Genomic DNA, 56,325 nt, shown 5'->3' on the forward strand with positions numbered 1-56,325 from the left:
CGGTTCGGCGCTGGAGCGGCTCGCCTCGCTGGTGGCGGTGCCGGACTTCGCGTCGATCTACCTGGCCCTGGCGCACGGCCTGGACCCGATGGCGGTGCCGGCGATCACCGAGATGAAGGAACTGGCCAACCAGTGAGCACGCAGGGTGGCATCAAGGCGATCATCGCCGCGCTGCTCGCCAACATCGGCATCGCCGTGACGAAGTTCGTGGCCTTCCTGTTGACGGGTTCGTCGTCGATGCTCGCCGAGTCCATCCACTCGGTCGCCGACTCGGGCAACCAGGCTCTGCTGCTGCTCGGTGGCAAGCGGGCCCGGCGGGCCGCCACCCCGCAACACCCGTTCGGCTACGGGCGGGAGCGCTACGTCTACGCGTTCATCGTCTCGATCGTGCTGTTCAGCCTGGGCGGTCTGTTCGCGCTCTACGAGGCGTGGCACAAGTGGTCCGACCCGCACGGCATCACCAGTTGGCAATGGGTGCCGGTGACCGTGCTGCTCGCGGCCATCGTGATGGAGTCGTTCTCCTTCCGTACCGCCATCAGGGAGTCGAACCTGGTCCGGGGCCGCGAGTCCTGGACCAGGTTCATCCGCCGGTCGAAGGCACCGGAGCTGCCGGTGGTGCTGCTGGAGGATCTCGGCGCGCTGGTCGGCCTGGTCTTCGCCCTGTTTGGGGTGGGCATGACCCTGGCCACCGGCAACGGCCGGTGGGACGCGGCCGGCACCGCGATGATCGGCCTGCTGCTGGTGACCATCGCGATCGTGCTCGCCGTGGAGACCAAGAGCCTGCTGCTGGGGGAGGGGGCCGAGCCGGCGGACGTCTCGGCCATCGAGCAGGCGGTCACCGCCGGCCCCGAGGTGGAGCGGATCATCCACATGAAGACGCTGTACCTCGGTCCGGAGGAGCTGATGGTGGCCGCGAAGATCGCGGTGTCGCGGTGCGAGAGCGCCGAGGAGGTGGCCCAGGGCATCGACGCGGTGGAGCAGCGGATCCGGGCTGCCGTGCCGGTCGCCCGGGTCATCTACCTCGAACCGGACATCTACCAGGCCCCGGTCGGGGCTTCCACCACGTTCGGGCCCGCTGGGAGCTGACCGGTGGAACCGCTGCACGGGCCGATCAAGGACTACGCCTGGGGCTCCCGCTCGGCGATCGCCGAACTTCAAGGGCGGCCGGCGCCGAGCGCGGTGCCCGAGGCGGAGCTGTGGCTCGGCGCGCATCCGTGCGCGCCGGCCGCCGTCGAGCGCGACGGTGGGCGGATCGCGCTCACCGAGGTACTCGCCGCCGAGCCCGTCCGGTGGCTCGGCGGCCCGGTGCTCGACCGGTTCGGGCCCCGGCTGCCGTTCCTGCTCAAGGTGCTGGCTGCGGCGGCTCCGCTGAGCCTTCAGGCTCATCCGGACGCCGAACAGGCGCGGGCCGGTCACGCCGCCGAGCAGGCCCGCTCCGGTGGGCACCGCAACTACGTCGACCCGTTCCACAAGCCGGAGCTGCTGGTGGCGCTGGGGCCGATGGAGGCGCTGTGCGGGTTCCGGGACCCGGCCGCCTCGGCGCGGGCGCTCGCCGCGCTGGGCGTACCGCAGCTGCGGCCGGTGCTCGACGCGTTGGCCGCCGGCCCGGCGGGGCTGGCCGAGGCCGTACGCCGGCTGCTGGAGTGGCCGACGGCGGAGCGTGCCGGCCTGGTGGCGGCGGCCCGGGCGGCGGACGGCCCGGACGCTGACCTGGTGGCTCTGTTGGCCGAGGCGTACCCGGCCGACCCCGGGGTGCTGGTGGCGTTGCTGCTCAACCGGGTGCGGCTGGCTGCCGGTGAGGCGATCTGGATGCCGGCCGGGAACCTGCACGCCTACCTGCGTGGTACCGGCGTGGAGGTGATGGCCGCCAGCGACAACGTGCTGCGGGGCGGGTTGACCCCGAAGCACGTGGACGTGGCCGAACTGCTGCGGGTGCTCCGCTTCGAGGTGCTCGACCGGCCGGTGGTCACGCCCCGGGAGGTCGCCGACGGGGTGGTGAGCTGGCCGGTGCCGGTGGACGACTTCGCGCTGCACCGGGCGACCGTCGGCGACGGGCGGCGCGAGGTGACGCTGGCGGTGCCGGGCCCCCGGGTGGTGCTCTGCACCGCCGGCCGGATCACCGTGACCGACGGGGTGGCGCCAGTGACCCTCGGCCCCGGTCGGGCCGCGGTCGGACCGGCCGCTGGCGGTTCACTCACGGTCACCGGTGAGGGTGAGACGTACATCGCCTCGACCGGCCAGCTCTGATCTTCCACGACGTTGCTCGTCGACCGACAAGTCCGACTTTCCCGGAATAGCTTGACTCGACTCTTGCTCGGTGTGACTCTATGGGTGCGCAGCGTTATCGCGACGATGGTCCGAGAACGCGCGGGGGAACCAAACCGGGGGGATGCACGGGGCGGACGGAGATGGACGGCACACGTCCACACCGGCCGCCCCGTGCGCTGTCCGTAACCACCCCAACCGCGCGTCGTCAACGCGCGTAAGGTGGGAGGTTGCGCAGCACCATCGTCCGACAGGAGCTTTCATGACCAGCACCCTCCCGGCGTCCGCCAGCGGCACGTCGTCCGAGGTCCGGCCGCGTACTGTCGCCGAGGGCGACTACAAGGTGGCGGATCTGTCGCTCGCCGAGTTCGGGCGCAAGGAGATCCGCCTCGCCGAGCACGAGATGCCCGGCCTGATGGCGATCCGGCGTGAGTTCGCCGCCGCGCAGCCGCTCGCGGGAGCGCGGGTCACCGGGTCGCTGCACATGACGATCCAGACCGCCGTCCTGATCGAGACCCTGGTGGCGCTCGGCGCGCAGGTCCGCTGGGCGTCCTGCAACATCTTCTCCACCCAGGACCACGCCGCCGCCGCGATCGTCGTCGGCCCCGAGGGCACCGTCGACGCCCCGTCCGGTGTCCCGGTGTACGCCTGGAAGGGCGAGACCCTGGAGGAGTACTGGTGGTGCACCGAGCAGGTGCTCGACTGGCCCGACGGGGACGGCCCGAACATGATCCTGGACGACGGTGGCGACGCCACGCTGCTCGTCCACAAGGGCGCCGAGTTCGAGAAGGCCGGAGCCGTGCCGCCGGTCGAGTCCGCCGACTCCGAGGAGTACGCGGTCATCCTGGGTCTGCTGCACCGTTCGCTGGCCGCGAGCGGCCAGCGGTGGACGCGGATCGCCGCCGGCATCAAGGGCGTCACCGAGGAGACCACCACCGGCGTGCACCGGCTCTACGAGATGCACCGCGCCGGCACGCTGCTCTTCCCGGCGATCAATGTCAACGACTCGGTGACCAAGAGCAAGTTCGACAACAAGTACGGCTGCCGCCACTCGCTGATCGACGGCATCAACCGCGCCACCGACACGCTCATCGGCGGCAAGATGGCCGTCGTGTTCGGCTACGGCGACGTGGGCAAGGGCTGTGCCGAGTCGCTGCGCGGCCAGGGTGCCCGGGTCGTGGTGACCGAGGTCGACCCGATCTGCGCGCTCCAGGCGGCGATGGACGGCTACCAGGTCGCCACCATGGACGACGTGGTCGAGCAGGCCGACATCTTCATCACCGCCACCGGCTGCTACGACGTCATCACCAACGAGCACATGGCTCGGATGAAGCACCAGGCCATCGTCGGCAACATCGGCCACTTCGACAACGAGATCGACATGGCCGGTCTGGCGAAGCGCTCCGACGTCACCCGGGAGAACATCAAGCCGCAGGTCGACCTCTGGAAGTTCGACGACGGTCACGCGATCATCGTGCTCTCCGAGGGCCGCCTGCTGAACCTGGGCAATGCCACCGGCCACCCCAGCTTCGTCATGTCGAACTCGTTCGCCAACCAGACGATCGCCCAGATCGAGCTGTACACCAAGACCGACGAGTACCCGATCGGCGTGTACGTGCTGCCCAAGCACCTCGACGAGAAGGTCGCCCGGCTGCACCTGGACGCGCTCGGCGCCAAGCTGACCACGCTCTCCAAGGAGCAGGCCGCCTACCTCGGCGTCGCCGTGGAGGGCCCGTTCAAGCCGGACCACTACCGCTACTGAGCATCGACGTCACCTCCGGGGCCGACCGCAGCGGCCGACCCCGGAGGTGGCCGTCCGGGTCGAGGCGTGGCAGCCGACGGCGCCGCCTGCCGCCTGCCGCCTGACCATCCGGGCCGGTGAGCGGTGGTCAGCGGGGACGACGGTGGCGGGTGGGGCGGACCCAGGTCCAGATACACCAGAGCAGCCAGGCCACGGAGACCAGCGCCGCCAGCGCACGCAGCCGTAGCGCGCTGAGCAGCAGCACGACCGCGAGCACCGCCAGCCACGGCCCGAAAGCCCTCATCCCGACCTCCCAGGTTCATCGACGGACGCGGTGACCCGGAACTGCGGCCACAGCGCCTCGGTGAGCGCACGTTCACCGGCGAGGAGGCGGCGGGCCCGACGGTGCCGCTCGGCGATGACGGCGGCCAGCCAGGCCACCTCCGACCGCCCGGCCGGTGGTGGCGGACTGGTCACCGCTGCCACCTGCTGCCACAGCAGCCGGGCCAACTCGCCGCGGGCCGGTTCGCTGAACCCGTTCGCCCGCGCCAGGTACTGCCGGACGGCGAGCGCCAGGCCCGCGTCCAACCGGCTCAGGTCCAGGGAGTACGCCCAACCGGCCAGCTCCGGCACCGTCGCCGGAACCGGCCGCCACCTCGTCGCGGATCGGGTGTGCACCACCAGGGTGCCCGCCGCCAGGTCGCCAAGACGCCGGCCACGGGCGTCGCTGAGCATCACGGTCAGCCCGACCGCCCAGGACAGCAGCGGCAGCACCAGACCCGGCCACTCCACGGCGACCCCGACCAGCGCCCGGGTCAGCGACTGCCGGAACCCGACGGGGGCGCCGTCGAGGCTGACCACCCGCAACCCGACCGCCGCCTTGCCCGGTGTCCGGCCGTCGTTGAACCGTTCGCAGAGCACCGGATAGCCGACCAGCAGCAGGACGAGCCCGACGGTGAGCAGGGCGCGCTCCATCGCCACGTCCAGCACCCCGTACGGCAGAGCGGCCAGGACCAGCCCGGTCAGCGCGGCGAGCAGCAGCCCTGCCACCAGCTGCACCAGCACGTCGAGCAGGAGGGCGAGCGCCCGCGAGCCGATCCGTGCGGCCCGCACGTCCAGCTCGACCGCCTCGCCGGTGACCAGCCCGGCGTCGCCCCAATCCGAGGCGGTCCACGCTCGCGCCGCTGTGCTCACCCCGACAGTGAACACTATGATCGCGCGGTCGGAGGTGGCCGGTGGATGTCGACGCGTACGTCGCGGAGCACGGCGGGCAGTGGCGTCGGCTGAATCAGCTCTGTGGTCAGCGACGGCTCGAACCGGCCGAGGTCGACGAGCTGGTCGCGCTCTACCAGCGGGCCACCACTCAACTGTCGGTGCTGCGTAGCCGCTCGCCGGACCCGGCGCTGGTCAGCGAGCTGTCCCAGGTGGTGCTTCGGGCGCGGGCGCGGCTCACCGACCGGCCCCGACCCTCCTGGGCGGCCGTACGGCAATTCCTGCTGGCCGGCCTGCCCGGTGCGATCTGGCGGGCGGCGCCGTGGTGGTGTGCGGTGGCGACCGCCTTCACCCTGCTCACCTTCACCCTGATGTGGTTCGTGGCGGACAACCCGGAGACGGCGGCGGCATTCATCGGCGACGAGGAGGCCGCCAACCTGGTCGAGTCCGGCTTCGCCGGCTACTACACGGAGTTCTCCGCGCCGACGTTCGCCTTCCACCTGTGGACGCACAACGCCTGGTTGGCGGCGAAGTGCCTGGCGGCGGGGGTGCTGATCGTGCCCGTCGGCTACCTGCTCTGGCAGAACGCGATCAACATCGGCGTGGTCGGCGGGGTGATGGTCTCCTACGGCCGGGCGGACGTCTTCTTCGGCCTGATCACCCCGCACGGCCTGCTGGAGCTGACCGGCGTGTTCGTCGCCGCCGGGGTGGGACTGCGCATCGGGTGGGCGTGGATCGCACCGCCGGTGCAGTTGACCCGGGGGCAGGCGGTGGCTCGGGCGGGACGCGACGGCGTGCTGGTCGCCGTCGGCCTGGTCGCCCTCTTCGCCGTCGCAGCGGTGATCGAGGCCTTCATCACCCCCGCCCCCCTGCCGACCCCCCTGCGCATCGCCGTGGGCGCCACCACCTGGCTAGCCTTCCTCGCCTACGTCCTCCTCCTCGGCCCCCGCACCCCCACCCCACCCCACCCCACCCCCGCCGACACTCCTGTCGATCATGAAGTTGTTACCCGCGACACGCCGCCCGAGTGGCAATAACTTCATGATCAACCGAGTGGGTGGGTGGGGTGGGTGGGGTGGGTGGGAGTCAGAGTTGGGCTTTGGATTTCAGGGTCAGGTAGGCGTCGGCCAGGGCGGGGGCCAGGTGGGGGGCGGGGGCGTCGACCACGGTGACGTTGTGGCGGGTCAGGGCCTGGGTCAGGCGGTCGCGTTCGGCGAACGTGCGCCAGGCGGCGGCTGCGGCGTACGCGTCCGCCGGACGTCGCGGGGGTGCGGCGGTGAGCCGGGCCAGCACCGGATCCTGTGCCGCGGCCACCAACACCCGGTGCCGGGCGGCCAGCCGGGGCAGCACCGGCAGCAGGCCCTCGCCGAGCGCGCCGGGTTCCAGGGCGGTGAGCAGCACCACCAGGCTGCGCGGGCGGTGCCGCCGGAGCAACTCGCCCGCGATCAGCCGGAAGTCGGTCTCGACCAGCGCGGGTTGCAGCGGGGCCAACGCGTGCGCCAGCCGGTTCCACTGCCCCGGCCGCTCGGCACCACCCACCGAAGCCCGGGGCACGGCGTCCGCCGCGAGCACGTCCACCCGGTCACCGGCCCGCGCCGCCAACGCGCTGAGCAGCAGCGCCGCCTCGATCGAGGCGTCCAACCGCGGCTCGTCGCCCACCCGCACCGCCGAGGTACGCCCGGTGTCCAGCACACAGACCAGCCGCCGGTCCCGCTCCGGACGCCAGGTGCGGACCAGCACCTCGGCCCGCCGGGCGCTGGCTCGCCAGTCGATGGAACGCACGTCGTCGCCGGACACGTACTCCCGCAACGCGTCGAACTCGGTGCCCGGTCCCCGTCCCCGACCGACCTGTGTGCCGTCGATGACGCGCAGCCGCGACAGCCGCTCCGGCAGGTGCCGGCGCGAGTCGAAGCGGGGCAGCACCCGTAGGGTCCACGGCGGCGTGCCCGGCCGGCCACCCCACTGCCGGTACGCCAGCCCGAGCGGCCCGAACGAGCGGACGGTCAGGGCCACGGCGGGCCGGTCGCCCCGGCGGGTGGGGGTGAGGTGGCTGGGCAGCGCGAGTACCTCACCGGGTGCGGCCCGCACCACCCGGGTCGGCGGCACCTCCGGCCGGGCACCGGCCGAGGGCACCCAGGCGTCACGGACCCGGGCGCGCAGCGGCCGGCCGGAGGTGTTGCGCAGGTACAGGGTGACCGTGGCGGTACCGCCGAGCCGTACGGCCCGGTCACCGGCCCGTTCGGCGGTCAGCGCCCGCAGCGGCACGGCGAGCGTCAGGTCGAGTCCGACCAGCAGCAGCACCACGCCGACCATCACCGCCACCCCGACGAAGGGTGCCGGCCATGCCGGCAGGGTCAGCGCCCCTGCCGCCAGCAGCGCCGCCACCCGCCAGGTCATCGCGGCGTCGGCACGGTGGCCAGCACCGTGTCCAGGACCGGGTCCACCCCGACGCCCTCAAGTTCGGCCTCCGGTCGCAGGCGCAGCCGGTGCCGCAGGGTCGGCCGCGCCATCGCCTTGACGTCGTCGGGCACCACATGATCGCGTCCGTTCAGCCACGCCCACGCCTTCGCGGTGCCGAGCAGGGCCGTCGCACCGCGCGGCGAGGCGCCCAGTTCCAGCGCCGGGGTGGCGCGGGTGGCCCGGCACAGGTCGACGACGTAGCCGAGCAGCGGGTCGGCTACGTGCACGCGGCCCACCGCCGCTCGTGCGGCGGCGAGGTCGGCCGCGTCCGCCACCGGGCGTACGCCGGCTGCGGCCAGATCCCGGGGATCGAAACCGGCGTGGTGGGCCCGGATCACACCCAGTTCCTCGTCCCGGCTGGGCAGCGGCACGGTGAGTTTGAGCAGGAACCGGTCGAGCTGAGCCTCCGGCAGCGGATAGGTGCCCTCGTACTCCACCGGGTTCTGGGTGGCGGCGACGATGAACGGATCGGGCAGCACGCGTTGCTCGCCCTCGACGGTGACCTGCCGTTCCTCCATCACCTCCAGCAGCGCGGACTGGGTCTTCGGTGGCGTGCGGTTGATCTCGTCGGCGAGCAGCAGGTTGGTGAAGACCGGCCCCTCCCGGAAGGTGAACGCCGCGGTTCGCGCGTCGAAGACCATCGAGCCGGTGACGTCGCCGGGCATCAGGTCGGGAGTGAACTGCACCCGCCGCGAGGTCAGGTCCAGCGCGGCGGCCACGGTACGCACCAGCAGCGTCTTCGCGACCCCCGGCACGCCTTCGAGCAGCACGTGACCACGGCAGAGCAGGGCGACGATCAGCCCGGTGACCACGCCCTCCTGACCCACGACCGCCTTGGCCACCTCGGCGCGTAGCCGGTGCAGCGCGGCCCGGGTGGGGTCGGCGGCGAGATGGTCCACGGTCATCGCGGGTCGGGTCACCGGGGGTCTCCTTCGGATCGGGGCTTCGGCAGCCGGGGCGGGGCCGGCGGGTCGGCGACGGGCTGCGCGGGCCTCGACCCGCCGGCACGCGTCACGCGGTCCAGATCACCGGCCAGCTCCAGCAGGTCCCGGTCGGTTCGCGGCGCGTCGCCGTAGAGCAACTCGTGGATGGCGTCGGGCCGGTCGCCGGTGCCGGCGGCCACGGTCGCCGCCACCGTGGCGGGCGCCGCCGCGGCGGGCAGGTGCACCCGTCGTGCCAGCCGGGCGAGCGTCGCGGTCCGGAGCACCCGGGCGGTACTCTCCCGGGCCCCCGCCCGCTGGTAGAGCCGGCCCCGGCCGAGGACCGTCTCGGCGGCGGGCACGGACACCGGCAGGGGTTCCGGCGTGGGCGGGCCGAGACGGCGGGCCCGGCCGATGGCGATCAGCAACGCCGCCAGGCCGAGTTGCAGCAGCAGCGCCCAGAACCACGGCGGGAAGGCCGACCAGAGCGGGTTGGGCTCCCCGGAGGAGCCTCGCGAGCCGGGGCCGGACGCCTCACCACCCGGACGGCCACCCGGTGCGGTCTCGCCGCTCTCGTCGCTGTCCAGGTCCTCCGGTCCGCCGGGCTCGTCGCCGTCGTCGTGGCGTTCCGGCAGCGGCCGGGTGGGTGCGGGGCTGGGTTCGGGTGGCGGCGGCGCCGGGCCGTCCAGGTCGAGCCAGACCACCCGGCCGGAGGTGGCGAGCAGGCCGGTGGCGAAGGCGAGGTTGTCCCATTCGTCGATCCGGCCGTTGCGGAACGGGTCGCTGGCACCCACCACCACGCTCTCCGCGGCTCCGGGCAGGCGGGCCAGCCCGCCGGCGTAGCAGAGATCGACGCTGCCGGAAGCGCCGGTCGATGCGTACCGCTGGCGGGCGACGGCGGCTGTGGCGGCGGGCGCGACCTCGGCCAGTGGGCAGGACCGGTCGACGTCGTGTGGTGACACGGCCCGGGTCGCCCACCGCCGGCCCGTCGGGCGCAGCGGCAGCCCGGCGGCGGCCAGCACCCGCCGGGGCGGGTCGACCAGCACCAGCCGGGTGCCTCCGGGCAGCAGACCCAGGTAGCCGACGGTGCGCGGGTGCAGCAATTCGGGCGCCGGAACGAACAGGGTGGCCGGGCCGGGCCGGGTGGCCAGCAACGCCCGGAGCGTGTCGGTCTCCCGCTGCACCGCCACCCCGCGCTTGCCCAGGCTGGCGGCGAGCCGGCTGCCACCGTGGTCACCGGTCACCACCGGGGAGAGGAAACCCTGGTCGGTCTGGTCCGGCTGGTCGATCTCACGGGTGACCAGTGTGACGGCCATCAGCAGCACCCCCACCAGCACCGGAACGATGATCCGGTGGCGACGCCCGCGTACGCTCACCGGTCGGTGTCCGTTGCGAGCGGGGCCGCGGCGAGCAGGTCTCCCAGCTGGCCGGCGTGGTCGCGCATCCGGTGATCGTGCTCGGCGGTGGCCGGGCGCTGGGCGTACCACACCTCCGAGAAGATGCCGGCGGCGGCGGTCAGTGGCGGTCCGGCCGGTGGATGGTTGGCGGCGGCCTCGGTGACCACCTCGGCGACGGTCATGCCGGGCCGGACCTGCACCACGTGCCGGTCGGTGAGCTGGTGGAGCATGACGCGCAACCGCTCACGGACCGCCTCGTCGTAGCGGCCCTCGGCGGCCAGCCGGTCGGCCACCACGACGGTGCCGACCGGACCCGCGGACGGCGGTGGGGCGACGGTCACCGGCGGCGCGGTCGCCGGCTTCCGTTTCTCGCCCCCGGTGCGGCGGCGTCGACGAGGCCGGGGAAGTCGGCGGGGCAGCCAGGCGGGGAAGGTGTACCAGGCCGTCGCGGTCAGCGCCGTGGCCAGCACCAGCAGCAGCGCGACCAGCGGCAGTGGCAGGTGGTCGCCGAGGGCGGCGGTGGTCTCGGTCCACCACCTGCTGACGCTCATCCGCCGACCGCCAGCAGGTCCGTGGCGCGCGGTGCGGCGGGCGCGCGGGCGAGCCGGATGTCCAGGCCCTCGCTGCGGATCCGGGTCTCCAGGTGTACGACCGCGTCCAGGCAGGCCAGGGCGGCGTAGGCGACCGCGTTCACGGCCGCCCAGACCAGCATCGCCATGGCATTGGCCCAGCTCTCGGTGACCAGGTCGAGCGCGGTCAGCCCGGTGAACAACCCCCAGCCGAGCCCGACCCGGATGATCCACCAGACGAGGTATCCGAGTAGCCGCAGCGCGGCGGCCCGCCCGGTCAGGCGCAGCGCCAGCGCGACGGAGCGGTTGATCGCGCGTACCGGTGCGACCCGGTCGACCACCAGCGCCGGTGCCACCGCGCCCAGCAGGGCGAATCCGACGAACCAGGCGGGGCCGAGCAGGGACGCGAGCAGCATGACCGCGCCGACCGCGGGGCAGAGCAGGACGGTGGCGCCCCACCGGCCGCCGGGTCGCCAGGCGTCCGTGGCGGTGGCGCGGCGGCCGACCAGCGCGCCGGCGGCGGCGTGGGCGGCCGGGTTGCCGAGCAACAGAATGATCATTGCCTCGGTCGCCGCGCCGAGAGCGAGCAGGAACCAGAAGATGCCGAACTCGCTCAGGCCGGACGCCCACCACAGCGGCCCGGTGGCACCCACGACGGTCCGCAGGGGCAGCAGCAGGAGTTGTTCGCCGGCGGCCAGCACGGCGGCGAGGGGAAGCAGGACCGACGCCTGACCGCGCAACAGCAGCACCGCGGAGTCGAGCAGTTCCCCGCTGGTGAGCGGGCGGCCGGGGAGTACGACGGTCGGGCCTGTTTCGGGCACGCGTACTCCTGGAAGGTGGTGATGGTGGCGCGCTGCGGCGCACCCGGGGATCATGTTGACACGCGCGGTCGCCCGGGGTGCAGACCCGCCCCCCGGGGTGGCACGTGCGGGCGGTACAACCGAGCGGTGCTGGGCACGGCCCACCTGACGGCAGTAGCGTGCGGGTGACGCCGAGCCCACCGAACTGACGGGATGGAACCATTAACCCCATGAGAGCCCGGGTACTGGTGGTCGACGACGACCCCGCGCTCGCCGAGATGCTCGGCATCGTGCTGCGCAGCGAAGGCTTCATGCCCTCGTTCGTGGCGGACGGGGAACGGGCATTGGCCGCGTTCCGCGACAATCGGCCCGACATCGTCCTGCTTGACCTGATGCTGCCCGGAATGAGTGGTATCGACGTGGCGCGGGCGATCCGGGGCGAGTCCGGGGTGCCGATCGTGATGCTGACCGCGAAGAGCGACACGGTCGACGTCGTGCTCGGTCTGGAGTCGGGTGCCGACGACTACGTGGTCAAGCCGTTCAAGCCGAAGGAACTGGTGGCCCGGATGCGGGCGCGGCTGCGCCGCGGCGAGGACGTCGCGCCGGAGCTGCTCACCATCGGCCCGCCCGGCAACCAGATCGCCATAGACGTGCCGGCGCACACCGTCAGCCGCAACGGCGAGGAGGTGAAGCTGACGCCGCTGGAGTTCGACCTGCTGGTCGCGCTCGCCCGCAAACCGCGTCAGGTCTTCACCCGCGAGGTGCTGCTGGAGCAGGTGTGGGGATACCGGCACGCGGCGGACACCCGGCTGGTCAACGTGCACGTGCAGCGGCTGCGCGCCAAGATCGAGCCGGATCCGGAGCGACCCGAAATCATCCTCACCGTTCGCGGCGTGGGCTACAAGGCGGGTACCGGATAGCCTGGTCGCACTGTGACCACCTCCCCGATCCCCGATCTCGACCCGACCCCCCGCCGGCACGGTGCCGTGTGGGAGTTGTGGCGTGGGGTGAGTGGCCGACTGGCCCGTTCGCTGGCGAGGCTGCACCAGACCTGGCGCCGGTCGTTGCAGGTGCGGGTGGTGACCATCACGCTGGTGACGTCCAGCCTGCTGGTCGGCGGGTTCGCCTACCTGATCGCAGACAAGATCACGAGCATCCTGCTGGACAATGCGAAGACCGACGTCCAGTTGCGGCTGCTCAACGGCGCGGAGTACGCAGCCAAGCAGTTCAGTCTCTACAGCCAGCCCCAGGAGGCCCAGCTCCAGGAGACGATCGACGGCACGGTCAACTACCTCGCCGGTGGCGACCCCCAGCAGAACAGCGGCGTCGTGGTGGCCCTCACCGCGGACAACTGGCCCGGGGTGATCGAGGCGCGAACCTCACCGTCGGCGAACGTCCGGCCCCTGATCAGCCCCGAGCTGCGCGCCGCGGTGGCCGACGGGAACGTGGCCAACCAGATCCGTACCGGCCAGCTCACCGGAGATGCCGAGACGAAGTACCTCGTCTACGGCTCTCCGGTGCCGACCCGGTTCGGTCAGGTGGAGCTCTACTACTTCGTGCCGCTGACCTTGCAGGACACCACGGCGGCGCAGGCACGGGCCACCGTGGTGGCCACCGGAGTCGCCCTGGTGCTGCTGCTCGGCCTGCTCGCCGCGCTGGTGACCCGGCTGGTGGTGATCCCGGTACGGGTCGCCGCCCGGACCGCCCAGCGACTCTCGGCCGGTCTGCTCGACCAGCGGATGGCCGTCAACGGCGAGGACGACCTGGCGCTGCTCGCGGCCTCGTTCAACCAGATGGCCACCAACCTGCAACGGCAGATCCTGCGCCTGGAGGAGATGTCCCGGCTGCAACGCCGGTTCACCTCCGACGTGTCGCACGAACTGCGGACCCCGCTGACCACGGTCCGGATGGCCGCCGACCTGATCTTCGCCGAACGCGACGAGTTCGATCCGGCGGTGGCGCGCAGCGCCGAGTTGCTCCAGGCCGAGCTGGACCGCTTCGAGGAACTGCTTACCGACCTGCTGGAGATCAGCCGGTTCGACGCGGGCTTCGCGGTGCTCGACGCCGAGCCGACCGATCTGGTGCCGGTGGTCCACCGGGTGGCCGACCGGCTGACCGGGTTGGCCGAGCGGGTCGGGGTGGCCATCGAACTGGACGTCCCGGCCGCCCCGGTGATCGCCGAGATCGACCCACGACGGGTCGAACGGGTGCTGCGCAACCTGGTCGGCAACGCTGTCGAGCACGGCGAGGGCCGGCCGGTGCGGATCACGCTGGGAATGGACGAGACCGCCGTCGCGCTGACCGTCCGCGACCACGGTGTCGGGCTCAAGCCGGGCGAGGAGAAACTGGTCTTCAACCGGTTCTGGCGGGCTGATCCGTCGCGGGCGCGACAGACCGGCGGGACCGGACTGGGGCTGTCGATCAGCCTGGAGGACGCCCGACTGCACGGCGGCTGGCTGGAGGCGTGGGGTGCGCCGGGGCAGGGCGCACAGTTCCGGCTCACCCTGCCGGCGCGCGCCGGTGACCGGCTCACCACCTCGCCGCTGCGGCTGGTGCCGGCCGACGCCACGCTGCCGTTCGGCGGCGCGCCCGCCGGTGGACTGCTGGCCATCGGGCCCGGCCCGGCCGGCGCGCTCGCCGTCGGCCCGGCGCCGTCGGCCGAACAGCCGCGCGCGGAGGTGGGCTCGTGAGGCGACGGTTGCTGACCGGGGCCCTCGGCGGCGTGCTGGTGCTGGGCGTTGCCGCCGGCTGCGGGATCCCCGACCGCAGCGAGGTGCAGATCGAGCAGCGTGGGCCGGCCGCGGAGACGAACTGGTCGCTGGGACGCGGTACCGAGCCGCCGACGCGGGAGGCCAGCGGCAGCGACGCCGAGGCGTTCGTGCGCAACTTCCTGGCCGCGGCGGCCGGTGAGCCCGACCGGGCGTACGAGCGGGTGAAGCGGTTCATCGCGACCGCGGACCGCACCTCGCTGCCGGACAAGCAGGGCAGCGAGGTGGCGCTGTCGGTGGTGCGGTTGACCGACGATCCGGTGATCGAACCGGACGTGGACAGCATGAAGGTCACCATCAGCGTGCAGCAGGTCGGGCTGCTGCGGGCCAACGGGATGCTGGTGCAGCCGGTGGCCACCGAGTCGACGTACGAGTTCCGGCTGATCAGTGCCGGCCCGGTGGGTGAGGACGACGCCGGCTACTACGTCAGCGACCCGCCGAACGTGCTGCTGCTCAGCGACGACGCGCTGCGCCGGTTCTACCAGGCGGAGGCGATCTACTTCTGGAACTCCGACCGCACCCAGCTCGTGCCCGACCAGCGGTACCTCTCCTCGGCCGTACCCCCGGAGCGGCGGGTGAGCGAGGTCGTCCGGTGGTTGACCGCCGGCCCGTCGGACTGGCTGCGGATCGGTGTCTCCGGTCTGCCCGACCGTACCGAAATGATCAACAATGCCACCGGCTCGGACGGCCGGTGGGAGGTCAACCTCGACATGCCGGGCGCTGACGAGCGGCGGCTGGAGCAGCTCGGTACCCAGTTGGCATGGTCCCTGCGGGAGCTGCACGGCACCGTCGAGGTGAAGATCCTCAACCAGTCCCGCAAGGTGATCGACCTCGCGGAGCAGCGCAGGCTGAATCCGCTGGACCTGATCGAGGTCAACGCGCGGCGATACTGCGTCTACGAAGGGGCCATCCACTCGCTGACGGTGGCCGGCGAGGCCGCCGGCTCGGTGCCGGTGGCGCCCGAGGTGAACCACGACATCGTCGCCGCCGGGCTGCGTCGCGTCGACGCGGACGTCGTGGTCGCCGTCGTGGTGGCCGGCGAGGACGGGCGGCAGCGGCTGGCCGTCGGCCGGGGTGGCGGCGTGGTGGAGACCCTCACCACCGGCCCCAGCAGGTACGCCGAGATGAGCCGCCCGGTCTGGATCCGCAGCGACGCAGCCCGCCCGGCCGGCCTGGTGGTCGCCGACGGCCGGCTCTACCGCTTCGACGGCCAGGCGGCGACGCGGCAGGTTCAGCTCGGCCTGCCGGGCCGGGTGACCGCGGTGGCGGCCGCCCTGGACGGGCACCGGCTGGCACTGATCGTCGACGGCACGCTGCACGTCGCCGCGATCAACTGGGAGGGTGGGGTGCCCACCGTGGGCCCGGCCCGACGGTTGGTCAGCTCGTTGACCGACGCCACCGCGGTGGACTGGTCGGCGGCGAACCGCCTGCTGGTGGCCGGCTCGGCCGGCCGTCCGGCGATCTACGACGTGACCGTCGACGGTGCCCTGGAGACCCCGCTGCGGGAGGACACCGGCAGCCAGGTCGACCACCTCGCCGCGTATCCCGCCACCGCCGAGCGGTCCCCGCTGGCCGGCTCGTTCATGTACGAGGCGAACGGGGTGGCGTACCGCAGCAACCCGTTCGACCGGATCAACCGCGACCAGGTCCAGGACGTCACACCGCCGCCTGCGGGGGTACGTCCGGGCAACCCCACCGCACCCGTCTTCCTCTACTGAGCAGGCCGTGACGGGCGGGCTCTGGGCGGACCTGGCCGACCTGGTGCTGCCTACCGAGTGCGCCGGTTGCCGGGAAAGCCGCCCGGGGTTGCGCCACGGCGTCTGCCCGGACTGCGTCTCCGCGCTGCGGGCGCTGCGCCCGGGTCCGGTGCGACCTGTCCCGGCCCCGCCTGGTCTGCCGCCCTGTCACGCCCTGGGCGCGTACGGCGGGCCGCTGCGGGAGACGCTGCTGGCGTACAAGGACCACGGCCGGCACGGTCTGGCCAGGCCACTCGGTGCCCTGCTCGCCGAGGTCGTCGCGGCGGCGGTCGGTCCGGTGGGGCCGGTGCTGCTGGTGCCGGTGCCGGACACCCCGGCGGCGGCCCGGGCCCGCTACGGCGACCACCTGCGCCGGTTGACCCGGCACTGCGCCCGTCGGCTGCGGGCTGCGGGCTGGCCGGTGCGGGTGCACAACGTGGTGCGTGCCGCACCCCGACCGGACTCGGTGACGCTGGACAGCGCGGGTCGGGCGGCGGCGGCCACGGCCGCCTTCCGGGCCCGGTCGGGCCGCAATCCGACCGCCGCGGGGGCGAGGGTGGTCCTGCTGGACGACATCGTCACCACCGGAGCCACCCTCGCGGCGGTCAGCCGGGTGCTGACCGTGCGCGGGCTGTCGCCGTACGGGGCGGCGGTGCTGGCCGCAACACGGAAAAGGCACCAACAGTGACCGATCGTGTTTCCGTTTCACCCCTTCGTGTATGAGGTGTGGAAATTCTCCGGGCGGTCTTGGCGACCGGGGGTGACTGTCGGGCTAACAGGAGTTAGCGTTTGGCTGTCGGGGGTAGGAAGGCCATTCCACCCACCCCTGGCGGTGAGAGGAGGCGTAGCCGTATTGACCGGTCGACGCCGAATGGGGCCGTCCCCCGGGCGCGACCGGAGTTCCGGATCGAAGACCGTCCGAATGAGGGAGGTCACGTGGACATCGTGGTCAAGGGCCGTAACGTCGAAGTGCCGGACCATTACCGGGTGCACGTAGCAGACAAGCTCGCGAAGATCGAACGCTACGACCACAAGATCATTCGTGTGGATGTCGAACTGTTCCACGAGCGCAATCCGCGCCAGGCCGACCATTGCCAGCGGGTGGAGATCACCTGCTATTCCCGTGGCCCGGTGATCCGGGCCGAGGCCTGCACCAGCGACTTCTACAGCGCTCTGGACTCGGCGATCGCCAAGCTCGACTCCCGGCTGCGTCGCGCGGCCGACCGGCGTCGGGTACACCGAGGTCGGCACGCGCCGCTGTCGGTCGCCGCCGCGACCGCCGGCCTGCCGGTGACCGACCTCCCCGCGCTGTCCGCCCCCGCGGAGACCGGCAGCGTCGCCGCGGAGACCAGCACCGCCACCGCACTGGCCGAGCGGCCCGAGGAGGAGCACGCCGACGACCAGCCGTGGCACATCGCCCGGGAGAAGGTGCACCCCGCCGAGCCGATGACCGTCGACGACGCCCTGTTCCAGATGGAACTGGTGGGCCACGACTTCTATCTGTTCCAGGACAAGGAATCCGGCCGTCCGAGCGTGGTCTACCGGCGGCACGCCTACGACTACGGCATCATTTCGCTGGACATCTGACCGTGACGGCGGCCGGGGTCGGTACCCACCGACCCGGGCCGTCGGCGCGGCGCCGGACCTGGGCCGCCGGCACCAACCGCCCCCGTCAGCCCATCGGATCCGCCGGTAGCAGGCCGTAGACCGTCGAGTCGGCCCGGCTGCCGGCGGCGCCGGGTAGCCGGCCGCGCAACAGCCCTTCCCGTCGGAAGCCGATCTTCTCCAGTACCCGCTGGGAAGCGGTGTTCTCCGGCAGGGTGCCGGCCCACAACCGGGACAGGCCGACGTGGTCGAATCCCCACCGGGCGAGCAGTCGTACGGCGCGGGTGGCGTAGCCGCGTCCGCGCCACTGCGGCAGCAGGCTGTAACCGAGCATCGCCTGGCCGCTGGCGGGCTGGTCGGGGAGGAGCATGCAGTTGCCGGCGAACTCCCCGGAGGTGGCGTCGAGGATGGTCATCGCCGCGGCGGTGCCGACCAGCCACTGACTCTCCGCGCCGTGGCAGCGTCGCTCGATCTCGTCCCGGGTCGGTGCTCCCGGGGGCACCCGGCTGGCCACCACCTCCGGGTCGCTGTGCAGGCGGTACATCTGCTCGGTGTCGTCCGGCCCGAGCCGACGCAGCACGACCAGCCCGTCGGTGAGTCGACAGTCGGGTAGGTCCGGCAGCGGGCGCTCCGACGGGCCGGGCGGGTCGTCGGAGAGTCGTACCCACACCATCCGATCCCGCCGGCCGCCTCGAACTGCCAACGCGGCTCGGCGTACCCCCTCGGGACGGAAGCCGGCGGCCAGCGCGACCCGTTGGCTGGCCGTGTTCTCCACCCGGGTGAGCAATTCCAACCGGGCGGTGCCGGTGGCGAACGCGTGCTCGGACAGGGCCCGGGTGGCGGCGGTCGCGACCCCGGCGCGGCGCGCCCACGGTGCCACCCAGTAGCCGATCTCGGCCTGGCCCCGCTGCGGTACCACATGGCTCAGACCCACGGTGCCGAGCAGCCGGTCGGTCGTCAAGTCGGCGACGGCGTAGGCGGCGCCGCCACCGGCGAAGGCGGCGGGGGCGCTCTCCGTGATCCACAGGCGGGCGTCGGCCTCGGTGTACGGGGCGGGTAGCCCGTCGAGGAACCGCTGGGTGAGCGGATCAGCGCAACCGGCGACGACGTCGTCCACGTCACCGAGGTGGAACGGCCGCAGCCGCACCCCGTGCGCTTCGATCCGCCGCGCGTTGCGGTGCGGTGCGGTCATGACAGGTCCTGCGCGAGCAGCGCGCCGACCCAGGCGTCGATGCGGGCGCCCCGGTGGTTGAGGGCCCCGCGAGCGGTGCCCTCCATCGCGAAACCGGCCTTCTCGGCGGCCCGCCGGGACGCGACGTTGCCGACGTTGGCCCGCCATTCGATCCGGGCCAGCCCGAGGGTGGTGAAGCCCCAGGCGCAGAGCGCCGCCAACGCCGCCGGCTGGTAGCCCCGCCCTCGGGCGTGCGGCGCGGTCATGAAGCCGACGTCGGCCAACAGCGGATCGGTGGCCGACAGTCGCAGATCGATCGAACCGGCGTACCGGTCCGCGGCGTCGGTGAAGACGAAGTTGGCGCTGCTGCCGGCGGCCCAGGTGGCCCGCACGAACCGCAGGAAATCCTCGGCGTCCGCCCGCGTGTAGCCCTCCGGCACGGTCGTCCAGCGCAGCGTCTCCGGATCCCGGCAGGTGGTGACGATTGCGTCGAGGTCGCGCTCATCCATCGGGCGCAGGCTCAGCTCGTGCGGGCCGGTGGTGGCGAACAGGGTCGGTTGCGGCCGGCCGAAGACGACCGCGCGCCGGGCGTCCAGGGTGCCCGGACCGGCCGGGCCGACCTCACCGGGCGCCGGTACGTCGCCGGGCAGCAGCGAGCCGAACCACTCGTGGGCGCCGCCGGTTGGGTCGGCGGCCCGTAGTCGCCCCTCGATCCGGACACCGGACCGCAGAGCGACCAGCCGGGAGGCGTGGTTGCCCACCTGGGCGCCCCAGAGCAGCCGGCGCAGCTTCAGCTCGTCGAAGGACCACCGGGCGACGGCCCGGACGGCCCGGACGGCGACCCGCTGGCCCCGCGCCCACGGCGCGGTCCAGTACCCGATCTCGCTGAGTTCGTGGTTGCGGTCGATGGTGTTCAGCCCGCAGGCACCGAGCACCTCGCCGCTGGCGGCGTCGCAGACCGCGAAGGCCGCGCCAGTGCCGAGTTCCCACTGGCGGGCCCGGTCCGCGACGAAGCTCTGCGCGTGTTCGTGCCGGTACGGGCGAGGTACGGTGGTCCAGCGCTGGATGTCCGGATCCTGGCACGCGCGGTGCACGGCGTCGGCGTCGGTCGCTCGCCACGGCCGCAGCAGCAGACCGTCCTCGGTGATCTCCACGGGCTCCACCGAGCCATCGTGCCGGATCGTTCGCGCACGGCGTAACCGGATAACCGGGACGCGGACGGGAGCGGGGAGTGTTATGTCGGTTTCGCGGCGGCCGACCACCGCCACCAGTGACCATCGGCCCGATGGAACGCCTACGATGGTTCGAGACTGTCTAGGGGAGCGTTGATCCGTGTCGATTCTGGAAAAGGTCCTCCGTGCGGGCGAGGGGCGCATGGTGCGCCGCCTCAAGGCGATCGCCGCCGCCGTCAACTCGATCGAGGACGACTACGTCAACCTCACCGACGACGAGCTGCGCGACATGACCGAGCAGTTCAGGGAACGCCTCGCCGACGGCGAGACCCTGGACGACCTGCTGCCTGAGGCGTTCGCGGTCTGCCGGGAGGCGGCGGCCCGGGTGCTCGGCCAGCGGCCGTACGACGTGCAGGTGATGGGTGGCGCGGCGTTGCACTTCGGCAACATCGCCGAGATGAAGACCGGTGAGGGTAAGACCCTGACCTCGGTGATGCCGGTCTATCTCAACGCGTTGTCCGGCAAGGGCGTGCACGTGGTCACGGTGAACGACTACCTGGCCCAGCGGGACGCCGCCTGGATGGGGCGGGTGCACGAGTTCCTCGGGCTGACCGTCGGTGTGGTGCTGCCCAACCGGCCGGCGGTCGAGCACCGCGCGGCGTACGAGTGCGACATCACCTACGGCACGAACAACGAGTTCGGTTTCGACTACCTGCGCGACAACATGGCCTGGTCGAAGGACGAACTGGTCCAGCGCGGCCACAACTTCGCCGTGGTCGACGAGGTCGACTCCATCCTGATCGACGAGGCCCGTACCCCGCTGATCATCTCCGGCCCGGCCGAACACTCCGCCCGCTGGTACGGCGAGTTCGCCGCCGTGGTGGCCCGTCTCCAGTCGGGCAAGGACGGCGAGGGTGACTACGAGGTCGACTACGCCAAGCGCACCATCGCGGTCACCGAGCGGGGCGTGGCGAAGGTGGAGGACCGGCTCGGCATCGACAACCTCTACGAGTCGGTGAACACTCCGCTGGTCGGCTACCTGAACAACGCGATCAAGGCCAAGGAGCTGTACAAGCGCGACAAGGACTACATCGTCAGCGATGGCGAGGTCCTGATCGTCGACGAGTTCACCGGCCGCATCCTGCACGGTCGCCGCTACAACGAGGGCATGCACCAGGCGATCGAGGCCAAGGAGGGGGTGGAGATCAAGCAGGAGAACCAGACCCTGGCCACCATCACCCTGCAGAACTACTTCCGCCTCTACGACAAGCTCGCCGGCATGACCGGTACGGCGCAGACCGAGGCAGGCGAGTTCAACAAGGTCTACAAGGTCGGCGTGGTGACCATCCCGACCCACCGGCCGATGATCCGCGAGGACCGGGCCGACGTCATCTACAAGACCGAGCAGGCCAAGTTCAACGCGGTGATCGAGGACATCGCCGAGCGGCACCACGCAGGTCAGCCGGTGCTGGTCGGCACGGTCTCCGTGGAGAATTCCGAGATCCTCTCCCAGTTGCTGCGCCGCCGGGGCATCCCGCACTCGGTGCTGAACGCGAAGTTCCACGCCCGCGAGGCGGAGATCGTCGCCCAGGCCGGTCGCAAGGGCGCGGTCACGGTGGCCACCAACATGGCCGGCCGGGGCACCGACATCCTGCTCGGCGGCAACCCCGAGTTCCTCGCGGCCAACGAGCTACGCCAACGCGGGCTGGACCCGCTGGAGAACGCCGAGGAGTACGACAAGGCCCTCGAAGAGGTCATGCCGCAGTGGAAGCAGGCCTGCGACGCGGAGGCCGAGGAGGTCGCCGCCGCCGGTGGGCTCTACGTGCTGGGCACGGAGCGGCACGAGTCCCGACGGATCGACAACCAGCTTCGTGGCCGGTCCGGCCGGCAGGGCGACCCGGGCGAGTCCCGGTTCTACCTCTCCCTGCAGGACGAGCTGATGAAGCGGTTCCGCTCCGGTGCGGTGGAGGCGGTCATGGACCGCTTCAACATCCCGGAGGACGTGCCCATCGAGTCGAAGATGGTCACCCGCCAGATCAAGAGCGCCCAGGCTCAGATCGAGGGGCAGAACGCCGAGATCCGCAAGAACGTCCTCAAGTACGACGAGGTCATGAACAAGCAGCGCCAGGTGATCTACGCCGAGCGGCTGCGCGTACTCAACGGCGAGGATCTCTCCGACCAGGTACGCAACATGATCAACGACACCATCGAGGCGTACGTGCGGGGGGCCACCTCGGACGGCTACGCCGAGGACTGGGATTTCGAGCAGTTGTGGTCCAGCCTCAAGCAGCTCTACCCGGTGGGCATCACCATCGAGGAACTGGAGGAGGAGGCCGGCGGGTCCCGGGCCAGTATCGACGCCGACTTCCTGCTCGCCCGGCTCAAGGAGGACGCGAACGCCGCGTACGACCGGCGTGAGGAGCAACTCGGCGCCGAGGGCACCCGGCAACTGGAACGAATGGTGCTGCTCCAGGTCATCGACCGCAAGTGGCGTGAGCACCTCTACGAGATGGACTACCTCCAGGAGGGCATCTCGCTGCGCGCGTACGCCCAGCGTGACCCGGTGGTGGAGTACCAGCGCGAGGGCTTCGACATGTTCGCCACCATGATGGACGGCATCAAGGAGGAGACTGTCGGCTTCCTCTACAACCTCGAGGTGCAGGTCAACGAGCCGGAGCCGGAGGCCGAGGAGGTCCAGCTGCTGGAGAAGCCGGTGGAGATCCGGGCCAAGGGCCTGGGTCGTGCGCCGCAGCAGCAGGGGCTTCAGTACTCCGCCCCGACCATCGACGGCGAGGCCGGTGCCGGTGGCGTCGCCGTGCAGCGGGAGGAGCAGCGGGCTCCCGCGCTCGGCATCGGCCGTCCGGACCAGGCCGCCCCGGCGGCGCCGGGGCGCACGGCACCGACCGCGCCGCAGCGCCCGGCCGGCGGCCTGCGCGGTCCGGGGGTCGGCAACGCCCGCCAGCCCGCACCGGGGCAGGCGACCGCCAGCAACGGACCGTCCCGTAACGCGCCGTGCCCCTGTGGCTCGGGTCGCAAGTACAAGCGCTGCCACGGTGCTCCCGGCGGCACCTCGGCCGGCTAGGAATCGCCCGGCTCCGGAAGATCGCGCCCGATCCTGGATCGAGTGGCCTCGCTCAGCGAACACGGCCACCAACTCAGGATTCGGGCGCGATCTCGTCCGTGCTCCCGTGGCGGTGGGGCCGGTCGGGGGAGCGGTGTTCCGGTCGGAGCGGCGAGGTCAGAGGACCCGCAGGTCGGTGCAGAGCCAGTTGCCGCGCCGCTGCTCCAGGCGCAGCGCCATCGCCCAGCTACGACCACCGGCGCCGGTGAGCACGGCGGCGGCCTCGATGGCGGTGGGGCGAGGCTCGCAGACGCGCAGTCGTCGCAGCCGCACCCCGGGGCGCGCCGAGCGCCGTCGAGCCGGTGCCGCGTGTGCGGTGGCGCGGGCGAGCTCGGGCAGCAGCGCGGCGGCCCGCGCCGGGTCGAGTTGACGCCGTAGCTGCACCGGTGGCCGGAAGCCGTTGAACACCTCCAGGCAGGTGGCGACGAAGCGGTGGGCGACCCGGGTGGCCGCCGGGGTGGCTGTGGTCAGGGCCCCGGCCGGCAGGTGCCGGGCCGGAGCGTGGCGGGGCCCCGCCGGGCCGGATCCGGTGGGCCGGCCGGACTCACCCGACCACGGCACGCCGGGCGTGACCGGTCGGCTGCCGGAGCGCGAGGCCGCCCACGGCAGCGGCGACCGGTCCGGGCCACGGCCGTCGGGCCACTGCCCGCCGGTGGCGAAGAGGTCGAGGGCGAGCTGGCCGTCGGCCGGTCGTGGCCAACCGGTGGTGTCCTCGTCGACGGAGGGCGGCTCGAAGGCGGGCGCCGGCCGCAGCCGCACGGGTGGGCGCGCCGGCCCGGGCCGCCGGAGGTCGGTCATCGCGCTGCCCCCTGCCATCAAAGATTGCGTTTGCCTTCGTTTGCTTTCGATAGCTTTGATTGTCGGGCATGGCAGAGCCGACGGTCAATGCCGTGGTGGGGGTCCTACCGTTCATCGGGGTCGCGTTCCGCCAGCGGGTTATCGCGTACCCAATCGGCGGTTTCGGCGTACTTGCGCTGGATGTACTCCTCCAGGCGGGCCCGCTCCACCCGCCACTGCCCACGGCCGCCGATCTTGATCGCGGGCAGCTCGCCACTGCGCACCATGTGGTAGACCTGCGAATCCGACACGTTCAGCTCGGTGGCCACGTCGGACAGGAGCAGGAACCTCGGTTCCACCGGAACTCCCCGGGTTGACGTCGTTAGCCTCAGTTTGCCACCGGCCGCCGCCTCCCGACGAATCCGCTTTCGTCGGCCGGCCGGACACACCGGCCCATCGCCGGAACTTCCACGAAGGCGATACGGGGTGTATGACGGTCAGGGCGGACGGGCAGGGCCGTACGCCGGGCCCGGCGTGTCGTCGCCGGCCGGAGCAGAGCGGGGGAAACCACGGTGACCGACGAGCTTGTCCGGGTCTACGTGCCGGCGACCGTGCCGATGCTGGCCAGGCTGCCGGAGCACGGGCTCGCCGCGGCGCAGGCGCACGCGGTGACCCCGACGCTACGCGAGTGGTACGCGGAAGGCGACGAGGAGGAGTTGGAGTACGTCGCCTTCACCCGCGCCGCCCAGGACGCCCTGCAACTGATCCGTCACGACCCGGCCGCGCCGCGTCGACGGGTGGTCGTCTCGGCGGACCTGCCCGCGACGGCGATCGGTCGGGGCGACGGGGAACTGGGCTCCAGCGTGGTGGAGTTGCAGGCCCCGGTGCCGGTCGCGGCCGTCGCGGCCGTGCACGTGGACGGGATGGACGCCGCCGCCGACGTCGCCGCCGCCGTCCAGGTGGTACTGGAGGCGTTGGCCGGCGACCCCGACGCCCAGTTCACCGTCGACGGTGCCGAGGACCATGAACTGGAGTGGTACGACCCCAGCGAACTGGAGTCGCTGCTGCGCGCCACCGCCACGGAAGGCTGACCGCCGTCCGGGTCACCGGCCGCCGACTACGCCTCGTCGTCGGCCGGTGAACTGAGCGTACGGCCGAAACTGACCACGGCGGTCAGCGCGCCGACGAACAGCACCCAGATGGCGTTGTCCACCCGTGAGGTACCGAGTGAGGTCTGCGCGACCGCGTCCGCCTCGCTGAGTGCGGCGGCCAGGTCGATCAGCGAACGCCCGCCGATCCGGATGATCACCTCGGTGAGCAGGAGGAGGAGTCCCGGTCCCGCGCCCGCCACCAGGTACGCCGGCCAGCGCGGTGCAGCCTCGCCGCCGTCGCGTACGACTCGCCGCCGTGCCCAGGTGAGGTAGCCGAAGGCCAGCCCACCGGCGATGAGCCCGGCCAGCAGGGACTCGGTCCGGGAGACCCAACTGGCCGCGTTGACAAGCGACTGCTGGCTGTCGCCGGCACCGAAGAGATTGAACAGCGGATCCCGGGCCACGCTGAAGGCCACCACGAAGACCAGGGTGCCCAGCGCGGCGGCGGCCACGGCACCCACCACCGCACCGTTACGGGCCCCGGCGAGCGCGCCGCCGATGACGGCCGCGGCGGCCGTGGTGCCGGCGATCGTGCGGGTGGTGACGTCACCCGCGTAGGTGAGGTCGATCGCGAGCGCGGCGAGCAGCCCGACGAGCAGGCCGGCGCCGATCGCCACCGCGAAGCGCAGGGTCACCCGTTCGGTCCGGCGGGCAACCGGCTCGCCGGCCGCCAGCCCGACGGCGGCACCGGCCACAAGCGCGGCCGAGATCACGCCGGGCAGCGCGAAGGCGGAGAGACTGACCGCGGTGACACCGGCCGTCGCCGAACTGATCGCCTCCCGGGTCGACCAGAGCATCGCGGCCAGCCAGCCGGCGGCCAGCAACGCCAGCACCGTCGCTCCCGGCGCGGGTGCGGGACGGCCGGCCCCGGAGTGGTCGCCGGCAGCCTCGGACTGGTCGTCCGCGTCGGGGCCGGTGGCCGCGGACCGGTCGTCCGCGCGCGGGTCGACGGTGTCGGACTGGTCGGGCCGCGCGGCGGTCGGCCCACCGGGCTCGTTGCTCATGGTCTCCCTCTCACCGCCGGGCCCGACCGGGCCGGACCGTCACGGCAACCCAGCGTACGCGTCCGGAACAGGCGTGCGCCCGAAGCCTGCACGGCCTGCATTTCTTCGGTCAGGTATCTCGTTCGGGTACGAATCGGTTCCGGTGGACGTGAAATGCCTCCTGATCATTGGCCTACCGGCGGCCGGGGTGTGCTCGACCGACGCCGGCCGTGGGAGGATTGGCGCAGGTCCCGCCACCGCGGGGCCGGTTTCGCCACCGCCGTCGAGATCGCCAGGAGCCCTGATGGACGCCGTGTTCTCCGTACCCGAGCCGCGTAACGAGCCGGTGCGCAGCTATGAGCCGGGCAGCACCGACCGCGAACGTCTCCAGCGCAGGCTCACCGAGCTGGCCGCTGAGCGCATCGACCTGCCGATGACCATCGCGGGCGAACAGCGGATGGCCGGCGGCGAGCCGATCCAGGTGGTGCAGCCGCACCGGCACGCGCACGTGCTCGGGGTCACCGGGCACGCCACCCACGACGACGCGCGGGCGGCGGTCAAGGCCGCCAAGGACGCCGCGCCGGACTGGCGCGCGCTGCCCTTCGAGGAGCGCGCCGCGATCTTCCTGCGCGCCGCCGAGCTGCTCTCCGGCCCCTGGCGGGACACCCTGAACGCGGCCACCATGCTGGGCCAGTCGAAGACGGCCGTGCAGGCCGAGATCGACGCGGCCTGCGAGTTCATCGACTTCCTGCGATTCAACGTGCACTTCGCCCGCAAACTGCTGGCCGAGCAGCCGATGTCGTCGCCCGGCGTGTGGAACCGCTTCGACCACCGGCCGCTGGAGGGCTTCGTCTACGCGGTCACTCCGTTCAACTTCACCGCCATCGCCGGCAACCTGCCGTCGGCGCCGGCCCTGCTCGGCAACACGGTGGTGTGGAAGCCGGGCCCGACCCAGCAGTTCGCCGCACACTTCACCATGCGCCTGTTCGAAGCGGCCGGCCTACCGCCCGGTGTGCTCAACATGGTGACCGGGCGGGGCGAAGAGGTCTCCGACGTGGTGCTGGCCGACCCCGACCTGGCCGGCATCCACTTCACCGGGTCCACCAAGGTCTTCCAGCACCTCTGGCGCACGGTCGGGGAGAACATCGCCGGCTACCGGGGCTACCCCAGGCTGGTCGGCGAGACCGGGGGCAAGGACTTCGTGGTCGCGCACTCCAGCGCCGACGTCGACGCGCTGCACACGGCGCTGATCCGGGGCGCCTTCGAGTACCAGGGACAGAAGTGCTCGGCGGCCTCCCGCGCGTACGTCCCGCGCTCCCTCTGGGAGGGTGGCCTGCGTGACCGGCTGGCCGCGACCGCCGACGGGCTGGCCTACGGCGACGTCACCGATTTCCGCAACTTCGGCGGTGCGGTCATCGACGACAAGGCGTACTCCCGGCACACCGCCGCACTGGAGCTGATCACCACCGACGACAGCTGCCGGATCATCGCCGGTGGCACCGCCGACGACTCGGTCGGCTGGTTCGTCCGCCCGACGATCTTCGAGTGCGGCGACCCGGCACACGAGACGTTCACCACCGAGTACTTCGGCCCCATCCTCGGCGTGCACGTCTTCGACGACGCCCGCTTCGACGAGGTGGTCACGCAGGCCGAGGCCATCGCCCCGTACGCACTCACCGGGTCGATCTTCGCCACCGACCGGCGGGTGGTCGACGCGGTGGCCGAGAAGATGCGGTACGCGGCCGGCAACTTCTACATCAACGACAAGCCGACCGGCGCCGTCGTCGGTCAGCAGCCGTTCGGCGGTGCCCGGGCCAGCGGCACCAACGACAAGGCGGGATCCTGGCACAACCTGGTCCGCTGGATGTCCCCCCGGACGATCAAGGAAACCTTCGTCCCCCCGACCGACCACACCTACCCCCACATGGGCTGAAGATGTAACGACCAACCCCGGACCGACGCCGAGCAAGGTGTGACAGGAGGGGCCCTTGTCGACCCCGCGCCCGCTGAGCCGGGCCGGGGGCGGCCGGGGGTGACGCCGGCCGGCCCGGCGTAGGTGGACGGTCGCGCGCCGACAGTGCACATAGGAAGCCCCAATCGGTGGCGAAAAGGGGAAATCCTGGACGCCGGCCCGGCAAAGTGGCAGCGTAAGGGGCATGGCGGAATCCGGAGTGAACCCCACGGCGGCGGCCCTGCTCGGGCTGCTCCACGAGGGTCCCATGACAGGTGGCCAGTTGATGGCCGCCGCCGAGCGCCGACTGGCGCCGTACTGGTCGATGACCCGAAGCCAGGTCTACCGGGAGTTGCCGGTGCTGGCCGAGCGAGGTTTCGTCCGGTTGGGTAAGCCCGGGCCGCGGATGAGTCAGCCGTACGCGATCACGGCAGCCGGAAAACGGACATTTTCCCGCTGGCTGGCCGAGGATCCCGGGCGGGACACCATCCGCAACCCGATCGCCCTGCGCATCGCCTTCGGGAACCTGCACTCCCCGAACCAGCTGAAGAACCTCCAGGCCGCAGCCAACGAGTACCACACCGACGCGCTGGCCCGGGTCCGCGAGCAGGTCAAGAACGCCAAGAAGGAAGGCGACACGTACGACGCGAGCGCGCTGGAGTTCGCCGTGGCGTACCACCGTGCCGCCCTGTCCTGGCTCAAGAGCGCCGCCGCCAGCTGACCGCACGCCGGCCCGAGCTGGGCTCGTCTGGGCTCGGTCTGCGGGGCTCGCAAGCTCACTCCTCGTCCGAGCTGGGTTTGTTTTGGCTCGGTCTGCGGGGCTCGCAAGCTCACTCCTCGTCCGAGCAGTACCCTTGTCTGTCGTGACCGCTGCCGACTTCTCCGAACAGCTCAAGGAACTCGACGCCACCCTGCGCAACATCGAGGCGGTGCTCGACCTCGACCGTCTCCGCGCGGACAAGGCCCGCCTGGAGCAGGAGGCGTCCGCCCCGGACCTCTGGGACGACCAGGCCCGCGCCCAGCAGGTGACCTCGCAGCTGTCGTACGTCAACGGCGAGATCGACAAGCTCGGCAGCCTGCGTTCTCGGCTGGACGACGCGCACGTGCTGTTGGAACTGGCCGAGGCGGAGTCCGACTCGGGGGTACTCACCGAGGTCGAGACCGAGATCGCCGGGCTGACCAAGGCCATCCAGGAGATGGAGGTCCGCACGCTCCTGTCCGGTGAGTACGACTCCCGGGAGGCGCTGGTGGCCATCCGGGCGGGTGCCGGCGGTGTGGACGCGGCCGACTTCGCCGAGATGCTGCTGCGGATGTACCTTCGCTGGGCCGAGCGGCACGGCTACCCGACCGAGGTCTACGAGACCTCGTACGCCGAGGAGGCCGGCCTGAAGTCGGCCACCTTCACGGTCAAGGTCCCGTACGCGTACGGCACGCTCAGCGTGGAATCCGGCACCCACCGGCTGGTGCGGATCAGCCCGTTCGACAACCAGGGGCGGCGGCAGACAAGCTTCGCCGGGGTCGAGGTGCTGCCGGTGGTGGAGCAGACCGACCACATCGACATCCCCGAGAACGAGATGCGGATCGACGTCTACCGCTCCTCGGGCCCGGGCGGGCAGAGCGTCAACACCACCGACTCGGCGGTACGGATCACCCACGTCCCGACCGGCATCGTGGTGACCTGTCAGAACGAGAAGTCGCAGTTGCAGAACAAGGCCTCCGCGCTGCGTGTGCTCCAGGCCCGGCTGCTGGAGCGCAAGCGCCAGGAGGAGCAGGCCAAGCTCCAGGGGCTCAAGACCGACGCCGCCGGCTCCTGGGGCGACCAGATGCGTTCGTACGTGCTGCACCCCTATCAGATGGTGAAGGATCTGCGGACCGAGCAGGAGACCGGCAACCCGAGTTCCGTCTTCGACGGTGACCTGGACTCCTTCATCGAGGCGGGCATCCGGTGGCGCAAGCAGCAGCAACTGGCCGGCGACCGTGCGTGACCGATCGTGGGCGGAGCGCGCCGTCGATCTCCACCTGACGTGCTGATTTGATGACTTGCCGCGCAACGGCGGGGCGTGGGACTTGGCACGACAGTTACACGGCGTAGACTCACCACCCGTGATTCAGCTTGAGCAAGTGACGAAGACGTACCCGAAGGCGTCGCGGCCTTCGCTCGACAACGTGTCCGTGTCGATCGACAAGGGCGAGTTCGTCTTCTTCATCGGCCCATCCGGCTCCGGCAAGTCCACCATCGTCAAGATGCTGCTGCACGAGGTGGTCCCCAACAAGGGACGCGTCGTCGTCAACGGCAAGGACGTCACGTCGATGCGGTCCTGGAAGCGCCCGCACTTCCGCCGCTCGATCGGCTGCGTCTTCCAGGACTTCCGGCTGCTGCCCAACCGCACCGCGTACGAGAACGTGGCGTTCGCGCTGGAGGTGATCGGCAAGACCAAGGCGGTGGCCCGCCGGGTCGTGCCGGAGGTGCTGGAACTGGTCGGCCTCGGCGGCAAGGAGCACCGCTACCCGCACGAGCTCTCCGGTGGTGAGCAGCAGCGCGTGGCGGTCGCCCGGGCGTTCGTGAACCGTCCGCTGATCCTGCTGGCGGACGAGCCGACCGGAAACCTGGACCCGGACACCTCAATCGAGATCATGCGCCTGCTGGACCGGATCAACCGCACCGGCACCACCGTCGTGATGGTCACGCACGACTCCAACATCGTGAACCAGATGCGTCGCCGCGTCATCGAGATCGAGAGCGGCCGCATCGTTCGCGACCAGGCCCGCGGCGTCTACGGGTGACGGCCCTACCCACCGCACCCCGATCTGACGACGAACACCTCACGCCGGAGAGCCGGAGGAAATCCCGATGCGGATGAAATACGTCATGTCCGAGGTACTGGTCGGACTGTGGCGCAACGTGACCATGACCATCGCGATGATCATCACGATGGCGGTCTCGCTGACCATGCTCGGTGCCAGCGGCCTGATCTACACCAAGGTCGCCGACATGAAGCAGCTGTACTTCGAGAACATCGAGGTCTCGATCTTCCTGGACGCCGAGGTGACGGACGAGCAGCGCAGCGCGCTCGCCACGCAGTTGGAGTCCGACCCGCTGGTCTCACAGGTCACGTACGTCAACAAGGACGAGGCCTTCCAGCGCTTCCAGGAGATGTTCCGGGACTCGCCGGACCTGCTCAGCGCGGTCAAGGCGGACCAACTTCCGGAGTCGTACCGGCTCAAGCTGGTGAACCCGGAGGAGTACAAGACCATCTCCGACCAGTACACCGCGGTCGAGGGGGTCGACCAGGTCGTCGACCAGAGTCAGGTGCTCGACAAGATCTTCAACCTCTTCACCGCCGGGCAGAACATCGCCCTGGTCGCCGCGATCGCGATGGCCGTCGCCGCGCTGCTGCTGGTCGCCAACACCATCCAGGTCGCCGCGTACAGCAAGCGGCGTGAGGTCGCGGTCATGAAGCTGGTCGGTGCGTCGAACTGGTTCATCCAGGCGCCGTTCGTCCTGGAGGCGGTGGTCGCCGGCCTGATCGGCTCGATCCTGGGCCTCGGCGCCCTGATCGCGCTCAAGGTGTTCCTCTTCGACGGTGCGCTAAGCGCCCTACAGGGGCTCTTCGCGCCGGTCAGTTGGGGCGAGGTGTTCCTGACCTTCCCGGTGATGGCCGGCGTCGGCGGTCTGATCAGCGCGGTCACCGCCTGGGTCACGCTCCGCTTCTACCTGCGGGTCTAGTTCGTCGAGCAAGGGCCCTTCCATGCCGGAATAAACGGCGCGGAAGGGCCCTTGTCGTTCGGGTAGCATGATCTCCGCCCTGCGGCCGGCCAGGTCGGTCACGGGCGACAGGGAAAGGGAGGTGGCGCGGCGATGCCACGGGAGAAGGGGCGCAAGGTCGTCGCCTCCAACAAGAAGGCGCGTCACGACTACGCCATCCTCGACACGTACGAGGCGGGCATGGCGCTGACCGGCACCGAAGTGAAGTCGCTGCGGGCCGGGCGGGCCTCGCTTGTCGACGCGTTCGCGCAGGAGCGGGACGGCGAGCTCTACCTGCACAGCATGCACATCCCCGAGTACGTGCAGGGGACCTGGACCAACCACGAACCCCGGCGTACCCGGAAACTGCTGCTCAAGCGACTGGAGATCGACCGGCTGATCGGCAAGCTCCGGGAGAGCGGGCTGACCCTGGTGCCGCTCCAGGTCTACTTCTCCGACGGCTGGGCCAAGGTGGAGATCGGCCTCGCCAAGGGTAAGAAGGCGTACGACAAGCGCCAGGACCTCGCCAAGCGGGACGCCGACCGGGAGATCCAACGGGCGGTGGGTCGGCGAGGTAAAGGAATGAACGACTGATTTGTCTGGATCGTCCCGTATCGGAGCGTCGCTCCGGGCTCGGGATGAATCCGGTTGCGGCAGGCGTTACGCTTGTCGGAGCCGCCGGAGATCGGCGGCCTGTCGAGGGGGTGACTGGTTTCGACTTCGTACGTTGCGGCAGGGGAAGCGAGCCGAGGAAGCCGACGTCGTCTCGAGAATCGTTCGTCGGAAACCAATAAGCGCCAAGAACAATCGCGCTGACTTCGCTCTCGCCGCCTGAGGCGAGTAGCAAGTCTGTCGGCCTGGGAGCGCCTTCGACCCAGTTAGCCGGCATCAGCTAGAAGGCTGGCCAACCGGACCCGGTCGCGGGGTCCGTGCGGCGAGATCAATCAGCGACTGGGCCCGTCACACCGACTCGCTCGCGTGATCGGAGGGGCCGAGTAGAGGCACAGCGAGCTGCGCTCGGAGAAGCCCTGACAAGGCGGCGAAGGACCCGGGTTCGATTCCCGGCACCTCCACCACCTGACTGCGCGCCCCGGTCACCGACCGGGGCGCGCAGTCGTCTACCCCGACCCGGTCGGGTAGACGTCCGCGCTGTCCGGCCGACGAAACCGCCGGGCGAGGCGAAGGCTGGCTGACACCGCGGGGCACGGGAACCAGCCGGGGAGCGCTGTCGTCAGATCGGTATGCGCCGCATCCTCGCCCTGTTGGGCCTGCCACTGCTGATGACGGCTGCCGGTTGCGCCCCGGTCGGCAGCGAACCGACCGGACCGGGCATCCCGACCGACCGGCACGAGGCGTTCAGGCAGCGCGCGACCGAGGTCGCGCAGACGTGGCGCCCAGGTGCGGCGTGGACCACCGGCTACGTGCCGCTCCAGGAGCCCACGGTGCTCGTCGGCGACCCCGAGTTCACCGACGAGACCAAGCTCGCCTTCCAGGCCGGCTGGTACCGGGAGCAGGTGCCGTTGCCGCCCGGGCGGCCGGACGACGGCACCATCCGCTTCTCCGACGCCGAACTGCGGGTGCCACTGATCACCGCGGCTGAGGCGTACCGGCAGCTCGACCAGGGCGACCCGCCGCCCTGTGCCGGGCGACCGAAGGACCCGGGTACGCCGCCACCGGCCAATCCGCCGGACGGGCCGGACGCCCCGGTGAGCAGCGAGCCGCAGGCCGCCTGCATCCCGCTCACCGTCACAAACGTCGAACTGGGTTCCGCACCGGTGCACACCAGCCGGGGTGAGGCGCAGGTGCCGGCGTGGCTGTTCACCGTCGAGGAGATCGACGCCGTGGTGGCCCGGGTCGCGGTCGCACCCGACGCCGTCGGTGCCCTGCCCGAGCCGGTCGCGCCGTCCGCGCCCGCCCCGCAGGACCTGGTCAGTGCGCAGGACATCGAATCGGTCGACGGTGCGACGCTTAACTTCCGGCTCGGTGTCGGTAGCTGCGACACCGCGATCACTCCGCTGGTGCAGGAACACGACCACGTGGTCGTGGTCGGCGGCACGGTGGTGCGGAGCACCGGCGTCTGCGACGACATGCTCAAGCTGGAACCGGTCGCGGTGACGCTGCGGGCACCGCTGGGAGCCCGTCCGGTCCTCGACGTGGTCAGCGCGACGCCGCTGCGCTTCGCTGCGGGCTGACCGCGCCGGCCGGCGCCGTCCGGTCCCGGGCCGGCGTCGGCCGGCGCCGGCGCGTCTCGTCTGCCGACGGGTTCAGAGGATCGGCGGCACATCGGTGCGGATCGGCACCGGCAGCACCGTCGGCCCGTCGGCCCGCAGGGCCGTGGCCAGCGCCTCGCCGAGTTGATCGGGATTGTCGACGACGCTTGTGGCACACCCGTAGCCGCGGGCTATCGCCGTGACGTCGATGCCGGGCAGGTCCAGCCCGGGTACCCCCGGCGTCTGCTTGAGTTCGGCGAACGCCTTGAGGATCGCGTACTGCTGGTTGACCGGCACGACGACCACCAGCGGCAACCGCAACCGGCTGGCGGTCCAGAGCGCCTGGACCGAGTAGTGGAACGAGCCGTCGCCGATCACCGCGACCACCGGCCGGTGGCGGCCGGTGTCGCGCTGCGCCAGCGCGATGCCGACGGCCGCCGGCAGGCCGTAGCCGAGACCACCGCTGGCCATCGTGAAGTACGACCCGGGAGTGTCGAACCGCAGCCGGCGACGCAGTGCCGACAGGTTGGACGGAGACTCCTGCACCAGCACCCCGTCTGCGGGCCAGTGCCGGGCCAGTGCGGCGAATAGCGCGTCGGCGCTGAGCGGAACCGAATCCTCCACCGGCGACGGTACGGGCCGGGCGGGTGGTGGCGGCCGGTCTGTCGGTGGCATCAGGTCGGTCAGCGCGGCGAGCGTGAGGCCGGCGTCGCCGAGGAGGCTGTCGCCGATCGGTGCCCGGGCCGCCTCCTCGGGGTCGTCGGTGACGTGCAGCAGCCGGGCACCGTCCAGCAGCGTCTCACCGGGCACGTGCGGGTAGTACCGGAACACCGGGGCGCCGACCACCAGCACAGTGTCGTGTCCCCGGAGCTGTTCGGCCAACGGGCCGATCGCGAAGGGCAGCACTCCCTGGAAATGCGGGTGATTCTCGGGGAAGGCGGTCCGCTCGGGCGCAGGCGCCGACCAGACCGGGGCGACCAGCCGCTCCGCGAGAGCGACCCCCGCCTCCCAGGCACCCGCCCGGTCCACGGCGGCCCCGAACACCAGGGCCGGCGACCGGCTCGTCGCCAATGCCGCGGCGAACTGACGCAGCCGCTCCGGGTCGGGAGCGAACCGGGTGGCCACCGTGCGGGCCTGCGGAGGCGGGTCGGCGGGCTGCGCCCAGTCGTCAAGCGGAAGCGAGAGGAAGACGGGCCCGGTCGGCGGCTGGACTGCGGTCGCGTACGCCCGCATGAGCGCCGCAGGGACGTCCTGGGCCCGGACCGGCTCGTGGGCCCACTTGACGTAGGGCTGGGGAAGTTCGGTGGGATGACGGGCAGTGAGTCGGGGTTCGAGCAGCAGCATCTCCCGGGTCTGCTGGCCGGCGGTGACGATCAGTGGGGTCCGGTTGTGCCAGGCGGTGACGATGTTGCCCATGGCGTTGCCGGTGCCCGGTGCCGTGTGCAGGTTGACGTGCGCCGGTGCCCCGGTGACCTGCGCGTAGCCATCGGCCATGCCCACCGCCGACGCCTCGTGCAGTGCGAGCACGTAGTGGAAATCGTCGGGGAAGGTGTGCAGGAACGGCTCTTCGGTGGAGCCGGGGTTGCCGAAGACGGTGGTCATGCCCAGGGCCCGGAGCAGGTCGTAGGTGGTGTCGCGGACCGTTGCCATCGCTACTGAATGTATCGGGGCGACTCGGGAGTAAAGAGCATTTCGCCGCTGCTCCGACATGAGCTTGGTGCCGGCACCGGCCGCCGTCGCGCCGGTGGTGACGCCGTCGCCCGGCCCGTCCGACCGTCTGTCGATCACCCGACTGTCAGACCTTCGCCTGGATCGGGGGCGCAAGCTATGGTGCCAGGCATGGCGATGACAGCGCGGATGTCACCGGTTGGGCCCACCGTCGATGAGTGTCACCGGTTCCGCCTTTCCGTGCACGACTGACGGGTGCGCGTGATGCAGGGAGAGGGGCAGGCGATCGGCGGGCGGGCGACGGAGTCGATGACCGGGAAGCTGCTGGTGGCGACACCGGCGCTGAAGGACCCGAACTTCGACCGTACGGTCGTGCTGCTGGTCGCGCACGAGCCCGGCGGCGCGCTCGGTGTGGTGCTCAACCGGGCCACCGAGGTGCCGGTGGCGGACGTGCTGCGCGACTGGGGCGACCTGGCCCGCCACCCGGCGGTGCTGTTCGAGGGCGGCCCCGTGCAGCCCGACTCCGCGATCTGCCTGGCCCGGATGCGGCCACCGGTGCGCCGACTCAAAGGCTTCCATCAGGTCTCCGGCGCGGTGGGCACGCTCGACCTGTCGGTCGACCCGCAGCGGCTCCGGGAGAGCGTGCAGAGCATCCGGGTCTTCGCCGGGTACGCGGGCTGGGGCACCGGCCAACTGGAGCAGGAGATCGAGGACGGTTCCTGGTTTCTGCTCGACGCACTGCCCGGTGACGCGTTCGTCGACCGGCCCGACGACCTGTGGCCGATGGTGCTGCGCCGACAGGGCGGCATGATGGCCGCGGTCGCGCACTTCCCGCCGGACGTGGCACTGAACTGACCGGTCGCCGCGGGCACCCCCGCGAGATGACCATGTAGGCGGGCGTGTGTATAGTTCTTCCAGTGCCCGGGCGACCGGGTGCGACAGCAAGGGGCCGTGGCGCAGCTGGTAGCGCACCACACTGGCAGTGTGGGGGTCAGGGGTTCGAGTCCCCTCGGCTCCACCCTTGTTCACGCAGGTAAATCGGCATCAGTCATCGACTGGTGCCGATTTTTCGTGATCTCGTGGTCACAGCCGTGGTCACCCAGCGCCCCACACTGCACTTCGATTACCGGGTTTGAGAGTTCGGAAGAAACCGCCTCTGAGCAGGATCTTCCTACTGCTCTGACTGCCCGTCGGTTTCACCCGCTACCGGCTGACCTGTCGACAGCCTCGGCCCGGTCACCGACGCGGTCACCGGGCCGAGCAGCCGTTCTCAATTAACGGTCAGTCCACCGGCGCTGGGCCGATCGTGGGCTCGGATTCAGTGCCCACGATCGGCGCGCTGGACGGGATGATCCGGACCAGGTCCGGTCCGAGGGCGAGGACGAGGCCGGGAGTTCGGCGGCTGGGTCCCAGGACCGCGGCCACCACCCGCCGTCCAGAACCGCCCGGGTCGTGGGGGAGTGCGAGGACGACCCGGGGTGCGGAGGGCACCGGTGCGGGGATCGTGGTCGCTGGTCGCGTGGTGATGGACACGGCTCATTCGTCCCGATGCTCGGGGCGGGGCGACAGCGGGACGGTGGCGATGCCGGTTGTCGGTGGGGGAGTCAGGTCGGGCCCGGGCCGGCCGTCCGGCTGCGTGGCGCGACGGCGGTCGAGCATCCTGAGCTGCACGATCCGGGCGGTGCCGGGCAGGGCGACGAGCAGGACCCCGAAGACGGCGGCCAGCAGCAGTGCCACCCCCATCGGCAGGGTGCCGTGTGCGCCGAGGAAGGACACCTCGGCGCGTTGTCCGTTCTGCAGTACGAAGATCAGGAGCAGCAGGAGCACGAACGCGAACACCACGGCAGCGACCCACACGCCGCCGATCCGTGAGCGCTTCACCGCCGGCCGCCTGGGCATCGCACGAGGAGCATCGGTGCCGCTGCGGCCGTTTGTCGGGAAGAGTTGGACATGACTGTTCCGGGGTGCGGTCATCACGAACCGCCGCCTTTCGATGAAGGTCTGGCATGCCTGGAAAGCCGTCTTGCACTGACGTGCCTGGATGATGGTGGGCCTGCGACGAGCTGTCGCGGTCCAGGGTGCTGGTGCCACAGGGATGCCTGGCCAGGAATGCGACGGAGATCCGGCGACCTGACCGGCGGATGTGGTGTGGCGGGTGGCCAACACGGTGACCTCGATCGGTGGGGTGCGTCCGCCAGCGGCGAACTGTCAGCCACCGGGGTCCCGAGCGACACTGCGAGCGTACGCCTCCGCGACCGGATCGGCAGCCGCTGGCGCCGGCGCGGTCCGGTGGGCCGCCGGTCGTGCGGTGGCGTCACGCGGGAGTACGGTGTGACCGTCGCCCGAGACTTCGGCGCCGTACGGCAGCGCGTCCGTTCGACTGATCCGGGTCGGAGTCAGCAGTGGACAGGAACAACCTTCCGATGACCGCCGATCGCTGGCGGCGGCTGTGGGCCGATGTCGTCGATGCCGCCCGGGGTGGTGCCGTCGCGGTCGATCATGTCTGCGCGGCGGCGGTATCGGTCGCCGGTGTCGATTCGGGGGCTGTCGCGGTGATCCTCGACGCCACGCCGCGCGAACTGGTGTGTGCCACGGACCGGACGGCGTTGGAGCTGGAAGACCTGACCCTGACGCTCGGTGAGGGGCCGTGCGTGGACGCGACCAACGGTGCACCTGTCCTGGTCGGCGATCTGACCGTGCCGGTGTGCCAGAACCGCTGGCCGGTGTTCGCGCCAGCCGCGGTGCTCGCCGGGGCCGGCGCGGTGTTCGCGTTGCCGCTACGGGTAGGCGGGATCCGCCTCGGTGTCCTGGACCTCTACCGGGCCTGCGCCGGTGACCTAGGGGCGGAGCAACTGACCGACGCACTGGTCCTGGCGGACACGGCGTGCGCGATGCTACTGGACGACGCGACGCGCCACGGGGCGGACCGGGACGATCAGCGGCCCGAGCGGACCGGCCTGCACCACCCCGAGGTGCACCAGGCAACCGGAATGATCACGGTCCAGTTGGGAGTGACCGCGGCGGTGGCGCTCATCCGGTTGCGCGCCTACGCGTACTCCCAGGACCGGCGCATCCGGGATGTGGCAGCGGACGTCGTCGCCCGGCGCCTGCATCTCGGACCGGCCGGGACACCTGGTGATCGACATGAGTGAACTAGCGATCGGCGCCACGTCGGGGCGTTACGGACCATTCCGTCGGGCGACCGGCGGAACCACTGATTGACGAGGTAACTGACATGGCCGAGACCCAGCTGGCCGACGTTTTCGTGGAGCTGGCCGACACTCTCGTCGACGACTTCGACGTGATCGAGTTCCTGCACGTGCTGATCGAGAGATGTGTCGAACTGCTGGGTGTGTCGGCGGCCGGGCTGCTCCTGACCGATCAACGGGACACGCTGCAGGTGGTAGCCGCCTCCTCCGAACGTACCCGACTGCTGGAGCTGTTTCAGCTCCAGACCGACCAGGGGCCCTGTCTCGACTGCTTCCATACCGGGCAACCGGTGTCGGTCGCTGACCTGACCCTGACCACTGCCCGATGGCCGAGGTTCGCCGCGGCCGCGGCCGAGGTCGGCTTCGCCGCGGTGCACGCCCTGCCCATGCGCCTGCGCTCCGAGGTGATCGGCGCGCTGAACCTCTTCGACGTCCAGCCAGGGGCCATCGACGGGGACAAGCTCCGCATCGGTCAGGCGCTCGCCGACGTGGCCACCATCGGACTGCTGCAACACCGCGCCATCCATCAGCGCGACGTCCTCACCGAACAGCTACAGACCGCCCTGAACAGCCGTGTCCTGATCGAACAGGCCAAGGGGATCCTCGCCGAACGCCTACAGGTGGACGTGGGCCAAGCCTTCGCGATACTGCGCGACAGCGCCCGCAGCCGCAACCGGCGACTGTCCGAACTGTCCCAGGCGATCGTCGACGGCTCCGAGCAGCTCGCACCGGGACCGGTCGCCCACCGGCCCGGCTGACGACCGGCTCCACCGCCGAGTCGGCTGCAGAGAGCGGCGGCTTCCAGGGGTGTCGGTCGGCAAGGTGAAGGCGTACGGTTGCGGTGTCGCCCGGGTCCCCGGTGGCCGCCAGTCTCGCCGCCACCAGCCCGTTAGGGGCGTTGAACCAATGGTCACCCCCATCGTGACACCCACAGCCGATTCCTCCCCTCCGACGCTGAACCTGGCTACGGGAGACAGCGAACAACTATTGCGTCGACGCGCAGCCCTGAACGTCGACGATCCCGACCGGGCACGACTGCGAGCCCGGATCATCGAGGCGAACCTGCCGATCGCCAGTCGGTTGGCCCGCCGTTACACCGGCCGCGGGGAGCCCTACGAGGACCTGGCTCAGGTTGGTGCGCTCGGCCTGATCAGGGCCGTCGACGGATACGACAGCAATCGGGGCGTGCCGTTTGCCAGCTACGCCATCCCGACCATCCTCGGCAGCATCCGACGGCACTTCCGCGATTCGGCCTGGGCGATCCGGGTGCCGCGAGCGGCGCAGGAACTGGGCGCCCGGGTGCCCGAGGCCCGGGGCAAGCTCGGGCAGCAGCACCGTCGCGAACCGACTGACGGAGAACTCGCCGACCACCTGGAGGTGACCGTCGCCCAGCTCATGGCCGCCGTCGCCGCCTCCGATGTCTACCGGCCGCAGTCGTTGAACGAGTCACGGCCCGGGGGCAACGGCATCGAGCGGCACGCGCACATCGGCACCGCCGATCCGGGATACGCGGCGGTGGACGACCACCTCACCCTCCGACTGCTCCTCGCGGCGCTTCCCCTACGTGAACGTCGGATCCTGACCATGCGGTTCTACGGTGATCTGACCCAGGCGCAGATCGCCACCCGGGTCGGGCTGTCCCAGATGCACGTCTCCCGGCTGCTGAAACGCTCGCTGACCCAACTGAGAGCCGGGATGCTCCGCTGACCTGTAGTCGACCGGGACCAGCGTGTTTCGCAGTGGCCGGTAGCACGACCCTTCCGGACGGCCTTACCAGGGAGCATCCGATGAACATCGCCAGGCCCACACCTCCCACCGCGGCGACGTGCTCCGGCGCTTTTGAGCGAATCCGCTGCGAGGGGTTGGTCGAATGAGGAAAATTCAAGGTGAAGAGGCATCGGAGCCGGCCGCCTCCGGGCCGACCAGGGAGAAAGCGTGCGGCCTGATGCGACGTGCCCGCGAGAGCCCGGTTCCGTGGCGGATGCCTCAACAGCCCATGGCCCGCCTGACCGGATGGTCGAGCCGCCGGCGAGACAGGCAGACGGAGAAGGACCAGCGGGAGCAGCCATCATGAGCGATACCAGCCTCGGCACCGACGGGCAGCGAGGCAGTGACTACGCGGACCTGTCCCGGCTGGTCCGAGCGGCGGGTCTGCTCGGGCGACGGCGGGGCTACTACGCGGTGCGGATCGGCCTCGTCGTCGGTTCCTTCGCCGGATTGTGCGCCTTGTTCGTCCGATTGGGTGAGTCGTGGTGGCAGCTCGGCGTCGCGGTGGCTCTGGCGGTGGTCTTCGCGCAGGCCGGGTTCATCGGCCACGATGCGGGGCACCGGCAGATCGCCAGCTCGCGCCGGGGGAACGACCTGATCGGCATCGTGCACGGCAACCTCCTGACCGGGCTCAGCTACGGCTGGTGGGTGGACAAGCACAATCGGCACCACGCACACCCCAACACCGAAGGCAAGGACCCCGACATCAACGTGGCGCCCCTGGCCTTCATCGCCGACCAGGCCCACCATCAACGTGGACTCCGTGCGCTGCTCGTGCGCTACCAGGCGTATCTGTTCTTCCCGTTGCTCCTGCTGGAAGGCCTGCACCTGCACCTCAACAGCGTGAAGGCGGTCCTCGGCCCGCGCCGCATCGCCCGCCGTCCCGTCGAAGCCGGACTGCTGGCCCTGCACCTGGGCGGCTACCTGACTGCCGTGTTCCTGGTCCTGAACCCGGTACAGGCGGTCGCGTTCATCCTCGTCAACCAGGGCGTGCTCGGCCTCTATCTCGGCTGCTCCTTTGCCCCGAACCACAAGGGCATGCCCATCCTCGACGCCGACGACAACCTCGACTACCTCCGGCGGCAGGTTCTCACCTCCCGCAACGTCCGCGGCGGGAGGTTCCTCGACATCATGCTCGGCGGCCTGAACTACCAGATCGAACACCACCTGTTCCCGAGCATGCCGTGTCCCAACCTGCGCCGCGCCCAACCCTTGATCAGGCGGTTCTGCGCCGAGCACGAGATCGACTACAGCGAAACCACGCTTGGCCGCTCCTGGGCCGAGGTACTGCGCCACCTGAACGAGATCGGATCTCCCGCACCTCCGGTCGTCACGCGTTGAGCTGCCGTGCCAGCCGGGCGGGAGCTGAGGCGCCCTCCTGGGCCTGTTTGTCGGATTGGTAGATCCGATATCTCGGGCGGGCCGATCAGCCACTCGGAGAGTAGGCTGAGGATGTCGTCCTGGACCCCGGCGGCTCCGGTTCGCGTACTTCGCGTTCCACCGTCGAGATGAGGTCCACAATGACCAGGTCCACCGGCTCCGCCCGCTCCACCCGCGTGCAGCCGGGCCCGCAGATCAACGACCAGCCCCGTCCTGTGCCTCGTGTCCGCGCTGGGGGTTCGCTTGTCGCGTTCGCAGGGTCCGCCGTGGTGCTGCTCCTGCTATTGATCTTCATCCTGCAGAACGGTCAACGCACGGAGGTGCACTTCTTCGGCGCGCAGGGGCAACTGCCGATGGAGGGACGGAACTGATGGTCCGCTCTGCCGAGGACCGCATGACGTGGGTGTGCACCGGTGAGCCGCCTACGGCACGCCTGCGGATGACCGACTCGCCGTCCAGCCGCGCGATGCTCGACGGCGGTTGGTGGCCCACGTCACGCGACCCGGTCGTCGAATTGTGCAGCCTGGTCACGGCGCTGACCGCACGGCGTGGTGGCGTGATCGAACGGATCATGCTGCAGCCGGCGGCCTGGGACAGGCATCCGTGCCGGATCGGCGTCGGCTGTGCCGTGGTGCGAGTGGGCTGGTTCACCACCCTCGGTGCCGCGCTGGTGATCATCACAGGCCGCCAGGATCTGCGGATCGACCTGGCCGTGATAGCGCCCGAGACCCCGTACGCCGCGGCGACGGCGGCCATGCTCGCGGCTTCCCGCCCCGCCAACAACACCACCCGCGCCGCGGACATCCTGTCCATACCGCCCAGCCCTCGCTCACGACCGTTGGTGCGAGACGGCGACGATGTCGCCGTCTGGGAGACCGAAGGCGGCCATTTTCAACCCGATCGACACCCCACAGCGCCGGCCCGGGCCTGAACGCTCCAACCGGCCCAGGTCGGCAGGCGCGGGGTCCGGGATCTCGGTTCGAGATTCCGGACCCCGAAGCCATCACCGACCAGACCGACAGCAGGCTGCCGACTGAAGGTCGGAGGAGCGGAGCAACCGCATGGAGTTCGACGTCACCATCGAGATTCCCAAGGGAACACGCAACAAATACGAAATGGATCGCCGGACCGGCCGGATCCGACTGGACCGCACGGAGATCAAACACTCACAGGAACGCGCCCGCCAGTCCACCTCCGCCAGATGACCATGACCACGCCAGGCCGAGCCAGGGAGCATTCGATGAACATCGCCAGGGACCGGATCGCCAATGTCCTTCGGGACCGCGGCCAGCAGGTCAGGGCTGACTGGGTCGAGCGGGAACTGCCGGTGCGGGTGGACCTAGCCAAGCACGTGGGGCTGCTCGCCACTCTGCGGCTCGATCCGGCCGATCTCGTCGACACATCGTCCCCGTGAGGGTTGCCCTGCTCGGTCCGGTCGCCTGGCGGACACCCCCGCACCACTACGGCCCCTGGGAGCAGGTGACCGGCCTGCTCGCCGAAGGGCTGGTCACCCGCGGTGTGGACGTGACCCTGTTCGCGACGCTGGACTCCGTCACCTCCGCCGCCCTCGACGGTGTGTGCCCCCGCGGGTACGCCGACGACCCGGCGGTGGACGGTCGCGTGTGGGAGGCGATGCACGTCTCCCACGCGATGGCCCGCTCCGCGCAGTTCGACCTGATGCACAGCCACCTCGACTGGCTGCCGCTGGCCTTCGCTGAACACTGCCGCGCTCCGCTGCTCACCACCGTGCACGGCTTCTCCGGTACGGGGATCCTTCCCGCGTACGCCCGGGCCCGCTCGTCCTACGTGTCGATTTCCGACGCCGATCGGAGCGCCGAACTCGACTACGTCGCCACGGTGCACCACGGCGTTGACCTCACCGAGCTGCCGTTCACCCGCGACGCCGGCCCGGGACTGGCTGCCTTTGGCCGAATCCACCCGGACAAGGGCATCCACACGGCCATCGAGATCGCCCGCCGCGCCGGCCGGTCGCTGACCATCTGCGGCATCGTGCAGGACGAGCGTTACTTCGCCGAACAGGTGGCCCCGCACGTCGACGGCGACCAGGTCGTCTTCCTCGGCTCGGTCGGGCCGAAACGGCGTGCGGAGGTGCTGGGCGCGAGCACCGCCCTGCTGCACCCGATCGCCTTCGACGAGCCGTTCGGACTGTCGGTCGTGGAGTCGATGACCTGCGGCACACCGGTCGTCGCCTACGCGCGAGGATCCATGCCGGAGGTCGTCGACGAGGGGGTGACGGGCTTTCTCGTACACACCGTCGAGCAGGCCGTCGACGCCGTCACCCAGGCGGCGGGGCTGGACCGGGCCGGCTGCCGGGCCCGGGCCCGGCAGCGCTTCGGCGTGGACCGGATGGTCACCGACTACCTGGCCGTCTACGACCACGTCATCCGTCGACCGCACCGCTGAACCCGGCCACCGCCTACGAATCCGTTCCGCCGGCCACACACGCTGGCCGGCGGGCGCCGTCACCGCGTGAGGTCGCCCCCTGGACTTCGGCGGCGGCCGACAACCGGAAGGTCCCACACTCATGCCCAGCTACGGATTCCTCAGCACCCATCCACCGACGCGGTGCGGACTTGCCACCTTCAACTCGGCCCTCGCCGCCCACCTGACCGCCGACGGTACGCGCGGCGGCATCGTCCGGGTCACCGACCGCAGCGGCGACCTGCGGGCCGGACCCGAGGTCGTGTACACCTGGTCGACGCGAACCCAGGCCGGATGGCGGGACGCCGCCGCCGTCCTGAACACCTTCGACGTGGCCGTCGTGCAACACGAGTACGGCATCTACCCCGGCGCCGACGGAGAGGACGTTCTGCCGCTGCTGCGCCGGCTCACCGTGCCGAGCATCGTGGTTCTGCACACCGTGCTCCGCCGGCCCTCGGCTCGGCAGAAGTCCCTGCTGGAGCAGATCGTCACTGCCGCCGGAGCGGTCGTCACGATGACCGAAACGGCTCGCAACCGGCTGGTCGTCGGCTACACCGTACGCCCAGGCAAGGTCACGGTCATCCCGCACGGCGCCGCCGAACATGTCCGCGCACCCGCCGACCGCCGTACCCGCCCGCACCTGCTGACCTGGGGGCTGCTCGGCCCCGGCAAGGGCGTCGAGTGGGCGTTGCGGGCCCTTGCGCGGTTGCAGGATCTCGATCCGACGCCCACCTACACCGTCGCTGGCCGGACCCATCCGAAGGTGGCCGAGCACCAGGGGGAGGCCTACCGGTCGGGACTGCACCGCCTCGGCGCGCAGTTGGGCGTCGCCCATGCCGTGGACTACCAGGACGTCTACCACGACCAACGCACGCTCGCCGGGTTGATCCGCTCCGCCGACCTGGTCGTGCTGCCCTACGACTCCCGCGAACAGGTCACCTCCGGGGTGCTCATCGAGGCGGTGGCCGCCGGGGTACCCGTCGTGGCCACGGCGTTCCCACACGCCGTCGAACTGCTCACCGGCGGCCCCGGTCTGGTCGTACCCCATCAGGACCCGGCGGCGCTGGCCACCGCCATCCGGCGGATCCTCAACGAACCGGGCCTGGCGGCCCGGCTGGCCAGCCGCGTCAGGCCGCTCGCCGCGGACCTGCGCTGGCCGGCGGTGGCGGCCCGCTATGGCACGCTCGCCGAACGGCTCGTCGCCGCACACCCGCCCGTGGTCAGCGCGGCATCGGCGTGACCACGACCACCAGCCGCCCCAGCACACCGGACCGCGGTCCCCGGCCGACCGTGCCCGCGTCGAACTTCGCGCACCTGATCCGGCTGAGCGACGACACCGGCCTGTTCGAACACGCCCGGCACGCCATCGTCCGCCGCGAGCACGGCTACTGCACCGACGACGTCGCGCGCGGCCTGGTTGTCGCCAGCCGCGAGCCGGAGCCGACCGAGGAGGTGCTCCGGCTCGCAGAGCGCTACCTGGCCTTCCTGACCCACGCGCAGGACTGCGGCGGTGCCTTCCGTAACCGGCTCGGTCATGACCGCCGTTGGACCGACGAGCCCGGGCTCGGCGACTGGTGGGGCCGGGCGCTGTGGGGGCTGGGTACCGCCGCTGCCCGCAGTCCCGCCGCCTGGATCCGGGAAGAGGCACTGGTTGCCTTCAACCGGGGTGCCGCCCGGCGTTCCCCGGCGCCACACGCGATGGCCTTCGCCGGGCTCGGCGCCGTCGAGGTGCTGCGCCGCCACCCGACGCACACCGCTTCGGCCACGTTGCTGGCGGATGCGGCCGCTGCGGTCGGCGGCCCCGGATCCGACCCGCGGTGGCTCTGGCCGCGGCAGGCGCTCACCTACGCCAGCGCGGCTCTCGCGGAGGTGGTCATCGCCGCCAGCCAGCTGCGGCACGACGGTCCACCCCTCGACGACGGTCTGCGCATGCTGGCGTGGTTGCGCGACATCCAGCTCCGCGACGGGCACCTTTCGGTGGTACCCGCCGGCGGGTGGCGGCACGGCACGGCACGGCTGCGCCACGACCAGCAACCGATCGAGGTCGCCGCCTTTGCCGACGCTTGCGCCACCGCCGCCACGGTCACCGGCGACCCCGGCTGGGAGACCGGCATACGGCAGGCGGTCGAGTGGTTCCGTGGCGACAACGACGTCGGCACGCCGATGTGGGATGCGGCGACCGGCGGCGGCTACGACGGGCTGACCGCACACGGACCCAACCTCAACCAGGGTGCGGAGTCCACCCTCGCCCTCATCGCCACCCTGCAATACACCCGGAGGTGGTCGTGACGGGAGCGCTCGCCGTCCGGCAGGACGTCACCCTCACCCCTGATCCACGGCGAGTCATTGTCAAGCTCTTCGTTCCGGGCGAGGACGACGCCGTGGTACGCACCCGCGCGAGGGCGCTCATCGACCGCGTCGCGCACCTCGACGACGAGGAGACCGGGCGGCTGCTGAGGGACACCTTCGACCGCTTCGGAGCCCGGCACCGTGACCTGGACGGCACGCTCCACCACCACTACGACCTGGTCCGGCACCGCATCGCCCGGGCCCGGGCCCTTTCGCCCACCACTCGGCTACTGGTCGGTGCCTACTTCAGTCACGAGTACGCGGTCGAGGCAGCCGCGCTGTGCAACCCGTCAATGATGGCCCACCCCGACCAGACCGGCCTGACCGCCGGGCAACTGCGCGTCGCGGTCAGCCTGCGCCAGATTGGCGAAGGTCACCTGTCGTCCATCGGGTTCGCCACCGCCGTCCTCGGACCAGGCCGCCGGCTCAGCGTCGCCGACCGGTCCGGTCCCCTGGTCGTCGGGCAGCGGGTGGGCGTACCGCGCCGCCGGGACCTGCTCGCCGCTGGCCTGGCCGAGGAGGACTGTGACAACGAGATCACCGCCACTGTGCTGGACGCCCTGCCCGAACGCTACGACGAGGCCACCTTCGAGCGGGTCCTCGGCGACCTGCCACCGGAGCTGCTCTTCCGCAGCACCGGACCGGACACCCTCGACCACCTGCGCCGCACCAACGCCGCCAGCTACGCCACAGCCTTTCCGGCCGACACCACCCTGCACCAGCGGGTGCTCTGGCCCGCCACCCCGGCGGAGAGCAATGGCCTGGAGGACGCCCGGTTCGTGCGATTCGCTGACGAATCCGGACCGGTGTACCGGGCCACCTACACCGCCTACGACGGCCGGCGCATCGCCAGCCGCGAGCTGGCCAGCAAGGACCTGCGCCGCTTCGAGATCACCCCGATGCGCGGACCGGGCGTCCGCAACAAGGGCGTCGCGCTGTTCCCCCGTACCGTCGGCGGCCGACACCTCGCCCTGTGCCGTACCGACGGCGAGACCATCGGCCTGACCTGCCTGGAAGGCGAGAACCGGTGGCAGGAACCGGTGCCGCTGCACACCCCCCGGGACAGCTGGGAGCTGATCCAGGTCGGCAACTGCGGATCGCCCATCGAAACCGACGCCGGCTGGCTCGTGCTCACCCACGGAGTCGGGCCCATGCGCCGGTACGCCATCGGCGCGCTCCTGCTCGACCTGCGCCGGCCCGACCGGGTCGTCGCGCGGCTGCCCGGCGCGCTCCTGACCCCCGAGGCGGGCGACCGGGACGGGTACGTGCCGAACGTCGTCTACTCCTGCGGCGCGCTCATCCACGACGGTGAGCTGTGGCTGCCGTACGGGGCCAGCGACAACCGGGTCGGGTTCGCCACCGTGCCGGTGGCCACGCTCCTCGCCGCGATGGAGAAATAGGTCATCGGTGAACTCATGGCGTCGAGGAATACGGGTCTATCTACCGAACCACACTGGAGATCCACGAGATACGTCCTGGTCGGGCCTGGTGCAGGCAGCGGTGGCCGGACGGGGTGACCCGAAGCCTCCCACACTGAGCGTGGTCACATCGGTGGTCACAGTTAAAGATCAAATATCCATCATTGCGCGATATGTAGCGACAGGGGGTGTGACTTGCCCCGGAGGGTTTTCCCTGTTCAAAGCACCTGTCAGCATCCCGTGGTACCGCGTGACAGAACTGTTGTCATACTGGCAGTGTGGGGGTCAGGGGTTCGAGTCCCCTCGGCTCCACCATCCGCACCATTGTGCGAACCGGTGGTTGTTCATCGTGAATGCCCCCGCCCGGGTTGGGCGGGGGCATTGTCGTGTCGGCGGGAGCCTGGACACTCGTACGTCGCCTTGTGGAAGACGGTGTCCGATCAGACTTTGAGGACGTCTACGTCGTACAGCGCTATCGACGCGTCGCGGGAGGCCAGCGTGAGATTCTCGGTGACCGCCTGCGCCACCAGCATGCGGTCGAAGGGATCGCGGTGATGCGGTGGTAGGCGTCCGGCGGTGATGGCGTGGGCGTGTGTCACCGGAAGTTCTCGAAAGCCCATGTCCCGTACCCGCTCGGCGAGGTCAGCGGGGCCTGCGAGTTTTCCTGCCTGCTGTTTGATGGTGATCTCCCAGAGGCTGACCGGGGAGAGGAAAATGTCCGGGTCGTGGCGTAGCCGGTCGAGGAGTTCGATGCCGAGGGTGGCGTCGCCGGTGATAGCCCACAGCGCGACGTGCGTGTCCAGCAGCAGGGTCATGCGCCGATGCCGAAGTCGGCGGCGATCTCAGCGTTGGTCTGGGGTGAGTCCCAGTCCCCGGAGAGGTCCAGTTGCCCGGCAAGGGAGCCGATAGCAGTGCGATTTGCCCGCCGCACCAGCGGCACGACCTTTGCCACCGGGGTGCCGGCCCGGTCGATGATGATCTCCTCGCCGCGCTCTACGCGTTCGATGATGCGCGACAGGTGGGTCTTGGCGTCATGCATGTTGTAGTGCACGGCTTCAGCCGACATGACTCACCCCCCTGGTTAGCTAGGGACTTAGTCTACATGGCCGGAGTCGTCACGAGCGGCACCGCGTCAACCTTGGCGAGGTCGCCGGTGCCGGGTGGCGGGAAGACCAGCGGGCCGTTCTCCATGCCCGGTTTCAGGGGAGGGTGAAGTCGAGTCGGGTGACCTGGTCGGTGGTCACGGTCGCGGTCCGCGGTGCGCTGTTCCGCTCGCCGGTGCTCACCGTGATTTCGTAGCGGCCGGGTGGAAGTCGCCACTCGTACCGGCCGGTGTTCCCGGTCAGGACACCGATCTCGGGGATCGCTGGCGCCGGTTCGTCGAGGGCGGTGACCTGCACGGACGCCTGACGTACCGGTTCACCCGCCGGGGTGGTGACGGTGCCGGTAACGGTTCCGGCCGGGCTGGTGCGACCCGGTGGGGGCGGCGGCCCGTCGTCGGAGACCGGGTCGTCTCCGCCGAACACCAGCAGGCTCGCCCCGATCAGCAACGGCGCGGCGATCAGGAGGGCGAGCACCCCGAGGCGCGTCCTGCTCATGACTGCTCCCTCAGTTCGTGACGGACAGTAGCTGGGACGTGCTCAGGGGTGACACCGGTTCCCGTGCGGGTGGGCGGCATGTCGCACGCCCACCCGCACGCAGCCAGGGTCAGCTGTTGCGCCAGGTGATCAGATTGTTGAAGACGCTCTCGGTGATGCGGGTGCCGTGGTTGTTTGTGGAGTGTGGCGAGGAGCCGTGCAGGCCGTACGCGTGAATCGCCATCACGCACTGCCCGACACAGTACGAACTGCCGGCCGCCCGGGTCTGGTAGACCGGGCTGCCGCTCTGGCAGCCGAACGTGTCGTTCTGGTAGAACACCTGCCGGGCGTGAGTGACCGTGACGGTCTGCCCGGCGTGTCGCCACTGCTGGCCGAAGGTCTTGTCGCACGGGTAGCCGCTGACGGTGGTCGCGGTGCCGGTTAGCGTGGCGCTCTGCCACCACATGCCGAACCAGCCGGTGCTGTTGCCGGCGGCGCAGCTCAGCCGGATGGCGCCGTAGTCGTACGTCTCGTCGCCGCTCTGGGTCCAGCCGGTGACCGACAGGAGTTGGGTGGCGGTGCAGGTGCCGTACGGCGTCGACGTCCCGTTGCGGCCCGGGATGATCTGGAAGTCTGCGCGCGGGTAGAAGTTGTTGCCGCCGCCGCCGTTCTGGCCGCCGCCCGGGTGCACGCAGTGCCCGGCGGTGGCGATGATGCTCGGGCCGTAGAGCCAGCCGGTGCAGCCCCAGGTGCTGCCGTTGGTGGTGCGGACGATCTGCACGATGGCGCTGGACGGGAAGACCGTGGTCGGGTCGACCCGCACCCGGTTGTCGGTGCCGATGACGCTCTGGATGCCGATCGAGTCGCCGTCGGAGGCGGCGGGACGGCCGCCGGCATCGAACCGGCTGCCTCCCGGTCCGGCCTTGCCGGTGCCGACCGATCCGGAGGTGCCGGAACCCCGTACGCCGTCCAGACCGCGCTGCACGGTGGGCAGCGCGACGGCGGCGGGTACGGCGCCCGAGTCGGCGACCGCGCCGTGCACGTCGGTGCGGGCGGCGGTGGTCGGGGCTTGGGCGGTCGACGCGGCGGTCGCCGGTGCGGCGGCGAGCGCCGACGCCAGGACGGCGGTGATCCCGATCGCGAGGATGCTCCTCGGTCGGGTTCTGCTGGGCGGTGTGGACGTCACGGGAGCCCTCCTCATCGAAGCTGGGCGCTTCCGATGGGCAAGGTATATCGACCAGGTTGATCCACACTCGGGTGTGTCTGTCCGTCGACACCGCTACGTTCAGTTTCGGACAGATCGCTGAACGTGATCACGCAACTGCGGTTCAGGCAACGACTGCCTGCACCGAGTACGCCCACAGGCGCTCCGCCGCCGCCGGAACGATCACCGGCTGGCTGGCCGGCCTCGGTGACCCGGTGGTGGCCGTGGCGCTGCGGGAGATGCACCAGCGGCCGGCCTACCAGTGGACGGTGGCGGAACTGGCCCGGGCCGCTTCGGTCTCCCGCTCGACCCTGGCCGCACGGTTCAGGGCGGTCGTGGGCCGGGCCCCGCTGGAGTATCTCACCGACTGGCGGGTGGAACTCGCCGCCGACCGCCTCCGCTGACCCCCACTACCCCCGCGATCTTGCGCTTTCTGTCGGGGCAGATCCGCTCTTGTCCGGCATTTCGGCGACCAAAAGTGCAAGATCGGCGCGACGGTGGGGGGTGGGGTCAGCAGACGCGGGAGGAGGTGGGGACGGCGTCGGGGCCGTCGTGTTGCACGGTGGTGAGGTTGGTGAGGGTGGTTTCGGCGATGTTGTGCAGTCCGTCCTCGGTGAAGAACGCCTGGTGCCCGGTGATCAGCACGTTGGGGAAGGTGGTGAGTCGGGCGAAGTCGTCGTCACCGAGCACCCGTTCGGAGCGGTCCTCGAAGAACAGGTCACTCTCCTCCTCGTACACGTCGAGACCGAGGTAACCGATCCGGCCGCTCTTGAGGCCATCGATCACGGCCCGGGTGTCCACCAGCGCGCCCCGGCCCGTGTTGATCAGCATGACGCCGTCGCGGAGCAGGGCGATGCGTTCGGCGTCGATCAGGTGCCGGGTGTCCGGAGTGAGCGGGCAGTGCAGGGTGACGATGTGCGACTCGGCGAGCAACTGCTCCAACGGCACGTACTCCACCCCGGCGGCGCGGGCCGCGTCGTTCGGGTACGGGTCGCTGGCCAGCACCCGGCAACCGAAACCCGCCATGATCTGGGCGACGCAGACACCGATCCGCCCGGTGCCGACAATGCCGACCGTACGGCCGTGCAGGTCGAAGCCGAGCAGGCCGGCGAGGGCGAAGTTGTGTTCGCGTACCCGGTTGTAGGCCCGGTGGATCTTACGATTGAGGGCGAGGATCAGGCCGACGGTGTGCTCGGCCACCGCGTGTGGTGAGTACTCCGGCACCCGCACCACGGTCAGGCCCAGTTTGCGGGCGGCGACCACGTCGACATTGTTGAAACCGGCCGAGCGCAGCGCCACCACCCGGACGCCGACCTCGGCGAGCTGGTCGAGCACCTCGGCGCAGAGGTCGTCGTTGACGAAGGCGCAGACCGCGTCCGACCCCTCGGCGAGGCGGGCGGTCTGTGCGGTGAGCCTGGGCTCCAGGAAGGTCAGCTCGTGACCGGCTGCGGCGTTCGCCTCGGTGAGGAACGTCCGGTCGTACGGCTTGGTGCTGAACACTGCCACTCGCATGGGCCACCTCCACCTGCCACGCTAAGGCGCGACACCGGTTCGGGGACAGGGTCCGGCGACCCGTCAGGTCAGCTGGGCGTCGATCTCGGCGAGTTCCTCGGCGGCCAGGTCGAGGTTGTCCACCGCGGCGATGTTCGCCTCCAACTGCGGCACGCTGCTGGCGCCGATGATGAGGCTTGTCATCCGGGGGTCGCGCAGCGCCCAGGCGAGCGCGAGCTGCGCGAGGGACTGGCCCCGACGCTGGGCGATGGCGGCCAGCCCACGGATGGTGGCCAGTCGCTGCTCGGTCACGTCGCTCTCGTTGAGGAAGACGCTGGTGCGGACCCGGGAGTCGGCCGGGATGCCGTCGAGGTAGCGGTCGGTGAGCAGACCCTGGGCCAGCGGGCTGTAGGCGATGCAGCCGGCACCGACCCGCTCCAGCGTGTCGAGCAGCCCGTCCTGTTCGGTCCACCGGTTGAACATCGAGTACGCGGGCTGATTGATCAGCAACGGGGTGCCCAGGTCGCGCAGGATCGCCGCGGCGCGCTCGGTCTGCTCCGAGGTGTAGTTGGAGATGCCGACGTAGAGGGCCTTGCCGGAGCGGACGGCGGCGTCGAGAGCGCCCATCGTCTCCTCCAGCGGGGTGTCCGGGTCGTACCGGTGGCTGTAGAAGATGTCGACGTAGTCCTGGCCGAGGCGGCGCAGCGACTGGTCGAGCGAGGCGATCAGGTTCTTGCGGGAACCCCACTCGCCGTACGGGCCGGGCCACATCAGGTAGCCGGCCTTGCTGGAGATGATCAGCTCGTCGCGGTACGCCTTGAGGTCTGTGGCGAGCATCCGGCCGAAGTTCTCCTCGGCGGAACCGGGCGGCGGCCCGTAGTTGTTGGCCAGGTCGAAATGGGTGACGCCGAGGTCGAAGGCGCGCCGGACGATGTCCCGCTGCCGCTCGAAGGGGCGGTCCGGCCCGAAGTTGTGCCACAGGCCGAGCGAGATCGCGGGCAGCCGAAGCCCGCTGGCTCCGCTGCGCCGGTAGGTCATCTGGTCATAGCGCGCGTCGGCGGCGAGGTAGGTCACGATCATGACCATAGCCCGAGGTCCGGTCGTTGGGTCGAGCTGCGGCCGTGGTGCGCCGCGGCGGGTAGCGTCCACCCATGCGTTACGTGCGGCTCGACACTCCGAAGCCACTGTCCAGGATCGGCCTCGGTACGTGGCAGTTCGGTTCGCGGGAGTGGGGGTACGGCCCCGACTACGAACGGCTGGCGGCGAACATCGTCCGGCGCGCCGTCGAGCTGGGCGTGACCCTCTTCGACACCGCCGAGGTCTACGGCTTCGGTCGCAGCGAACGGCTCCTCGGCGCGGCGCTGGCCGCCGACCGGGACAAGGTGGCCGTCGCCACGAAGATCCTGCCGGTGCTGCCGGTCGCGTCGGTGGTGCAGCAGCGGGCGGTGGCCTCGGCGGCTCGGCTCGGCGTCACCAGCATCGACCTCTACCAGGTGCACCAACCAAACCCGGTGGTCAGCGACCACCGGACCATGCGCGGGATGCGCGCGTTGCAGGACGTCGGCCTGGTCGCCGAGGTCGGGGTCAGCAACTACAGTCTGCGCCGCTGGCAGGTGGCGGAGACGGCGCTGGGCCGGCGGGTGCTCAGCAACCAGGTCCGCTACAGCATGCTGGACCGCAAGCCGGAGGAGGACCTTCTCCGGTACGCCGAACAGGCCGGCCGGTTGGTCATCGCGTACAGCCCGCTGGCACAGGGATTTCTCTCCGGGCGGTACGACGCCAACCATCCGCCGGTCGGCGCGATCCGCCGGGCCAACCCGTACTTCCTGCCGGAGAACCTGGAACGCGGCAGCGCCCTGATCGAGACGCTGCGCCAGGTGGCCGCCGCGCACGACGCGACGCCCAGCCAGATCGCCCTGGCGTACGTGCTGCGTCACCCGAACGTGGTGGCCATTCCCGGTGCGTCAAGCGTGGAGCAGATGGAGCGCAACGCCGCCGCCGCGGAGATCGATCTGACCGAGGACGAGTACGCCGCACTTGTCAACGCGGCCCGTGCGTTCCGACCGGTCACCGGGCTGGCCGCGATACCGAAGTTCGTCAGATCCCGGGTACGCGGCTGACCGTGCGGCCGATGTCCGCCGTACCGTCGGAGGCGTTGAACGAGATGACCCACCCGAGTCGCCGCGTTGCGCGATGCCGCTACGATGGCCCGGTTCGTTGGCGGGTTCGGCGGTAGGGACGGGCTCTGGTCCGGCGGCTCCCGCACAAGTCATCGCTCAATCGGGCGCGAGTTTCCTTCGCGGGTGGACGGATCACTATGGATACGACCGAAGACGACTCCCTGGGAGTCCTGGTGGACCTCAGCGACGTGAGCCTCGCCGATCTGCCGGAGCTGGACGGATCGCCGTTCGCCTGCTCACTACGCCGGATCCTGGATGAGATCGACCGCCCCCAGGACGCGGTCGCCGGGTGGAATTCGGCGATGTGACCGTGCCGGCCGAGGGGCGTGGTCAGGCGGTGGTGGACCCGCCGGCAGTGGTGCGGCCGGTGCCCTTCTCCGAGTTCATCCTCAAGGTCCACAGCAGATGCAACCTGGCCTGCGACTACTGCTACATGTACGAGCTGGCGGATCGCCGCGCTCGCACCGATCCGCCGCTGATGTCCGCCGACATTTTCGACCTCACCTGCCGGCGGTTGGCCGAGCACGTCCGCGCGCACGAGCTGAGCACGGCCCGCATCGTGCTGCACGGTGGTGAGCCGTTGCTGGCCGGTGCCGCGACGCTGGCGCGGATGGCCGAGCGGCTGCGGGCGGCCGTCCACCCCACCTCCGCCCGGATCAGTGTGCAGACCAACGGCACCCTGCTCGACGAACGGGCGCTGTCCGTGCTGGCCGACGCGGGCGTGCTGATCGGGGTCAGCCTGGATGGTGACCGGGCCGCCAATGACCGGCGTCGACGGTACGCCTCGGGACGCGGCAGCTTCGACGAGGTGGACCGGGCGTTGCGGCTGCTGGCCGAGCACCCCGGGGCGTACGCCGGCATTCTCTGCGTGGTCGACCTCGACGCCGACCCCCGGCGGACCTACGAAGCCCTGCTGGCGTACCGGCCGCCGATGGTGGATTTCCTGCTGCCGCACGCCAACTGGGACACTCCGCCACCCGGGCCGGGGCGGGCCGCGCCAGCGGACCCGTACGGCAGGTGGCTCTGCGACGCCTTCGACGCGTGGTACGACGTGCCGGTGCGGCTCACCCGGGTCCGGCTCTTCGAAGAACTGATCAACTTGTTGCTCGGCGGGAGCAGCCGGACCGAGTCGGTGGGGTTGAGCCCGGTCGCCGCCGTCGTGGTCAACACCGACGGCGGGTACGAACAGGTCGACACGTTACGGTCCACGTATCCCGGCGCGGTCGACACCGATCTGACGGTCTTCGACCACTCCTTCGACGACGTGCTGCGTCACCCCGCCGTGGCCGTACGCCAGGCGGGCCTGTCGGCGCTGGCCGCCGACTGCCGGGCCTGTCCCGTCCACCTGGTCTGCGGCGGCGGCAACTACCCGCACCGGTACCGGGCCGGCAGTTTCCGCAATCCCTCCGTCTACTGCCGGGATCTGCGGCTGCTCATCGAGCACGTCTCGGGTCGGCTGCGGGCCGATCTGACCGGCCTGCGGAGCCGGGGCCGGTGAGCGGCTACCACCGGCTGCGGCCGGCCGATCTGGAGGCGCTCGCCGCCGGCCCGGGCAGCGCCCACCTGGTGCGTACGCTGCGCGCCGGGCAGGTCAGCAAACGGATGCTGCACCTGCGCGCGGTGCTCGACCTGGCCGACCCGGAACCGACCTCGGCGTACTTCGCGCTGCTCACCGCCGCGGTACGGCGCGATCCGGCGGTGGGTCCGGAACTGCTCGCCCTGCCGCACACCGGCGCGTGGCTGGCGGTCATCCTGCGCCGGCTGCGTCAGCGGCCGGACTGCCCCACGGCGCCGGCCGCGTCCGGCCGCACCACCGCCGGTCTGGAACCGCCGTCCGGGGCGGATCACCCGGCCGAGGTCGACCTGGGATATCTCGGCGCGCTGGC

55 protein-coding genes, 1 tRNA gene, 1 other RNA gene and 1 pseudogene (2 of these 58 cut by a window edge) are annotated in these 56,325 nt (G+C 71.0%); 38 read left to right on the forward strand and 20 right to left on the reverse strand.

Features of this window, described 5'->3' with window-relative positions:
- The 4 genes from ACFY2A_RS10695 to ahcY form a co-directional block, all read left to right on the forward strand.
- On the forward strand, positions 1-136 hold the 3' end of the coding sequence (locus ACFY2A_RS10695) for an SIS domain-containing protein (protein WP_099847458.1). The gene continues 1,061 nt to the left of window position 1, outside the view; 136 of the gene's 1,197 nt are visible here — the last part of the coding sequence; its start codon lies off the left edge, out of view; the stop codon is at positions 134-136.
- Entirely contained in the window at positions 133-1,086 is a 954-nt protein-coding gene (locus ACFY2A_RS10700; protein WP_387170563.1) for a cation diffusion facilitator family transporter, read from the forward strand. The genes ACFY2A_RS10695 and ACFY2A_RS10700 overlap by 4 nt, the downstream gene beginning before the upstream one ends.
- A gap of 3 nt (positions 1,087-1,089) precedes the next feature.
- Positions 1,090-2,247: a mannose-6-phosphate isomerase, class I gene (gene manA, locus ACFY2A_RS10705; RefSeq protein ID WP_387170565.1), complete on the forward strand. Its 1,158-nt coding sequence runs from the start codon at positions 1,090-1,092 to the stop codon at positions 2,245-2,247.
- A 280-nt stretch (positions 2,248-2,527) separates the two neighbouring features.
- The gene (gene ahcY, locus ACFY2A_RS10710; protein ID WP_363921794.1) at positions 2,528-4,027 is read left to right on the forward strand and encodes an adenosylhomocysteinase; all 1,500 of its coding nucleotides are present in this window, start codon (positions 2,528-2,530) and stop codon (positions 4,025-4,027) included.
- 127 nt (positions 4,028-4,154) lie between these two features.
- Here ahcY and ACFY2A_RS10715 read toward each other — a convergent pair whose 3' ends face one another.
- Positions 4,155-4,310: a hypothetical protein gene (locus tag ACFY2A_RS10715; protein WP_387170567.1), complete on the reverse strand. Its 156-nt coding sequence runs from the start codon at positions 4,308-4,310 to the stop codon at positions 4,155-4,157.
- Entirely contained in the window at positions 4,307-5,200 is an 894-nt protein-coding gene (locus ACFY2A_RS10720; protein ID WP_387170569.1) for an RDD family protein, read from the reverse strand. Before ACFY2A_RS10720 ends, ACFY2A_RS10715 begins: the two co-directional genes overlap by 4 nt.
- Positions 5,201-5,241: 41 nt before the next feature.
- On the opposite strand from ACFY2A_RS10720, the gene ACFY2A_RS10725 reads away from it, so the two are divergent.
- Complete coding sequence (locus ACFY2A_RS10725; RefSeq protein ID WP_387170571.1) at positions 5,242-6,255, forward strand: stage II sporulation protein M; 1,014 nt, start codon at positions 5,242-5,244, stop codon at positions 6,253-6,255.
- 49 nt (positions 6,256-6,304) lie between these two features.
- Here ACFY2A_RS10725 and ACFY2A_RS10730 read toward each other — a convergent pair whose 3' ends face one another.
- From ACFY2A_RS10730 to ACFY2A_RS10750, 5 genes are read right to left on the reverse strand one after another with little or no spacing between them, the layout of a single operon-like run.
- Positions 6,305-7,615 (reverse strand): DUF58 domain-containing protein, encoded by a 1,311-nt coding sequence (locus tag ACFY2A_RS10730; RefSeq protein WP_387170573.1) that lies wholly within the window; start codon positions 7,613-7,615, stop codon positions 6,305-6,307.
- Entirely contained in the window at positions 7,612-8,583 is a 972-nt protein-coding gene (locus ACFY2A_RS10735) for an AAA family ATPase (protein ID WP_387170734.1), read from the reverse strand. Before ACFY2A_RS10735 ends, ACFY2A_RS10730 begins: the two co-directional genes overlap by 4 nt.
- Before the next feature lie 11 nt (positions 8,584-8,594).
- Positions 8,595-9,974: a DUF4350 domain-containing protein gene (locus ACFY2A_RS10740; protein ID WP_387170574.1), complete on the reverse strand. Its 1,380-nt coding sequence runs from the start codon at positions 9,972-9,974 to the stop codon at positions 8,595-8,597.
- A complete protein-coding gene (locus tag ACFY2A_RS10745; RefSeq protein ID WP_363921806.1) occupies positions 9,971-10,546 on the reverse strand; it encodes a DUF4129 domain-containing protein in 576 nt (191 codons plus the stop codon). The genes ACFY2A_RS10740 and ACFY2A_RS10745 overlap by 4 nt, the downstream gene beginning before the upstream one ends.
- Positions 10,543-11,385: a hypothetical protein gene (locus ACFY2A_RS10750; RefSeq protein WP_387170576.1), complete on the reverse strand. Its 843-nt coding sequence runs from the start codon at positions 11,383-11,385 to the stop codon at positions 10,543-10,545. The genes ACFY2A_RS10745 and ACFY2A_RS10750 overlap by 4 nt, the downstream gene beginning before the upstream one ends.
- A 209-nt stretch (positions 11,386-11,594) precedes the next feature.
- Between ACFY2A_RS10750 and mtrA the strand changes: the two genes are divergently transcribed.
- From mtrA to hpf, 5 genes are all read left to right on the forward strand, one after another.
- Positions 11,595-12,284, forward strand: a complete 690-nt coding sequence (gene mtrA, locus ACFY2A_RS10755) for an MtrAB system response regulator MtrA (RefSeq protein WP_363921810.1) — start codon at positions 11,595-11,597, stop codon at positions 12,282-12,284.
- A 12-nt stretch (positions 12,285-12,296) separates the two neighbouring features.
- A complete protein-coding gene (mtrB, locus tag ACFY2A_RS10760; RefSeq protein WP_387170579.1) occupies positions 12,297-14,054 on the forward strand; it encodes an MtrAB system histidine kinase MtrB in 1,758 nt (585 codons plus the stop codon).
- A complete protein-coding gene (locus tag ACFY2A_RS10765) occupies positions 14,051-15,850 on the forward strand; it encodes an LpqB family beta-propeller domain-containing protein (protein WP_387170581.1) in 1,800 nt (599 codons plus the stop codon). Before mtrB ends, ACFY2A_RS10765 begins: the two co-directional genes overlap by 4 nt.
- A 43-nt stretch (positions 15,851-15,893) precedes the next feature.
- Entirely contained in the window at positions 15,894-16,556 is a 663-nt protein-coding gene (locus tag ACFY2A_RS10770) for a ComF family protein (RefSeq protein ID WP_387170736.1), read from the forward strand.
- A 248-nt stretch (positions 16,557-16,804) separates the two neighbouring features.
- Positions 16,805-17,455: a ribosome hibernation-promoting factor, HPF/YfiA family gene (hpf, locus tag ACFY2A_RS10775; RefSeq protein WP_387170582.1), complete on the forward strand. Its 651-nt coding sequence runs from the start codon at positions 16,805-16,807 to the stop codon at positions 17,453-17,455.
- 85 nt (positions 17,456-17,540) lie between these two features.
- Here the strand turns inward: hpf and ACFY2A_RS10780 are convergent, their stop codons facing one another.
- Both ACFY2A_RS10780 and ACFY2A_RS10785 read right to left on the reverse strand, forming a co-directional pair.
- Positions 17,541-18,665 carry a GNAT family N-acetyltransferase gene (locus ACFY2A_RS10780; RefSeq protein ID WP_387170584.1) on the reverse strand — a complete coding sequence of 375 codons (1,125 nt, stop codon included), beginning with the start codon at positions 18,663-18,665 and terminating at the stop codon, positions 17,541-17,543.
- Complete coding sequence (locus tag ACFY2A_RS10785) at positions 18,662-19,807, reverse strand: GNAT family N-acetyltransferase (RefSeq protein WP_387170586.1); 1,146 nt, start codon at positions 19,805-19,807, stop codon at positions 18,662-18,664. Before ACFY2A_RS10785 ends, ACFY2A_RS10780 begins: the two co-directional genes overlap by 4 nt.
- A 169-nt stretch (positions 19,808-19,976) precedes the next feature.
- Between ACFY2A_RS10785 and secA the strand changes: the two genes are divergently transcribed.
- Entirely contained in the window at positions 19,977-22,898 is a 2,922-nt protein-coding gene (secA, locus tag ACFY2A_RS10790) for a preprotein translocase subunit SecA (protein ID WP_387170588.1), read from the forward strand.
- Between the two features lie 156 nt (positions 22,899-23,054).
- Here secA and ACFY2A_RS10795 read toward each other — a convergent pair whose 3' ends face one another.
- On the reverse strand, positions 23,055-23,735 hold the full coding sequence (locus tag ACFY2A_RS10795; RefSeq protein WP_363921824.1) for an Rv3235 family protein: 681 nt from the start codon (positions 23,733-23,735) through the stop codon (positions 23,055-23,057).
- 104 nt (positions 23,736-23,839) lie between these two features.
- The gene (locus ACFY2A_RS10800; protein ID WP_363921826.1) at positions 23,840-24,073 is read right to left on the reverse strand and encodes a helix-turn-helix domain-containing protein; all 234 of its coding nucleotides are present in this window, start codon (positions 24,071-24,073) and stop codon (positions 23,840-23,842) included.
- Positions 24,074-24,286: 213 nt separating this feature from the next.
- On the opposite strand from ACFY2A_RS10800, the gene ACFY2A_RS10805 reads away from it, so the two are divergent.
- Positions 24,287-24,805 (forward strand): DUF6912 family protein, encoded by a 519-nt coding sequence (locus ACFY2A_RS10805; protein WP_363921828.1) that lies wholly within the window; start codon positions 24,287-24,289, stop codon positions 24,803-24,805.
- A gap of 26 nt (positions 24,806-24,831) precedes the next feature.
- Here the strand turns inward: ACFY2A_RS10805 and ACFY2A_RS10810 are convergent, their stop codons facing one another.
- On the reverse strand, positions 24,832-25,869 hold the full coding sequence (locus ACFY2A_RS10810; RefSeq protein ID WP_387170591.1) for a hypothetical protein: 1,038 nt from the start codon (positions 25,867-25,869) through the stop codon (positions 24,832-24,834).
- A gap of 283 nt (positions 25,870-26,152) precedes the next feature.
- Between ACFY2A_RS10810 and pruA the strand changes: the two genes are divergently transcribed.
- From pruA to ACFY2A_RS10850, 8 genes are all read left to right on the forward strand, one after another.
- Positions 26,153-27,781: an L-glutamate gamma-semialdehyde dehydrogenase gene (pruA, locus tag ACFY2A_RS10815; protein ID WP_363921833.1), complete on the forward strand. Its 1,629-nt coding sequence runs from the start codon at positions 26,153-26,155 to the stop codon at positions 27,779-27,781.
- Positions 27,782-28,004: 223 nt separating this feature from the next.
- Positions 28,005-28,520 carry a PadR family transcriptional regulator gene (locus tag ACFY2A_RS10820; RefSeq protein ID WP_363921835.1) on the forward strand — a complete coding sequence of 172 codons (516 nt, stop codon included), beginning with the start codon at positions 28,005-28,007 and terminating at the stop codon, positions 28,518-28,520.
- 142 nt (positions 28,521-28,662) lie between these two features.
- Entirely contained in the window at positions 28,663-29,784 is a 1,122-nt protein-coding gene (gene prfB, locus ACFY2A_RS10825; protein ID WP_363921837.1) for a peptide chain release factor 2, read from the forward strand.
- 118 nt (positions 29,785-29,902) lie between these two features.
- A complete protein-coding gene (ftsE, locus tag ACFY2A_RS10830) occupies positions 29,903-30,583 on the forward strand; it encodes a cell division ATP-binding protein FtsE (RefSeq protein WP_093406596.1) in 681 nt (226 codons plus the stop codon).
- A 67-nt stretch (positions 30,584-30,650) separates the two neighbouring features.
- A complete protein-coding gene (ftsX, locus tag ACFY2A_RS10835) occupies positions 30,651-31,526 on the forward strand; it encodes a permease-like cell division protein FtsX (RefSeq protein ID WP_387170594.1) in 876 nt (291 codons plus the stop codon).
- A 132-nt stretch (positions 31,527-31,658) separates the two neighbouring features.
- The gene (gene smpB, locus ACFY2A_RS10840; RefSeq protein ID WP_093406601.1) at positions 31,659-32,138 is read left to right on the forward strand and encodes an SsrA-binding protein SmpB; all 480 of its coding nucleotides are present in this window, start codon (positions 31,659-31,661) and stop codon (positions 32,136-32,138) included.
- A 106-nt stretch (positions 32,139-32,244) separates the two neighbouring features.
- Positions 32,245-32,620, forward strand: a transfer-messenger RNA (tmRNA) gene (gene ssrA / locus ACFY2A_RS10845).
- Between the two features lie 165 nt (positions 32,621-32,785).
- Complete coding sequence (locus ACFY2A_RS10850; RefSeq protein ID WP_387170597.1) at positions 32,786-33,736, forward strand: hypothetical protein; 951 nt, start codon at positions 32,786-32,788, stop codon at positions 33,734-33,736.
- Between the two features lie 72 nt (positions 33,737-33,808).
- On the opposite strand, the gene mdlC is transcribed toward ACFY2A_RS10850, so the two are convergent.
- Complete coding sequence (mdlC, locus tag ACFY2A_RS10855) at positions 33,809-35,404, reverse strand: benzoylformate decarboxylase (protein WP_387170599.1); 1,596 nt, start codon at positions 35,402-35,404, stop codon at positions 33,809-33,811.
- 282 nt (positions 35,405-35,686) lie between these two features.
- Between mdlC and ACFY2A_RS10860 the strand changes: the two genes are divergently transcribed.
- The gene (locus ACFY2A_RS10860; protein ID WP_387170601.1) at positions 35,687-36,277 is read left to right on the forward strand and encodes a YqgE/AlgH family protein; all 591 of its coding nucleotides are present in this window, start codon (positions 35,687-35,689) and stop codon (positions 36,275-36,277) included.
- A gap of 90 nt (positions 36,278-36,367) precedes the next feature.
- A tRNA-Ala gene (locus ACFY2A_RS10865) sits at positions 36,368-36,440 on the forward strand.
- Positions 36,441-36,958: 518 nt separating this feature from the next.
- Here the strand turns inward: ACFY2A_RS10865 and ACFY2A_RS10870 are convergent.
- Positions 36,959-37,396, reverse strand: a complete 438-nt coding sequence (locus ACFY2A_RS10870) for a lipopolysaccharide assembly LapA domain-containing protein (RefSeq protein WP_387170603.1) — start codon at positions 37,394-37,396, stop codon at positions 36,959-36,961.
- Between the two features lie 449 nt (positions 37,397-37,845).
- Between ACFY2A_RS10870 and ACFY2A_RS10875 the strand changes: the two genes are divergently transcribed.
- From ACFY2A_RS10875 to ACFY2A_RS10925, 11 genes and pseudogenes are all read left to right on the forward strand, one after another.
- Positions 37,846-38,574 (forward strand): GAF and ANTAR domain-containing protein, encoded by a 729-nt coding sequence (locus ACFY2A_RS10875; RefSeq protein ID WP_387170605.1) that lies wholly within the window; start codon positions 37,846-37,848, stop codon positions 38,572-38,574.
- Positions 38,575-38,657: 83 nt separating this feature from the next.
- Positions 38,658-39,389 carry an ANTAR domain-containing protein gene (locus ACFY2A_RS10880; protein ID WP_387170607.1) on the forward strand — a complete coding sequence of 244 codons (732 nt, stop codon included), beginning with the start codon at positions 38,658-38,660 and terminating at the stop codon, positions 39,387-39,389.
- A gap of 229 nt (positions 39,390-39,618) precedes the next feature.
- Entirely contained in the window at positions 39,619-40,338 is a 720-nt protein-coding gene (locus ACFY2A_RS10885) for a SigB/SigF/SigG family RNA polymerase sigma factor (RefSeq protein WP_387170609.1), read from the forward strand.
- Between the two features lie 363 nt (positions 40,339-40,701).
- A complete protein-coding gene (locus tag ACFY2A_RS10890) occupies positions 40,702-41,739 on the forward strand; it encodes a fatty acid desaturase family protein (protein ID WP_387170611.1) in 1,038 nt (345 codons plus the stop codon).
- Between the two features lie 409 nt (positions 41,740-42,148).
- The gene (locus tag ACFY2A_RS10895; RefSeq protein WP_387170613.1) at positions 42,149-42,709 is read left to right on the forward strand and encodes a DUF5994 family protein; all 561 of its coding nucleotides are present in this window, start codon (positions 42,149-42,151) and stop codon (positions 42,707-42,709) included.
- A gap of 130 nt (positions 42,710-42,839) precedes the next feature.
- A pseudogene (locus ACFY2A_RS10900) lies at positions 42,840-42,950 on the forward strand (inorganic diphosphatase); the annotation flags it as partial.
- Between the two features lie 68 nt (positions 42,951-43,018).
- Entirely contained in the window at positions 43,019-43,192 is a 174-nt protein-coding gene (locus ACFY2A_RS10905; protein ID WP_387170615.1) for a hypothetical protein, read from the forward strand.
- On the forward strand, positions 43,189-44,202 hold the full coding sequence (locus tag ACFY2A_RS10910; protein ID WP_387170617.1) for a glycosyltransferase family 4 protein: 1,014 nt from the start codon (positions 43,189-43,191) through the stop codon (positions 44,200-44,202). The genes ACFY2A_RS10905 and ACFY2A_RS10910 overlap by 4 nt, the downstream gene beginning before the upstream one ends.
- 121 nt (positions 44,203-44,323) lie before the next feature.
- Positions 44,324-45,460 (forward strand): glycosyltransferase, encoded by a 1,137-nt coding sequence (locus ACFY2A_RS10915; RefSeq protein ID WP_387170619.1) that lies wholly within the window; start codon positions 44,324-44,326, stop codon positions 45,458-45,460.
- Positions 45,457-46,509 carry a glycosyltransferase gene (locus tag ACFY2A_RS10920; RefSeq protein ID WP_387170621.1) on the forward strand — a complete coding sequence of 351 codons (1,053 nt, stop codon included), beginning with the start codon at positions 45,457-45,459 and terminating at the stop codon, positions 46,507-46,509. Before ACFY2A_RS10915 ends, ACFY2A_RS10920 begins: the two co-directional genes overlap by 4 nt.
- Positions 46,506-47,969, forward strand: coding sequence for a glycoside hydrolase family 130 protein (locus ACFY2A_RS10925; protein ID WP_387170623.1), 1,464 nt, complete (start codon positions 46,506-46,508; stop codon positions 47,967-47,969). Before ACFY2A_RS10920 ends, ACFY2A_RS10925 begins: the two co-directional genes overlap by 4 nt.
- A 458-nt stretch (positions 47,970-48,427) precedes the next feature.
- On the opposite strand, the gene ACFY2A_RS10930 is transcribed toward ACFY2A_RS10925, so the two are convergent.
- The 4 genes from ACFY2A_RS10930 to ACFY2A_RS10945 form a co-directional block, all read right to left on the reverse strand.
- Positions 48,428-48,802: a type II toxin-antitoxin system VapC family toxin gene (locus tag ACFY2A_RS10930; protein WP_387170625.1), complete on the reverse strand. Its 375-nt coding sequence runs from the start codon at positions 48,800-48,802 to the stop codon at positions 48,428-48,430.
- Positions 48,799-49,053, reverse strand: coding sequence for a type II toxin-antitoxin system prevent-host-death family antitoxin (locus ACFY2A_RS10935; protein ID WP_099852486.1), 255 nt, complete (start codon positions 49,051-49,053; stop codon positions 48,799-48,801). The genes ACFY2A_RS10930 and ACFY2A_RS10935 overlap by 4 nt, the downstream gene beginning before the upstream one ends.
- A 133-nt stretch (positions 49,054-49,186) precedes the next feature.
- On the reverse strand, positions 49,187-49,585 hold the full coding sequence (locus ACFY2A_RS10940) for a carboxypeptidase-like regulatory domain-containing protein (RefSeq protein ID WP_387170627.1): 399 nt from the start codon (positions 49,583-49,585) through the stop codon (positions 49,187-49,189).
- Positions 49,586-49,694: 109 nt separating this feature from the next.
- The gene (locus tag ACFY2A_RS10945) at positions 49,695-50,750 is read right to left on the reverse strand and encodes a trypsin-like serine peptidase (RefSeq protein ID WP_387170629.1); all 1,056 of its coding nucleotides are present in this window, start codon (positions 50,748-50,750) and stop codon (positions 49,695-49,697) included.
- A gap of 233 nt (positions 50,751-50,983) precedes the next feature.
- Between ACFY2A_RS10945 and ACFY2A_RS10950 the strand changes: the two genes are divergently transcribed.
- Positions 50,984-51,172 carry an AraC family transcriptional regulator gene (locus ACFY2A_RS10950; protein ID WP_387170631.1) on the forward strand — a complete coding sequence of 63 codons (189 nt, stop codon included), beginning with the start codon at positions 50,984-50,986 and terminating at the stop codon, positions 51,170-51,172.
- Positions 51,173-51,278: 106 nt separating this feature from the next.
- Here ACFY2A_RS10950 and ACFY2A_RS10955 read toward each other — a convergent pair whose 3' ends face one another.
- Complete coding sequence (locus ACFY2A_RS10955) at positions 51,279-52,280, reverse strand: 2-hydroxyacid dehydrogenase (RefSeq protein WP_387170633.1); 1,002 nt, start codon at positions 52,278-52,280, stop codon at positions 51,279-51,281.
- Between the two features lie 63 nt (positions 52,281-52,343).
- Positions 52,344-53,339 (reverse strand): L-glyceraldehyde 3-phosphate reductase, encoded by a 996-nt coding sequence (gene mgrA, locus ACFY2A_RS10960; RefSeq protein WP_387170738.1) that lies wholly within the window; start codon positions 53,337-53,339, stop codon positions 52,344-52,346.
- A 71-nt stretch (positions 53,340-53,410) separates the two neighbouring features.
- Here mgrA and ACFY2A_RS10965 point away from each other — a divergent pair, with 71 nt between their 5' ends.
- The 4 genes from ACFY2A_RS10965 to ACFY2A_RS10980 form a co-directional block, all read left to right on the forward strand.
- On the forward strand, positions 53,411-54,379 hold the full coding sequence (locus tag ACFY2A_RS10965) for an aldo/keto reductase (protein ID WP_387170635.1): 969 nt from the start codon (positions 53,411-53,413) through the stop codon (positions 54,377-54,379).
- A 197-nt stretch (positions 54,380-54,576) separates the two neighbouring features.
- Positions 54,577-54,747: an FxSxx-COOH cyclophane-containing RiPP peptide gene (gene fxsA, locus ACFY2A_RS10970; protein WP_387170637.1), complete on the forward strand. Its 171-nt coding sequence runs from the start codon at positions 54,577-54,579 to the stop codon at positions 54,745-54,747.
- Positions 54,729-55,937, forward strand: a complete 1,209-nt coding sequence (locus ACFY2A_RS10975; protein ID WP_387170639.1) for an FxsB family cyclophane-forming radical SAM/SPASM peptide maturase — start codon at positions 54,729-54,731, stop codon at positions 55,935-55,937. Before fxsA ends, ACFY2A_RS10975 begins: the two co-directional genes overlap by 19 nt.
- Positions 55,934-56,325, forward strand: partial view of an aKG-HExxH-type peptide beta-hydroxylase gene (locus tag ACFY2A_RS10980; protein WP_387170641.1) — the 5' portion only. Its footprint extends 1,612 nt past the window's final position; only the first 392 of its 2,004 coding nucleotides appear in the window; it begins with the start codon at positions 55,934-55,936; its stop codon lies beyond the right edge, outside the window. Before ACFY2A_RS10975 ends, ACFY2A_RS10980 begins: the two co-directional genes overlap by 4 nt.

Origin of the sequence: Micromonospora sp. NPDC000442 (assembly GCF_042898635.1) — a bacterium.
Taxonomy (GTDB): domain Bacteria; phylum Actinomycetota; class Actinomycetes; order Mycobacteriales; family Micromonosporaceae; genus Micromonospora.

Excerpts from the sequence above, each read along its gene's own strand:
- ahcY (WP_363921794.1), top strand. The coding sequence starts at position 2,528 with ATGACCAGCACCCTCCCGGCGTCCGCCAGCGGCACGTCGTCCGAGGTC.
- ACFY2A_RS10715 (WP_387170567.1), bottom strand. The coding sequence starts at position 4,310 with ATGAGGGCTTTCGGGCCGTGGCTGGCGGTGCTCGCGGTCGTGCTGCTG.
- ACFY2A_RS10730 (WP_387170573.1), bottom strand. The coding sequence starts at position 7,615 with ATGACCTGGCGGGTGGCGGCGCTGCTGGCGGCAGGGGCGCTGACCCTG.
- ACFY2A_RS10735 (WP_387170734.1), bottom strand. The coding sequence starts at position 8,583 with ATGACCGTGGACCATCTCGCCGCCGACCCCACCCGGGCCGCGCTGCAC.
- ACFY2A_RS10745 (WP_363921806.1), bottom strand. The coding sequence starts at position 10,546 with ATGAGCGTCAGCAGGTGGTGGACCGAGACCACCGCCGCCCTCGGCGAC.
- mtrA (WP_363921810.1), top strand. The coding sequence starts at position 11,595 with ATGAGAGCCCGGGTACTGGTGGTCGACGACGACCCCGCGCTCGCCGAG.
- ACFY2A_RS10780 (WP_387170584.1), bottom strand. The coding sequence starts at position 18,665 with ATGACCGCACCGCACCGCAACGCGCGGCGGATCGAAGCGCACGGGGTG.
- ACFY2A_RS10795 (WP_363921824.1), bottom strand. The coding sequence starts at position 23,735 with ATGACCGACCTCCGGCGGCCCGGGCCGGCGCGCCCACCCGTGCGGCTG.
- ACFY2A_RS10810 (WP_387170591.1), bottom strand. The coding sequence starts at position 25,869 with ATGAGCAACGAGCCCGGTGGGCCGACCGCCGCGCGGCCCGACCAGTCC.
- pruA (WP_363921833.1), top strand. The coding sequence starts at position 26,153 with ATGGACGCCGTGTTCTCCGTACCCGAGCCGCGTAACGAGCCGGTGCGC.
- ACFY2A_RS10820 (WP_363921835.1), top strand. The coding sequence starts at position 28,005 with ATGGCGGAATCCGGAGTGAACCCCACGGCGGCGGCCCTGCTCGGGCTG.
- ftsX (WP_387170594.1), top strand. The coding sequence starts at position 30,651 with ATGCGGATGAAATACGTCATGTCCGAGGTACTGGTCGGACTGTGGCGC.
- smpB (WP_093406601.1), top strand. The coding sequence starts at position 31,659 with ATGCCACGGGAGAAGGGGCGCAAGGTCGTCGCCTCCAACAAGAAGGCG.
- ACFY2A_RS10850 (WP_387170597.1), top strand. The coding sequence starts at position 32,786 with ATGCGCCGCATCCTCGCCCTGTTGGGCCTGCCACTGCTGATGACGGCT.
- mdlC (WP_387170599.1), bottom strand. The coding sequence starts at position 35,404 with ATGGCAACGGTCCGCGACACCACCTACGACCTGCTCCGGGCCCTGGGC.
- ACFY2A_RS10860 (WP_387170601.1), top strand. The coding sequence starts at position 35,687 with ATGCAGGGAGAGGGGCAGGCGATCGGCGGGCGGGCGACGGAGTCGATG.
- ACFY2A_RS10870 (WP_387170603.1), bottom strand. The coding sequence starts at position 37,396 with ATGACCGCACCCCGGAACAGTCATGTCCAACTCTTCCCGACAAACGGC.
- ACFY2A_RS10875 (WP_387170605.1), top strand. The coding sequence starts at position 37,846 with ATGACCGCCGATCGCTGGCGGCGGCTGTGGGCCGATGTCGTCGATGCC.
- ACFY2A_RS10880 (WP_387170607.1), top strand. The coding sequence starts at position 38,658 with ATGGCCGAGACCCAGCTGGCCGACGTTTTCGTGGAGCTGGCCGACACT.
- ACFY2A_RS10890 (WP_387170611.1), top strand. The coding sequence starts at position 40,702 with ATGAGCGATACCAGCCTCGGCACCGACGGGCAGCGAGGCAGTGACTAC.
- ACFY2A_RS10895 (WP_387170613.1), top strand. The coding sequence starts at position 42,149 with ATGGTCCGCTCTGCCGAGGACCGCATGACGTGGGTGTGCACCGGTGAG.
- ACFY2A_RS10905 (WP_387170615.1), top strand. The coding sequence starts at position 43,019 with ATGAACATCGCCAGGGACCGGATCGCCAATGTCCTTCGGGACCGCGGC.
- ACFY2A_RS10915 (WP_387170619.1), top strand. The coding sequence starts at position 44,324 with ATGCCCAGCTACGGATTCCTCAGCACCCATCCACCGACGCGGTGCGGA.
- ACFY2A_RS10930 (WP_387170625.1), bottom strand. The coding sequence starts at position 48,802 with ATGACCCTGCTGCTGGACACGCACGTCGCGCTGTGGGCTATCACCGGC.
- ACFY2A_RS10935 (WP_099852486.1), bottom strand. The coding sequence starts at position 49,053 with ATGTCGGCTGAAGCCGTGCACTACAACATGCATGACGCCAAGACCCAC.
- ACFY2A_RS10940 (WP_387170627.1), bottom strand. The coding sequence starts at position 49,585 with ATGAGCAGGACGCGCCTCGGGGTGCTCGCCCTCCTGATCGCCGCGCCG.
- ACFY2A_RS10955 (WP_387170633.1), bottom strand. The coding sequence starts at position 52,280 with ATGCGAGTGGCAGTGTTCAGCACCAAGCCGTACGACCGGACGTTCCTC.
- mgrA (WP_387170738.1), bottom strand. The coding sequence starts at position 53,339 with ATGATCGTGACCTACCTCGCCGCCGACGCGCGCTATGACCAGATGACC.
- ACFY2A_RS10965 (WP_387170635.1), top strand. The coding sequence starts at position 53,411 with ATGCGTTACGTGCGGCTCGACACTCCGAAGCCACTGTCCAGGATCGGC.
- fxsA (WP_387170637.1), top strand. The coding sequence starts at position 54,577 with ATGGATACGACCGAAGACGACTCCCTGGGAGTCCTGGTGGACCTCAGC.